Genomic DNA, 57,145 nt, shown 5'->3' with positions numbered 1-57,145 from the left:
GCGGCGTCCTTGGCGGCCTCCGCATCCATGGAGGCCAGCGCCGTCTCGTAGTAGCTGTCGCCGAGCCGGTCGTGCGGGTAGAGGTCGCGCACCATGACGAGCAGCGTCTTCGCCGCCTCCGGCTTGATGGCCTTGAGCGACTGCGCCCAGACCGGCGTCGCGGTGACCGACACCACCCCGCCCGACACCACGCCCGCAGCGACGGCCGACGCCGCGGAGGTCTTCAGGAAATTGCGGCGGTTGATCTGTGTCCGTTTGTCGAGAACTCGCATCATCGACGTCTCCTTCCCTCTGGTGGACTTGGTCTTGTGATTGTCGTGACGGCGGTCACCGGTAGCGGCCGTGGCGCTGCAGCACCTCGATCCTGTAGCCGTCGGGATCGGTGACGAAGAAGAAGCGGGCCAGCAGCCGCCCGCCCGGCGCGAACTCCTTCACCGGCGTGACCGGACAGCCCAGGGCCGACAGGCGGGCGTGCTCGCGCTCCAGATCCTCGACGGCGACCGCCATGTGTCCGTAGCCGTCGCCGTGGGTATAGGGCTCGGTGCGGTCGTGGTTGACCGTCAGTTCCAGCTCCACGTCGTTCTCCGCGTTGCGCAGGTAGATCAGCGTGAAGCCGTCGAAGGGCAGCCGGTCCGCCGGCTCCAGCCCGAAGGCCTTCGCGTAGAAGTCGAGCGACCTCGTCTCGTCGAGGACGCGCACCATCATGTGGATGATCTTGGCCATGATGCCGTCTCCGGTTCACTTGGCGGCGTTGCTCTGCAGGAAGCGGATGATCCCCTGGCGGACCGCATCGTCCTCCTGGCGGTAGTTCATGTAGCTGCCGGGCAGGAAGTCGTTGGAGTTGGTCAGCCAGCGTTCCAGATGGCCGGCGTCCCAGGTGAAGCCGGCCCGGCGCAAGGCATCGGAATACTCGAAGTCCGCGGCCGTCCCCGCCTTGCGGCCGAGAACTCCGTAGAGCGGCGGGCCGGCCCGCGCCCCTTCATCCTTCTTCACCGTGTGGCAGGTGCCGCATTGCTGGCGGAACAGGGTCTCGCCATCGCCGGCCGCCGCGGCCTGCGACGGCGTCACTACGGGAAGCGGCAGCAGGAGCAGGAACAGCAGGGCGGCGATCCCCACGGGCATCGGCCGCGCGTGCAAGGCGTGCGTCATGTCTAGAAGTCCCTCCCGACCATCGTCCGGCGCCGCCTGTTCCGGCACCCGGTCGCCGCACGGGAGCGGTTCGGCCGGGACGGCGCCTGTTCGGCAGGGAAAGAGCAAGCGTCATGCCAGGGCCGGACGTTGCCGCCCAGGCCGGCGCAACGGCGGATTCCGCCCCGCCGTCCTGGTCCCGCTGTCCCGTTCCGCGACAGAGCGATGCGACAATCTGTCTCATAATGGGACAGTCAGCGTATCAAGCGATGCCTCCGGCACCCGGAGAGGGCGGTCGAGGCGAATTGGCACGGCGGTTGCTTTGCTTGGAGAGCGAGGCGGCAGCGCCTTCGTGGAGACGGCGAGACCGGCCGGCTTCCCGACTCCGCCGAGGGTCGAACAGACGGGGCGCGATGGCGCCGGGCGACGCTTTCCCCACCACCGACGGACCACAGCCCGCAACCGGGACAGCGACGCATCGGCCGCAACCGCCGCCCGCAAGCGCACTGCCGCAGCGATACCGGACCAGCCAGCGCCGGATCAGCCAACATCACGTCACTAGGGAGAAGACGACATGCCGGATGGATTGACGCTGAACAAGATCACCAGCCAGAAGGGCATCAGCATCGGCGAGGCCGCGCGCCGCGTCGCCGACCTCGGCTGGACGCCGACCTACGTGAAGGAGGCGATGAGCTTCCCCACCGACTACAAGATCACCAAGGCGCCGCGCGATCCGATGAAGCAGGTGCTGCGCTCCTACTTCCCGATGCAGGAGGAGAAGGACAACCGCGTCTACGGCGCGCTCGACGCCGCGCTGCGCGGCGACATGTTCCGCAACGTCGAGCCGCGCTGGATCGAGTGGATGAAGCTGTTCCTGGCGATCATCCCCTTCCCCGAGATCTCCGCCGCCCGCTCCATGGCGACGCTCGGCCAGCTTGCCCCCGGCGACGACCTGCGCACCGGCTTCACCATGCAGATGATCGACGAGTTCCGGCACTCGACGATCCAGATGAACCTCAAGAAATGGTACATGGAGAACTACATCGACCCGGCCGGGTTCGACATCACGGAGAAGGCGTTCGGCAAATGCTACGCCACCACCATCGGCCGGCAGTTCGGTGAGGCCTTCCTGACCGGCGACGCCATCACCGCGTCCAACATCTATCTGCAGGTGGTGGCGGAGACCGCCTTCACCAACACGCTGTTCGTCGCCATGCCGTCGGAAGCCGCGCGCAACGGCGACTATGCGCTGCCCACCGTCTTCCTGTCGGTGCAGAGCGACGAATCCCGCCACATCGGCAACGGCCATTCCATGCTGATGTCCGTGCTGAAGGAGCCGGACAACCACCTGCTGCTGGAACGCGACATCCGCTACTCCTTCTGGCAGAACCACATGATCGTCGACGCCGCCATCGGCACGATCATCGAGTACGGCACCAGGAACCGCGACAAGACCAAGGAGTCCTACGCGGAGCTGTGGCACCGCTGGATCTTCGAGGACTATTACCGCACCTACATGCTGCCGCTGGAGAAGTACGGCATCAAGATCCACCACGACGACGTGCACGAGGCCTTCGACGCCATCGTCAAGAAGGGCTACGTCCACAAGATCGCCCAGTTCTTCTCGGCCGGCTGGTGGGCCAATTTCTGGCGCATCGAGGCGATGACCGAGCGCGACTTCGAGTGGTTCGAGAGCAAGTATCCGGGCTGGTACGACGAGTTCGGCGTCTGGTGGGAGAACTACGCCAAGCTGAGCAAGCCGGGCAGCGTCCCCATCACCTTCGCCGACACCGGCTACGTCTATCCGCACCGCTGCTGGTCGAGCCTGGTGCCCTGCGTCATCCGCGAGGACTTCCAGGTCGACGAGGTGGACGGCGAGCTCTACACCTATGCGTCCGAGGTCGACCGCTGGACCCACAAGGAGGCCTTCGCGGCCGAGTACCAGGGCCGCCCGACCCCGGCGATGGGCCGCTTCTCCGGCCGGCGCCAGTGGGAGGAGGTCTATCACGGCTGGGATCTGGCCGACGCCATCCAGGACATGGGTTTCGTCCGCCCCGACGGAAAGACGCTGATCGCCCAGCCGCACCTGTCCTTCGAGGAGAAGGACATGTGGACCCTCGACCATGTCCGCGGCTACACGATCCAGAGCCCGCTGCTGAAGCTGCGCGAGATGACGCCGGAGCAGCGACAGGCGCACATCGACGAGTACCGCAAGGGCTTCACGATCCGCCGGGTCTGATCCCGCCCCACCCCCACCATCCGCAGCCCCGGATTTCCGGGACCGTCCCCCTTTCCGCCCGGAAAGGGGGAGCGGCGGAGCCTTGCGGACACCGATCGCGGAGATCACCCGACCATGACCACGCAAGCCCTACAGAAGAAGCCCGCCGTCCACACCGTCCGCCTGGAGCCGGTCGGCGTCGAGATGGAGGTCGAGGAGGGCGAGACCATCCTGGACGCCGCCTTCCGCCAGGGCGTCTCGCTGATGCACGGCTGCAAGGAGGGGCAATGCTCCGCCTGCAAATGCCTGCTGATCGACGGCGACGTCGAGATGCTGAAATACTCGACCTTCGCGCTCTCCGATCCGGAGCGCGACAGCAACCACATCCTGCTGTGCCGCTCGCTGGCCTACAGCGACGTGGAGGTGGAGCTGCTGAACTACGACGAGGACCTGCTGTCCCGCTCGATCCCCGTCAAGGACTTCGCCGGCCGGCTGGCGGCGGTGGAGCCGCTGACCCACGACATCGTCCGCGTGGCGATCGACCTCGACCAGCCGCTGAAGTTCTGGGCCGGCCAGTATGTCGACATCACGCTGCCGGGCCGGGGCATCACCCGCTCCTTCTCGATGGCGAACCCGCCGGGCGAGCCCGGCCGGCTGGACTTCATCATCAAGAAGTATCCCGGCGGCGCCTTCTCCACCGCGGTCGACGGCCTCGCGGCGGGCGAGCCGGTGAGCGTGCGCGGCCCCTACGGCACCTGCTTCCGCCGGGAGGACCGCCAGGGGCCGATGATCCTGGTCGGCGGCGGCTCGGGCATGGCGCCGCTGCTGTCCATCCTGCGCGACCAGGCGGCGAGCGGCGAGACGCGCCCGGTCCGCCTGTTCTACGGCGCCCGCGGCCGGCGCGACCTGTTCCATCTCGACCTGTTCGAGGAGTTCGCCGCGGCCATGCCGGACTTCGTCTTCATCCCGGCACTGTCGCATGCCGGGGAGGAGGACGCGTGGACCGGCGAGACCGGCTTCATCCACGAGGTGCTGCGCCGCCACCTCGCCGCCCTGCCCGACGCGGAGGAGGCCGACGTCTACGCCTGCGGGCCGCCGCCGATGATCGACGCGGTGCTGCCGGTCCTGCAGGTGGCCGGCGTCGATTCCGCGCGCGTCTATTTCGACAAGTTCACCCCCGCCACCCGGTGACCCGGAATCCCAAGGGAGGAAAGACAATGACCGTTCAGCAAGACACCGACGAGATCCGGTCGGCCGCCGCCGGAGCCAGGGTCTTCCCCGGCTCGGACAGCCGCCGCTACAATTACTTCGAGCCGAAGGGCCGCAAGGCGACCCATTACGAGGACGTGACCGTCGACGTCCAGCCCGACCCCGAGCGCTATCTGCTGCAGGACTGGATCATCTCCTTCGGCGACGGCACCCCGACCTATTCCAAGAACTGGACCAAGCTGCGCAGCAACGACTGGCACGGTTTCCGCGCCCCCGACCAGGAGTGGGAGCGCACCCACTACCAGCGCCAGTCGACCATCGTCGGCATGATCCAGAACGTGGTGGACAACGCCCGGCGGGCGGGCGCGCCGCAGCGCTTCGACAAGGCCTGGGTCACCGTGCTGCAGAACCATGTCGGCGCCTTCAAGCATGCCGAGTACGGGCTGGGCACCGCGCTGATGCGGGCGCAGCGCTACGGCTACACGCAGATGGTCAACAACGCCATCCTGACCAACGCCTCCTACAAGCTGCGCTTCGCCCAGGACCTGACGCTCTATCTGGCGGAGATCGGCAGCGACATCGGCGGGGCCGGCGGAAGCTTCGACCTCGACGCCGGCAAGAGGCACTGGCTGGAGGACCCGGTCTGGCAGCCCTGCCGCGAGGCGGTGGAGCATATCCGCGCCGCCGAGGACTTCCTGGAGCAGTATTTCGCCGCCAATGCGGTGTTCGAGCCGCTGGTCGGCGAGCTGTTCCGCAGCGGCTTCGTCATGCAGGTGGCCGCCGCCCAGAACGACTTCTCCACCCCGTCGGTCATCTCCGCCGCCGAGGCCGATTACGAGCGCAACCTCGCCAACACGGTGGAGCTGTTCGCCCTGCTGGCCCGCGACCCGGCCCACGGCGATCAGAACCGCGCCCTGCTGCAGGAGTGGTTCGGCCGCCATGCCGCGCTGGCGGTGAAGGCGGCGCTGCAGCTCCAGCCGCTGTGGTCGCTGCCGCGGGTCAAGGTGGCGGGTTTCCCCGAGGCCTTCGAGCGGGCGCGCAACCGCGTCGCGGCGATCGGACGGGAGATCGGCATCGACGCCGAGCTGCCGGTGCTGCCCCCGGTGGAACTGTCGGCGTCGCCCGCCGACGCCACGGCCGCCCCGGCCACCCCGGCCGATGCCGCCGAGTGAGCGGCGGCCCCTCTCCCACCAGCCGAAGGACAGTCCCATGAGCGTCACCACCGAACAGCAGCTCTTCAAGCCGCTGAAGGACATCACGCGCGAGAACACCATCTCGCACCAGTGCGGCGTCACCATGAACGACAGCGTCGAGGCGCGCTGCATCGCCGAGGTGATGGAGACCAAGCCCGGCATCTCCGTCACCTATCTGCCGGCGATGATCCGCATCGACGGCGAAGGCAAGATCGAGTTCAGGATGAGCGAGATCAGCGAGGCCCTTGGCCGCGAGATGACCCCGCATCTGTTCGAGATCTCCACCTCCACCCACTACGGCCGCATGGTCATGATCGACGAGGACACGGTCGTCCTCTTCGGCAACATGGACGACGCGCTGGCCTACGAATAGCGGGCCGGATAGCCGGCCGAACAGCCGGCGCCCGGCTGGGAGGCCTCCGGCGGCGCCGGGGGTCTCCCCGCGAACGAGCAGACAAGCAACTGGGAGGACCGACAGGATGGCGAAGATGATGCTGCACCATGCCGAGGCGCGGGCCGCGCTGGGGCGCGGCGTGGAGAAGCTGGCGCTGGCCGTGCGCGGCACGCTGGGACCGAAGGGAACCAACGCGATCATCGACCGCCCGATCGGGACGCCGCTCGTCTCGCGCGACGGCGTCAGCATCGCCGCGGAGATCGAGCTGCCCTGCCGCTTCGAGAACATGGGCGCCCAGGTGGTGCGCGAGGTGTCCAAGCAGACCAACGACGTGGCCGGCGACGGCACGACGACCGCGACGGTGCTGGCCAACGCCCTGATCCAGGACGGCATCGCCGTGCTGGCCGACGGTCACGGCTCCGTCGAGCTGGTGGAGGGGATGGACCGCGCCTGCGAAGCCATCGTCGACGCGCTCCGCCGCACGGCGAGGCCGCTCGCCGGGGACCGCGAGCTGGAGCAGGTGGCGACCGTCGCGGCGACCGACCCGTCCCTCGGCCGGCTGGTGGCGGACGCGCTGCGCCGCGTCGGGACGGAGGGCGTCATCGACATCGAGTACGGGCTGGCCGGCGCCCCGACCGCCCTGTCGGTGCTGGAGGGGATGACGCTCGACCGCGGTTTCGTCTCCCATCACATGGCGACCGACCCGAGCGGACGGTCGGCGGTGCTGGAACGGCCCCACATCCTGCTGACCGACCACAAGATCACCGCGGCGGAGCCGATGCTGCGCCTGCTCGACCTGATCGGGCGCGGCGGCCGGCCGCTGCTGGTGATCGCCGACTCCCTGGCGCCGGAGGTCATCGCCACGCTGATGGCGGTCCGGCGCGACGGGCGCGGCACCGTCGTCGCCATCAACCCGCCGGAATTCGGGCACTGGCGCCAGGCGATGCTGGAGGACATCGCCATCCTGACCGGCGGCCGGGTCGTCGCCCGCGACCTCGGCGGCCGGCTCGACGCCGTCACGCTCGACGACCTGGGCAGCGCCGACCGGATCGAGGTCACCGCCGCCGCCACCAGCATCCTGCGCGGCCACGGCGAGCCCGGCACCATCCGGGCGCGGCGGGAGCTGGTCCAGCGCCAGTGGGAGGAGGCCCCGCCCAACATCGAGCGGGACAAGCTCGCCCAGCGCCTCGCCAAGCTGACCCACGGAACCGCCGTGATCCAGGTCGGCGGCGCCACGCCGGTCGAGCAGAAGCGGACCGCCCAGCTCCTGGAGGATTCACTGGCGGCGGCGCGCGCCGCGCTGGCGGAGGGGGTGGTCGCCGGGGGCGGCACAGCGCTCGCCCGCCTGTCGCCCCGGCTCGACGCGCTGGCGGAGGAGGCGACGGCCGGCCAGCGCGCCGGCGTCCGGCTGGTGCAGCGGGCGATCCTGCAGCCGCTGGCCTGCATCGCCGCCAACGGCGGCCTGGACGGGGCCGACATCCTCGCCCGCCTCGCCACCCTGCCCGACGGCACCGGCTTCGACGCCCGCACCGGACGGTTCACCGACCTGTTCGCCGCCGGCATCATCGATCCGGTGAAGGTGACCGGGCTGGCGCTGCAGAACGCCGTGTCGGTGGCGAAGCTGATCCTGACCACCCACACGCTGATCGCCGACATCCCCGACCGCGACGACCCGACCGCCGGCCCCGCGCGGGGGGGCGGCGCGGAAGTCTACGGCCGGCAGTAACCGCAGCGGCCCAGCCCCCGAAGCGCATCGTCGAGGCCGGCGGTGCACTTTGGGGGAAGGCGGCGGGAAAAAGGACATAGAATACCCCGCTACTACCCAGAGCAGCCTCCCTTCCATTACCATTCGTGACCAAAGCAATCCGCATGACGGACCACCCAGTCCCTTCCGGTCGCCTCGTCTTGCGAAGGCATCGGGGCCGGGCCGGGAAAGGACCGCAAGAACAGGATGTTGGAAAGCGGGGGAGGGATCGTGTTGACCAAAGCGAGTGCCGGCGGGAGCGGCCGTTCCATTCCGTCGCCGGGGCCGGCGATCCACGGGCTCGCCGACGGCGAGTCGGCGATCATGAAGGCCTGGGAGGATTTCGTGTCGGGATCGCGGCGCGACGGCCTGCCCGTCCGCGACGTGGTCGCCCGGTCCTGGAGCCGCTGCCAGGGGCTGCTCGTCGATGTCCGGAGATCCAGCGCGCCGGTGGTGGCGGCCGACCGGATCGAGGCGTTGCGGCGCGACAACCGCGAGCTTCTGCGCGCCGCCGCCCCGACGCTGGCCGAGGCGGCCACGCTGCTGGCCGGCACGCGCACGGTGATGCTGATCACCGACGCCAGCGGCGTGGTACTCGACGCCGTCGGCGACCAGGGGACGCTGGCCGCCGCCCAGGACATCAGCCTTGGGCGCGGCGGGCGGTGGAGCGAGACCTGCGCCGGCACCAACGGCATCGGCACGGCGCTGGCTTCGCGGCAGCCGGTGCTGGTGCATGCGGCCGAGCATTACTGCGAGGGCATCAAGGGGTGGAGCTGCGCGGGCGCGCCCATCCACGACCCCATCGACGGCTCGGTGATCGGCCTGCTCGACATCTCGGGCCTCAAGCACTGTTTCAGCACCCAGGCCCTGGCGCTCGCCGTCGTCGCCGCCCGTCAGGTGGAATGGGCGCTGGCCCGCCAGACCGAGGCCGAGCACATGCGCCTGCTGGAAGCCTGCCTGGAGGACAGCCAGCGCTATGCCGGAGAGGGGCTGATCGCGCTCGACGCCAAGGACCGGCTGCTCTATGTCAGCCGCAAGGCCGCCCAGCTTCTCAAGTCCCGCCTGGGGCCGGACCTGCCCGACCTCAACCGCGGCGCCAGACTGCCCATCCTGCAGGAGATCGGCGGCGATCCCCGCGCCCATCCGGCCGGAGAATCCGGAGCCGCCCGGCTGCCGGCGGAATGGGTCAAGCCGCTGATGCTCGACGGCGAACGCCGCGGCACCCTGCTGGTCATCCCCGGTTCGGCCCAGCCGCCGCGCACGGCCGCCCGCGGCCGGCCGGTGCCCGACGAGGCCGACAGCGCGCGCTCCAGCTTCGACTGCATCGTCGGCGGCAGCGCGAGCATGACGACGGTGATCGGACAGGCCGAGCGTCTCGCCCCCCTGCATGTGCCGATCCTGATCGAGGGTGAGACGGGCGTCGGCAAGGAGCTGTTCGCCCGGGCGATCCACGGCCACAGCGCGGTGGCCGGCGGCCCCTTCGTGCCGTTCAATTGCGGCGCGGTGTCCCGCGAGATGCTGGCGAGCGAGCTGTTCGGCTATGTCCGCGGCGCCTTCACCGGCGCCAGCAGCGAGGGGCGCATCGGCCGGTTCGAACTGGCCGACGGCGGCACCCTCTGCCTGGACGAGATCGGCGAGCTGCCGCTGGACCTGCAGCCCTATCTGCTGCGCGTGCTGGAGGAAGGCGTGCTCTACCGCGTCGGCGACAACACGCCGCGGCGGGTCACCGTCCGCCTGCTCGCCATGACCAACCGCACCCTGCGCGAGGAGGTGGCGGCCGGCCGCTTCCGGCGCGACCTCTACCACCGGCTGAGCGTGACGGCGCTGCGGGTCCCTCCCCTGCGGGAGCGGCACGGCGACGTCGACCGGCTGGTCAGCCATTTCAACACGCTGCTGGCACAGCGGCACGGCCGGCCGCCGGCCCGCTTCTCCGCCGGGGTGATGGATTTGCTGAACCGCTACGACTGGCCGGGCAATGTCCGCGAGCTGAAGAATCTGGTCGAGCGGGTCATCCTGCTGTCGGCGGGCGGCACCGTGGAACCGGCCGACCTGCCGGACGAGCTGCGCGGCGATCCGCCGGCCGCCTGCACCGCGTCCGCCTGCCCGCCGCTGTCGCTGACCATCACCGAACAGCGCACCATCGAGGAGGTCATCATGGCGACGCAGGGCAACCTGTCCGACGCGGCCGCCATCCTCGGCATCTCGCGCAGCACGCTCTACCGCAAGTTGAGCCAATACGGGATCCGCCGGGCGGGCGGCGCCCTGCGGCCGGACCGTCTGCTCGGCACCCAGGGACACGGACGGGCCTGATCCCGCAGGAGGGGACCTTTCATGTGCAACATCTTCGCCAACACCGACCCCATCCTGTACGAGTCCCGTTCCCGCGCGGTGCGCATCCACGGGATGGCGACCAGCGTGCGGCTGGAGAACCTGTTCTGGAACGTCCTGGCCGAGCTGGCCGCGCGGGACGGCATGACGACCAACCAGTTGATCGTCACGCTGTACGACGAGGTCATGAGCGTGCGCGGCGAGGTCCAGAACCTGGCCTCCTTCCTGCGCGTCACCTGCGTGCGCTACCTGACGATGGCGCAGCAGCGGGCGGAGACCTCCCCCGCCCCGGCATCGGGCGAGCCGCGGGAGGACGGCGTCATCAGCCTGCTGCGGCAACGCCCGCGCGGCGCCTGACCCCTGTCGGATGCCGCCGCGGATCAGGCGGCGACCGGCATGGTCGGGACGGTTTCCGGAACGATCAGCGGTGCCCCGGTCGCGGCGAGCACCTGGGCGACGGTGACGCCGGGCGCGGTTTCCTTCAGCAGCAGGCCGCGGTCGGTCGGCTCGATCACCGCCATGTCGGTCACCACCAGATCGACGCGGCGGACGGAGGTCAGCGGCAGCGTGCAGCGCTCGACGATCTTCGGCTCGCCCTTGGCGGCGTGGGTCATGGCGACGATCACGCGCCTGGCGCCCGAGACGAGATCCATGGCGCCGCCCATGCCGGGCACCATCTTGCCGGGCACCATCCAGTTGGCGAGGCGCCCCTCCCCGTCGACCTGCAGCCCGCCCAGCACGGTGACGTCGAGGTGGCCGCCGCGGATCAGCCCGAAGGACATGGCGCTGTCGAAGGCCGCGGCCCCGGGAACGGCGCCGATCGGGCTGCCGCCGGCGTCGGTCAGGTCGGTCCAGGCCATCCCTTCCTCGGGAAGCGCCTGCATGCCGACGATGCCGTTCTCCGACTGGAAGAACACGTCGATGCCCGGCGGCAGATGGCGGGCCACCAGGGTGGGCAGGCCGATGCCGAGGTTGGCGAGGTCGCCGTCGCGCAGTTCCAGGGCGACGCGTCTGGCGATCAGGGTCTTCTCATCCATGACGGTGCTCCTTGGCCACCAGATGGTCCACCAGCACGTTCGGCACCCCGACAGAGTCGGGCGGGATGACGCCGACCGGCACGATGTCCTCGGCCTCGGCGATGACGGTTCCGGCGGCCATGGCCATCAGCGGGTTGAAGTTGCGCGAGGTGAGCGCGAATTCGAGATTGCCGCGGTAGTCGGCCCGCCGGGCGCTGATCAGCGCGAAGTCGGCGCGCAGCGGCGGCTCCAGCAGAAAATCGCGGCCGTCGACTTCGACCGTGCGCTTGCCCTCCGCCACCACGGTGCCGACGCCGGTCGGGGTGAGCACGCCGCCGAGACCGAAGCCGGCGGCGCGGATGCGCTCGGCCAGCGTTCCCTGCGGCACCAGCTCGACCTCCGTCTCGCCGGCGATCATCTGGCGCTGGGTCTCCGGGTTGGTGCCGATGTGGCTGGTGACGACCCGCCGGACCAGCCGGGCGGCGATCAGCTTGCCGATGCCGACGCCCGGACGGGCGGTGTCGTTGCCGATCACCGTCAGGTCGCGCCGGCCCTGGCGGACCAGCTCGTCGATCAGGCGCGGCGGCGTGCCCGCCCCCATGAACCCGCCGATCATCAGCACGGCCCCGTCGGGGATGCGCGAGACGGCGTCCTCGAGACTGACCAGTTTCTTCATGACGATCCTCGTTCGGCACAGCCGGCCCCTGTCGGCCTCCGCGGCGAAGCGGGGGCCGGTGCGCCCGGTAGGAGTTCTCTTGGTTCTTTTGCGAGTCCGGAGCCCGGCTCAGGCCGCGCGGTCGGGAATCTCGAGGTCGAGAAGCGCCGACGCCAGGCACTTGCCATGGGCGTCCAGCGCCAGCGAGCGGGTCACGCCGCCGCCGAGCGCCTTCTGCATCACGAAGTTCAGGGCGCCGATGCTGGGGATCGCATAGCGCACCACGTCGCCATGGACGATCTCGCGGAACAGCGCCTTCACGCGTTCGACGGTCACCGCGGCCTCGATCAGCGGATAGTCCTTCTCGTCGAAGGCGATGACCGAGATGTTGGAGATGTCGCCCTTGTCGCCGGTGCGGGAATGGGCGATGTCACGGAGTTTCATGTCAGGCCTCCACATAATCGAGGGCGGGCTTCGCCAGTCCGCGGGGCAGCAGGGCGGACAGCATGGCCACCACCTCCTTCGCCGACTTGGTGGCGCCGCCGCCGCTGGCCGGACCGTTGGTGTAGAGGGTCTCGACCTCGTTGCCGATGCGCACCGCCTCCTTCAGGCTGTCGGTGCGGCCGACGACGCGCACGCGCACCTCGTAGGGCTCCCGCGCCTCGGCGGTGGAGAGGGCGGATCCGTGGATGGAGTCGACGCCGATCAGGTCGAAGCGCAGTTCGGTCGTCCTGACGCCGGTCAGCGCGAGGCGCTCGCGCACGATCTCCAGCGCCAGCCGGCCGCGGGCCAGCGCGGCGGGACCGGCGTAGGAGATCTGGCCCTCGCCGATGTAGCTGTCGATGTAGCCGACCGACACCTTCAGCGTCTCCGGCCGCGCCCGGCCGGTGGCGCCGGCCACCCGCACGCGGTCCGGCCCCTCCTGCGTGAAGCGCACGCGGGAGAAGTCGGCGACGACGTCCGGCGTGAAATAGGTCGCGGGGTCGTGGATCTCGTAGAGAAGCTGCTCCTTGCAGGTGGCGGTGGTCACCGCCCCGCCGGAGCCCGCGACCTTGGTGATGACGGCGCCGCCGTCCTCCCGCACCTCGGCGATCGGGAAGCCCAGCCGGGCGAGGCCGGCGACGTCCTTCGCGCCGGGGTCGGCGAAATAGCCGCCGGTGACCTGGCCGGCGCATTCCAGCAGATGGCCGACCACGGTACCCTTGCCCAGCCGGTCCCAGTCCTCCATCGACCAGCCGAACTCGAAGATCTGCGGGGCGAGGAAGAGGGCCGGGTCGGCGACGCGGCCGGTGATGATGACGTCGGCGCCGGCCTTCAGCGCCTCGACGATGGGAGCCGCGCCGAGATAGGCGTTGGCCGAGACCAGCTTGTCCGCCAGGGAGGAGACCGGCGCGCCGGTCTCCTCGATGCGGTGGCCGCCGGACTTCAGCGTCTCCAGCACGTCGTCACCCGACAGGGCGGCGATCTTCAGGCCCTTGAGCCCCAGCGACTGCGCGATCTCCCGCGTCTTCGCCGCACCGGCCGCGGGGTTGGCGGCCCCCATGTTGGTGATGATGCGGATGCCCTTGTCGCGGCACAGCCGCAGGACGGCCTGCATGCGCTCGGCCAGCAGGGGGTCGTAGCCCTTGGTCGGGTCTTTGAGCTTCGCGCCCTGGGCGATGGCGATGGTGCGCTCGGCGAGGCACTCGAAGACGAGATACTGGATGTCGCCCTTTTCGGCCAGTTCGACGGCCGGTTCGATGCGGTCGCCCGAATAGCCGGCGCCCGATCCGATGCGGATGGTTTTCATGGTGCTGCTCCTGTGTGCGGCGGTCGCTTGACGGTGTCCCGGGCGTGTCAGAAGGGGATGATGCCGAGGACCGCTGCGGTGATGGTCATGACCACGGAGGCGGCGAACAGGTAGGGGATCGAGAATTTCTGGTGCTCGCCGAGGCCGATGCCGCACAGGCCGACGACGAGGAAGGTGGCGGGGGTGAGCGGGCTGACCGGGAAGCCGACGGTCATCTGGCCGAGGACGGAGGCCTGGGCGATCTCGATGGGGTTGCCGCCGAGCGTCTTATAAACCTCCGCGATCACCGGCATCATGCCGAAGTAGTAGGAGTCCGGGTCGAACAGCAGGCTGAGCGGCATGGACAGGATGCCCAGCGTGAAGGGGATGTGCTGGGCCATTTCCGGCGGGACGAAGGCGACGGCGGACTGCGCCATGGCGCTCAGCATCTTGGTGCCGCTCATGATGCCGGTGAAGACGCCGGCCGCCAGCAGGATACTCGCCATCATCAGCGCCGCCTTGGCGTGGGCGTCGACGCGGTCCTTCTGCATCTTGACGTCGGGGTAGTTGATCATCAGGGCCAGCACGGTGCCGACCATGAACATCACCACCGGATCGACGGCGCCTTCGATCATCACGCCCATGATGACGGCGGTCAGGATCAGGTTGACCCAGAACAGCTTCGGGCGGCGGATCTTGATCTGCTCCGGCGTCAGCACGCGCGGCGCCGGTCCAACCGGGGCGTCGTCCCCGCCGGCCGAGGCGGCCGTCCCGCTCAGGCCGAGGCGGCGTTCCTCGCGCTTGCCCAGCAGGAAGGCGACGATGAAGATGAACAGCAGACCGACGCCCTGCACCGCGATAAGCGGATTGAAGATGTCGGTCACCGGCACCTTGAGCGCCGCGGCCGAGCGGATCATCGGACCGGTCCAGGGCAAGAAGTTGACGCCCGCCGCCATCGACACGCACAGCGCCAGGATGCGCTTGTCCATGCCCAGCCGGTCGTAGAGCGGCAGCATTGCCGGAATGGTGATGAGGAAGCAGACGGCACCCGAGCCGTCGAGATGGATCAGCAGCGCCAGCAGGGTCGTGCCGACGGTGATGCGGGCCGGCCGGGTGCCGACGACGCGCAGGATGCGGTCGATGATCGGATCCATCATGCCGGCATCGGTGACGACGCCGAAGAAGATGATGGCGAAGACGAACATGCCGGCGGTGGGCGCGATCGAGCGTATGCCGGCGATGATGAACTTACTGGTTTCGAGGCCGAAGCCGCCTGCTAGCGCTGCGATGATCGGCACGGCGATCAGCGCCACGAGCGGCGACATCCGGTTCGTCATAATGACCACCAGCAGAACCACGATGGTGGCCAAGCCGAGTATGGCGAGCATGGGACCTCCACTATGATTGGCGTTATTATTGTTTTTCTTTTTCTTGGGCTATCTGCTTCGCTTGGCGAAGGATTCTGTCGGACGGCTGTCGGCGACCCATGCCCGGCCTGCGGAGAGTGCTCCGGAGACCGGGTCGGAAAGTCATGTTCCCTGCCGTGGACGTCCGGCTTCGGCGCGTCTTTCCGGCTTTGCCGTCCTATCGCCCCATGCCGGACCAGCGTCCGTGATTGACATGGTACGAACCGGCAATCAGATTAGAGAAATGAATTTGCTGTATCACGGTAATCCGACTCTTTTATGAGAGGCGCGCCATGCTCCAGGGGGTCAGGCACATCAGGGCTTTCGTGGCCGTGGCGCGGCTGGGTAGCTTCACGCGGGCGGCGGCGGAGGTCAATGTGTCGCAGCCGGCCCTGACGGTGCAGATCCGCCAGCTCGAAGAGTCGCTCGGCGTGCGCCTGTTCGACCGCAACAAGCGGCAGGTGGTGCTGACCCAGGCCGGCCGGGATCTGCTGCCCGCCCTGCAACGGGTGCTGAGCGAGCTGGAGGCGGTGATGAGCGCCAGCCATGACCTGGCGGGATTGCGGCGCGGCTCGGTCTCGGTCGCCACGCTGCCGTCGGTGGCCGCCGGCCTGCTGCCGATCGCCATCCGCCGCTTCGCCGCCGACCACCCGAACATCGACGTGAAGGTCAGCGACGTCGTCGCCGAGCGGATCATCCAGCTCGTCAAGGCGGAGGAGGTGGATTTCGGCATCGGCAGCCGGGTGGGGCCGGACCGCGACGTCGAGGTGACCGATTTCCTCTGCGACCGGATGTGCGCCTTCTTCCCCACCGACCATCCGCTGGCCGGCCGGCGGCCGCTGCTGCTGAAGGACGTCGCGGCCTTCCCGGTGATCCTGACGGCCCGCGGCACCAGCGTGCGGTCGCTGATCGAGCGGACGCTGGAGAAGGAAGGGCTGGAGATCAGCCTGTCCTGCGAGGCGAACTACATGTCCACCGCGGTCGGCATGGTGCGGGCCGGGCTCGGCGTGTCGGTGCTGCCGGAATCCGCCGTCGACGCCGCGTCCTGCGAAGGCATCCTGGTCGAGCCGATCCGCACGCCGGGGCTGGTGCGCAGGATCGGCTTCATCCGCAAGGCCAACCGCTCCCTCTCGCCGGCGGCGGAGCGCTTCGTGGGACTGCTGCGCGAGGTCGCCGGCCCGACCCTCGCCCACTTCTCCAATCTGGACGGCGCCGCCGGGAAGCGATGAACGGCACCCGTCACGGGTCCGGGCGGTAATAGCGAAACGTAATTACCGTGATCCGATAATTCGATTTCAATTACCACATCCGTTCGTAGTATAGCAACCGCCGGTAGCGATGCGCGCGCAACCGCGCTACGGAACCGGCTCCAGGTCCGGTCCGGGCGAGCGTGCCCGGCTCTCCAGTTCAGGAAACTACGACGCCATGACGATTCTGGGAAATCTGACGATCCGCGTGAAGCTGGCGGTGCTGGTCGCGGTATCGGTGCTCACCTCCGTCGTCGTGATCGCCGTCAGCAGTGCCTTCACCCACCAGCGCATGGTCGACGACCGCATCGATACCATCCGCTCCGCGGTCGAGCTTGCCGTGGGGCTGGCGAAGGGCCTGAACGCCGAGGTGGAGGCCCGGACCATCAGCCGCGACGAGGCGCTGTCGCGCTTCCGCAACGCGGTCCACGCCATGTCCTATCATAGCGGCGCCGACTATCTGTTCGCCTACGACCTGAACGGCATCGCGGTCGCCAACCCGTCGAACCACAAGGCGGTCGGCACGGACCGGATGCAGCTTCAGGACAAGGCCGGAAAATACTTCGTCCGCGAGATCGTCGAGACGCTGCAGAAGCAGGACAGCGCCATCGTCCACTATGTCTGGCCGAAGCTGGGATCCGACACCCCGCTGCTGAAGACGAACTATGTACAGCGCTACCAGCCGCTGGGCCTGATCGTCGGCTCCGGCGTCTACACCGACGACATCGACGCCGCCTATCACGAGTTCCTGGCCAGGCTGGGCGTCATCGCGGCGGTGCTGGTCTGCGGACTGGTGCTGATCGCGTTCCTGATCAACCGCGGCATCGTGCGTTCGCTGCACGGCCTGCGGGACAAGATGACCTCGCTGGCGGCCGGCGATCTGAGCGTCACTTTTCCGGAGGCGACCCGCCGCAACGAGATCGGCGGCATGGCGCAGGCGCTGCAGGTGTTCAAGGAGAACGCGCTGTCCAAGGCGGAGCTGGAGGCCAGCCAGGCCGCGCAGGCGGAGCGCAGCGCGGCGGAGAAGCGCGAGGCGATGGCAAGTCTCGCCAACCACTTCGAGCAGACCGTCGGCAGCCTGATCCACGACGTCGCCCAGGAGGCGGAAGGCATCGAGCAGCGCGCCCAGGACATGACCCGCGCCGCGGACGAGACCGGCACGCTGGCCGGCGCCGTCGCGGCGGCGACCGAGCAGACCTCGGCCAATGTCCAGACGGTGGCCGCCGCCACGGAGGAGCTGTCCAGCTCGATCGGCGAGATCAGCCGGCAGGTCGGCGAATCGGCGCAGATCGCCCGCGAGGCGGTGGAAAGCGCGGGGCGGGCCAACGGCAGGGTCGAGGGTCTCGCCACGGCGGTCGAACGGATCGGCGCGGTGGTGGAGCTGATCAACTCCATCGCCAGCCAGACCAACCTGCTGGCGCTGAACGCCACCATCGAGGCGGCCCGCGCCGGCGAGGCGGGCAAGGGCTTCGCCGTGGTGGCGCAGGAGGTCAAGGCGCTGGCCAACCAGACGGCCAAGGCCACCGAGGAGATCGCCGCCCAGGTCGCCGCCATCCAGGCCGAGACCGCCCAGGCCGTCCACGAGATCAAGGGCGTGGCGCAGGTCATCAGCCGGGTCAACGACGTGGCGACCTCCATCGCCTCGGCGGTCGAGGAGCAGGGGGCGGCGACGCGCGAGATCAGCCGCAACATCCAGCAGGCCGCCCAGGGCAGCCACGAGGTGTCCGCCAGCATCGGCGGCGTGAACAGCGCCGCCGGACGGAACGGCAAGGTCGCCTATGAGGTGCTGGAGAACGTCCGCCAGCTCTCCGTCCAGACCGACAGCCTGCGCGACGAGGTGGGACGGTTCCTGTCGCAGGTGCGGGCCGGCTGACCGGCCCCCGGACCGACATCAGGGCGGCGCGGCCCCTGCCCGCCGCCTGCCTTTGCCCGAGCGGCACGCTCAGCCCGGGACCACCGGCAGGACCGGGGCACTCCGCCCGGGCTTGCCGGACCGCAGGCGCCGGTACAATTCCGGGGCGCCTGCGACAGTCGCGGCGCCGCCCGGCCGGCGCCTCTTTCCCCTCATCGAAGAAGGGTGGCGACTCTACCACTGGTAGTACAATTGCGCCATCCCCAATAGACCAATCAAAACAGTCAAGATCGTCCCGCCAAAATCCGTTTTGTATAAAATGTTCGAATAATGAAGCTCACGCTTCCGGTTGGCTGCCCGTTTGACTGCGTGATGTGACAACAGGCCGCATGAATCGCAGCGCAGATCGGTCATGCGATAACATTGGCTATTATAAGTCTACATAGTCGGTAACCTCCCACTTTGTTGCAATATAAGAAGAGGTGGAGTGGTTCCAATTTTCAAATCAACCGGAAATCCACAACGGATTTTTGAAGCCGATGGCTCCCAACACGCATTCGTTGCAGGTCGGGGTGCAACAGTCATCGGGCACAAGGGAGGGGGCGATCATGCCCCCGGCAATGAAGGCTGACATCGATCGCGCTCCAAGCCCCGGAACGGACTTTCGGGAGCAGTCTGGCCTTCGAAACCGAGTCGAGGTGGAGCATGAAGCCTGAAACCATCAGTTCCGGTCGCCGGACGAGAAAAGTGACGAAAATACTCCTGGGAATGTTCGTCGGCGGCGCCGCGCTCAGCGCCGCCCTTTTCGTCGGGTTCGACGTCCTGGTTCACGAGACGAAATCCAACGAGTTCTGCACGTCGTGCCACACGATGCAGGGCAACTACGTCGAGTACCAGGGGACTCTCCATTACCAGAACCGGGTCGGCATCCAGGCCGGCTGTTCGAGCTGCCACGTCCCGTCCAGCGGTCCGGAGCTGCTGTGGGCCAAGGTCCGGGCGTCGAAGGACCTGCTGCACCAGTTCCTGGGCACCGTCGGCACCGAGGAGAAGTTCGAGTCCGCGCGTCACCGCATGGCGGAGACCGTGTGGAAGACCATGGAGGCGACCGACTCCCGCGAGTGCCGGTCCTGCCACAGCCTCTCCAACATGGACCTGCTGGAGCAGCGCCCGTCCGCCCGCCGCTACCATGAGGTGGCGATCCGCGAGCAGACCACCTGCATCACCTGCCACAAGGGCATCGCGCATTTCCTGCCGCTGTCCAACGACAGCGACACCGGCGTCTCCAAGCTCCGCGAAGCCGCGAAGAGCGTGCCGCCGCAGACGACGGCCCTCTACGCCATCGAGACGACGCCCTTCTACCTGTCCGCCGACAGCCGGGAGACCAACGACGGCACGCTGATGCCCTCGGCACCGGTCACCAGGATCGGCGAGGACAAAGGCATGATCAAGGTGCGCATCGACGGCTGGCGGCAGGAAGGCGTCGACAAGATCGCCTATTTCTCGGTCGGCAAGCGCGTCGTCAACGCCGTGATGTCCCAGGATACGGTCGAGCGCGCGAAGCTCGGCCAGGTCGTCGACGACACGGGCAGCGGCCAGAAATGGACGGCGGTCTCCGTCGAGGCCTGGGTGGAACCCGGCCATCTGGTCGGCGCACCGAAGCTGATCTGGGATGCGGCGGGGCAACTGCTGCGCAGCAACTGCGGCAACTGCCATGCGGAGCCGGACCTGACGCACTTCACCGCCAACCAGTGGATCGGCGTCGTCCAGTCGATGCAGATCCGCACGGCGATGAACGACGAGCAGAAGCGCCTTCTGATGCAGTACGTGCAGAAGCACGGGCGCGACATGGCGGAGAGCGCCACGCACTGAGATGTGCGGTCGGCTTTGAGGTTCGCATCCGCCCGGTCCCCGAGCGACAGGCTTGGCGCCGGGACCAGGGCGGGCACCGGAAACGGAGTGCATTATGAAAGTCCGCGAGACTGAGGAAAAGATGGACCTGTCCAGGCGCCGCCTGTTGAAGGCGCTGGGCATCGGCGGGGCGGCCCTGCCCATGACGGCGGTGGCGTCCAACAGCGTGCTGGCGGCGATCCGGAACCCGAACCTGCGGGAGGCGGAAGGCATCCTGACCGGCGCCCACTGGGGGCCGTTCCGCGCCGTGGTGAAGGACGGAAAGTTCGTCGAGGCGATCCCGCTCATCCATTCGCCGGCGGACGACATGATCCGGGCGATCCCCGATCAGGTCTATTCCCCGACACGGGTGAAGTACCCGCATATCCGCCGCGGCTTCCTGGAGAAGCGCGGCAAGGCCGACCCGTCCCTGCGCGGACGCGACGAATGGGTCCGGGTGTCGTGGGAACAGGCGCTGGACATCGTCGCTTCCGAAATCCAGCGCGTCCGGACGGAGCATGGCGGGAGCAGCATCCTGGCCGGCCTCTATGGCTGGAAGAGCGTCGGCCTGCTGCACAACTCGCGCAACGCGGTGCGGCGGCTGATGTATCTCGGGGGCGGCTGCCAGGGCTACTTCGGCGACTATTCGACCGGGGCGGCGCAGATCATCATGCCGCACGTCATGGGGGCGCTGGAGGTCTACGACCAGCAGACGGTGTGGCCGGCGGTCCTGGCGAACAGCCAGTTCGTCGTCATCTTCGGCGCCGATCCCTACGTCACGCTGAAGAACTCGTGGAACATCCCGGACTTCGAGGGCTACAACGGGTTCGACGCCCTGAAGGCCAAGGGAATCCGCGTCGTCACCATCGACCCCGTCCACACCGACACCGCCAAGCAGCTTAACGCCGAATGGCTGCCGGTCCGCCAGCGCACCGACGTGGCGCTGATGCTGGGGCTGATGCACACGCTCTACACGGAAAAGCTCTACGACGCGAAGTTCCTGAAGACCTACACGGTCGGCTTCCCGGAGATCGAGGCCTATCTGGTCGGCAAGGAAGACGGCGTGGCGAAGACGCCGGAATGGGCCAGCGGGCTGTGCGGCATTCCCGCCGACAAGATCCGGGCGCTGGCGCGCGAGATGGCGGCCAAGCGCACCATGCTGATGGCCGGCTGGTCGATCCAGCGCCAGCAGCACGGCGAACAGGCCCACTGGATGCTCGTCACCCTGGCGGCGATGCTCGGCCAGATCGGCCTGCCGGGCGGCGGCATCGGCTTCTCGTACCACTACGCGTCGGGCGGGTCGCCGACGGCGCGCGGCGGGATGCTCAAGGGGCTCGGCGCCGGCACGGCGACCGGACCGCTGCCGCCGCCGATCCCGGCCGCACGGATCTTCGACTGCCTGATGAACCCGGGCAAGACGATCAACGTCAACGGCAAGGACATCACCTATCCCGACATCAAGATGATCTACTGGGCGGGCGGCAACCCGTTCCACCACCATCAGGACATCAACCAGCTCGTCCGGTCCTGGCAGCATCGTCCCGAGGTCGTCATCGTCCACGAGCCCTACTGGACCGCGACGGCGAAACACGCGGACATCGTGCTTCCCGCCACCACCAGCTACGAGCGCAACGACCTGGAGATGGGGGGAGACTACTCGGCCAAGTACATCTTCCCGATGCACAAGGTCATCGACCCGATCGGGGAGTCGCGCAACGACTTCGACATCTGCGCGGACATCGCGGAGCGTCTCGGCTACCGCTCCGCCTACACCGAAGACCGCGACGAGATGCAGTGGCTGAAGGACCTCTACAAGGGGGCCACGGTCGGAGCCCGGGCGTCGCGCGTGGCGCTGCCGCCCTTCGAGCTGTTCTGGAAGTCGGGCGACTATGTCGAGTTCCCGATCCCGGACAGCGCCAAGACATGGGTCCGCCACGCCGACTTCCGCGGCGATCCCCTGCTGAACCCGCTCGGCACCCCGTCCGGCCTGATCGAGCTGTTCAGCAAGAAGGTCGCCGGCATGGGCTATGCGGACTGCGCCGGCCATGCCAGGTGGTATGAACCGATCGACTGGCACAAGAGCGACCGCTCCAGCCGCTACCCGCTGTCGCTGATCAGCTCCCACCCGTCGCACCGGCTGCACTCGCAGCTGTCGAACGCCATGTCGCTGCGCAAGACCTACGCGGTCGACGGCCGGGAACCCCTGCTGATCAACACGCAGGACGCGGCCGCCCGCGGCATCAAGTCCGGCGACGTCGTCCGGGTCTTCAACGACCTGGGACAGGTGCTCGCCGGGGCGGTCGTGACGGACGACATCATGCCCGGCGCGGTGCGCCTGTCCGAAGGCGGCTGGTACGACCCGGCCGAGCCCGGCGTCCCCGGCTCGCTCTGCAAGAACGGCAGCGTCAACGTGCTTGTCCGGGACATCCCGACCTCCGGCCTCGCGATGGGCAACTGCGGCCAGTCGGGCATCGTGCAGGTCGAACGCTACACCGGCCCCAAGATGCCGGTCACGGCGTTCGAGCCGCCCAAGGGGGCGGTGAGCTGACGACGACGGCGCCCCCGGGTGACATCCTCCCCGGGGGCGCGTCCTTTCCAGTTGCCGCGCGACGGGAGCGGTCCGGACCTCAGCGCGGCATGCGGCTCTGCGGCGTCTGGTAGACGTCGCTGAAATGCGTGCGGAACAGGCGCATGGCCGGCGTCAGCTCGACGCCCTGGCGCCACGCCAGCCCGACATCCATCGCCGGCACACGCTCGCGCATGATGATCGTCTCGATGCGCTTTCCCTCCAGCGACCAGGGCCGGTACACCATGTCGGACAGGATGGTCACGCCCTGGCCGTTGGCGATGATGGAGCGCACCGCCTCGATCGACGAGGTGCGCAGCCGGACGTTGGGCCGGAAGGGGGAAGCGCTCCAGTAGCGCGTCGTCCAGTGGGCGGCCTCGTCCACCGTCAGCATGATGTAGGGGTGCTCCGCCACGTCCTGCAGCCCCACCGAATCGAGCTCCAGCAGCTTGTGGCCGGCCGGCACCCACAGGCGCCGCTGGCTGCTCATCAGCGTTTCGGTCGTCAGTTCCGGGTTGTTGATGTTCGAGGTCAGGACCACCGCCATGTCGAGCCGGCCGGTGATCAGGTTGTCCTCGATCATCTCGCGCGTCAGCTCGTGGATGTGGATGCGCAGGTTGGGATAGCGCCGCTCCAGCCGTTCCAGATGCTGCGGCAGGAAATAGCCCAGCACCGTGTAGCTGGCGCCGATCGACAGGCTGCCCGCCACCTCCGCCGCCGTGTCGGCGGGATGCAGCGCCTCCTCCACGCTCGCCATGATGCGGTGGCTGGCGGCGAGGAAGCGGCGGCCGGTGTCGGTCAGCTCCATCCCCTGTGCGGTGCGGACGAACAGCCGCCCGCCGATTTCCGCCTCCAGCTCCTTGATCGCGGAGGTGATGGCCGACTGGGAGATCGACAGCTCCCGCGCCGCCCGCGACACCTGTCCCAGGTTGGCGGTGGCGATAAAATATTTCACATGGCGGAAATTCAACATCGGCACCCCCGCTTTTTCTGCTGCCGTGTACCGGAAAATCAGAAAATGCCTATGATTTGATCGGCCAGGAACGATCACGGACCCGCGTCTGGCTTGGAGTCTGCCTAATTTCTGGCCCGATTTTGCGTTCTGATTTTCCAATATAGCAAACGCAGAAATTAAAAATTGTCAACGGTTCGGGATGTCATACGCTTGTACTCCAAGCAATCCTGCCGGCCGCCGCTCCGCAAGCATCGGCCGGGGGCCCAAAGCAAGGGAGTAAGGCGTTGCCTCGCACTATGGTCGACCTCAACTGTGACCTCGGCGAAGGCTTCGGTCAGTGGACGCTGGGCGAAGCCACCGATGACGCGCTGATGGACCTCATCAGTTCGGCCAACGTCGCCACCGGCTTCCATGCCGGCGATCCCAACCTGATGGATCGCGTGGTGCGGCTGGCGGTGGAACGCGGCGTGGCGCTCGGCGCCCATCCGGGCTACCGGGACCTGCAGGGCTTCGGCCGCCGCGTCATCCAGGCCAAGCCGGACGAGCTGGTCAACGACATCCTCTACCAGGTCGGCGCGCTGCGCGAGTTCGCCCGCCGCCACGGCACCCGGCTGCAGCACGTCAAGCCGCACGGCGCGCTCTACATGGAGGCGGCGCGCGACGAGACGCTGTCCCGCCTGATGGTCGATGCGCTGCTGAAGTCCAGCCCCGACACGCTGCTGTTCTGCATGGACGTGTCGAAGACCTGTGCCGTCGCCAGCGCCGCCGGCCTGCCGGTGGTGCGGGAGTTCTACGCCGACCGCGACTATGACCGCAGCGGCTCCATCGTCTTCGCCCGCCGCATGCGGCCGCTCGATCCCGCGGAGGTCGCCGACAAGTGCGTGCGCGCCTGCCGCGAGGGGAAAGTGCGGACGGTCGAGGGCGACGACATCGACATTGCCTTCGACTCGATCTGCTTCCACTCCGACACGCCGGGCGCGCTGGCGATCGGCACCGCGGTGCGCACCGCCCTGCTGAAGGACGGCATCCGCATCGCCGCCGCCGCCGACGTGATCGCCCAAACCACCTGACTGCCTACGACCTGACTGCCCGGCCACCCGGCAGCCCGCTTACCCGATCCAGCCAGAAGGACCGTTCCGATGCCCGAGATCCGCTCTCCCCTTCCCGGCACCTTCTACCGCCGCCCCGCCCCCGACCAGCCGCCCTTCAAGGAGGTCGGCGACCGGGTCGAGCCCGGCGACGTCATCGGTCTGGTGGAGGTCATGAAGAGCTTCAGCGAGATCAAGGCCGACTGCGCCGGCACCGTGCTGCGCTTCACCGTCGAGGACGAGGAGCCGGTGATGGCCGGCGTCGTCCTCGTCGAGCTGGAAGGCTGAGGCGATGGCGATCCGGCGCCTGTTCGTCGCCAACCGGGGCGAGATCGCGGTCCGCATCATCCGCGCCGCCCGATCGCTCGGCATCGGGACGGTCCAGGCCTATTCGGAGGCCGACCGCGACATGCTGGCGGTCCGCATGGCCGACGCCGCGGTCTGCGTCGGCCGTCCGGCGGCCCGCCATTCCTACCTCGACGGCCCCCGCCTCGTCGCCGCCGCGAAGGAGGCCGGCTGCGACGCCGTCCATCCCGGCTACGGCTTCCTGGCGGAAAACGCCGCCTTCGCCCAGGCGGTGGAGGAGGCCGGCCTGATCTTCGTCGGACCGACGGCGGAGACCATCCGCATCATGGGCGACAAGGCCGCGGCGCGCGACGCCGCGATCGCCGCCGGCGTGCCGGTGGTGCCCGGCTCGGACGGCCGCGTCGCCGGCGTGGAGGCGGCGCTGGCCGCCGCCGAGGCCATCGGCTACCCCGTGATGATCAAGGCGGCGGCGGGTGGCGGCGGGCGCGGCATCCGCATCGCCGAGACGCCGGACGAGCTGCGCCGCCTCGCCCCCCAGGCCCAGTCGGAGGCGCAGGCCGCCTTCGGCGACGGCGGCCTCTACCTGGAGCGGGTGATCGTCGATGCCCGCCACATCGAGGTGCAGGTCCTCGGCGACGGCACCCGCGCCGTCCACGCCTTCGAACGCGAATGCTCCCTCCAGCGCCGCCGCCAGAAGGTGTGGGAGGAGGCCCCGGCCGCCTGCCTCGACGAGGCGACCCGCGCCCGGCTCTGCGCCTCGGCCGTGGCGCTGGCCGAGAGCGTCGGCTACCGCGGGGCCGGGACGCTGGAATATCTTTATGACGAGGCGTCCGGCGCCTTCTACTTCATCGAGATGAACACCCGCATCCAGGTCGAGCATCCGGTGACCGAGATGATCACCGGCATCGATCTGGTGGCCGCCATGATCCGCATCGCCGGCGGGGAGCCGCTGCCGGTGACCCAGGAGCAGGTCCGCCGCACCGGCCACGCCATCGAGGTGCGCATCAACGCCGAAGACCCCGCCGCCGGCTTCCTGCCCTGCCCCGGCACCGTCGTCCGGCTGGCGGTCCCGGAAGGGCCGGGCCTCCGCTTCGACGGGATGATCTACGAGGGCTATACGGTCCCGCCCTTCTACGACTCCCTGCTCGGCAAGCTGATCGTCCACGGCGCGACCCGCGCCGAGGCCATCGACCGGCTGGCCGGGGCGCTGGAACGGCTGGAGATCGCCGGCCTCAGCACCACCATCCCGCTGCACAAGGCGCTGGCCGCCGACCCCGACATCCGGGCCGGCAAGGGCCACACCCGGTTCCTCGAGGCCTGGCTCGCCGGGCAGCCCGCCTTCACCCCTCCGTCCCCCACGGCCGCGCAACGATGACCGCGCAATAGGAGCACCGGATGAAGACCCGCTATTCCTACGGTGGCGACGAGCACATCTTCGTCGAGATGGACGAGGAGATGTCGCTGGAAGCGTTCTTCAAGAGCATGTCCATCACCAACGCCGTCCGTGCCGCGCACATCGACGGCATCACGGAGGTCTGCCCCGCGAACGGCAGCTTCCAGATCAAGTTCGACCCGGACCGCATCGCCCCCGACCGGCTGATGAGCACGCTGCAGTCCCTCGAACAGGCGGCGGAGAAGGCCGACAAGCGGCTGCAGACCCGGATCGTCGAGATCCCCGTCTACTACCGCGATCCCTGGACCACCGAGACGCTGATGCGCTTCCGGGAACGGCACCAGGATCCGGCCGGCACGGACCTCGACTATGCCGCGCGGATGAACGGCTACGACACGGTGGAGCAGTTCATCCACGCCCACCACGCCTCGCCCTGGTTCGTCTCGATGGTGGGGTTCGTCGCCGGGCTGCCCTTCCTCTACCAGCTCGTCGAGCGCGAGCGGCAGATCCAGGTGCCGAAATACCTGCGCCCGCGCACCGACACGCCCAAGCACACCATCGGCCATGGCGGCTGCTTCGGCTGCATCTATTCCGTCCGCGGGGCAGGCGGCTACCAGATGTTCGGCATCACGCCGATGCCGATCTACGACCCGACGCAGAAGGTCTCCTACCTGCGCGAGTTCATGGTGTTCTTCCGGCCCGGCGACATCGTGAAGTGGAAGCCGATCGACCGCGAGGAATACGACGCCATCACCGCCGACGTCGCGGCCAACCGCTACGAGCCGCGCATCCGGAAGGTCACTTTCGACCTCGACGCCTTCAACGCGGACATCGACGGCACCAACCAGCGGCTGATGGAGGCTCTCCATGGCGTTTAAGGTTCTCAACCCCGGCCTGCTGACCACCGTCCAGGACCTCGGCCGGCCCGGCTATTTCCATCTCGGCATCCCGATGTCGGGGGCGATGGACCGCTATGCGCTGCGCGCCGCCAACCTGCTGGTCGGCAATCCGGAGGGAGCCGCCGCGCTGGAGGCCGTCTTCATGGGGCCGCAGCTCGAATTCGAGGTGGACGCCACCGTCGCGGTCACCGGCGCCGACCTGCCGGCCCGCGTCGACGGCGAGCCGCACCCGGCCTGGACGGCCTTCCCGGTGCGTGCCGGCCAGGTGCTGTCCTTCGACTATCTCAGGGGCGGCGCCCGCGCCTACATCGCGATCTCCGGCGGCATCGACACCCCGCCGGCGCTGGGCAGCCGCTCCACCTACATCATCGGCGCGCTCGGCGGCTACCACGGCCGGGCGCTGGCGAGCGGCGACATGGTGCCGCTCGGGTCCCCGCGGGCCGTGCAGCACGGCATGGAGGTGCCGGCGGCGCTGCGCCGCACGGTGGAGCGCAGCGCGGAGCTGCGCGTGCTGCCCGGCCTCTACTGGCGCCTGATCACCGAGGAGGCCGGCCGCAACTTCTTCGAGGACGAGTGGAAGGTGGCCCCGGAGGCCGACCGCATGGGCTACCGGTTCCGCGGCGGCCGGCCCTTCACCTTCAACCCGCGCGAACAGCCCTTCGGCGCCGGCTCCAACCCCTCCAACATCGTCGACGCCTGCTATCCCTACGGTTCCATCCAGGTGCCGGGCGGCACCGAGCCCATCGTGCTGCACCGCGACGCCGTGTCGGGCGGCGGCTACTTCACGCTGGGCGCGGTGGTCTCCGCCGACATGGACCTGATCAGCCAGATGCAGCCGCACACCGCCGTCCGCTTCGTCAAGGTGGACATGGAGCAGGCGCTGGCCGCCCGCGCCGACGAGGCGCAGCGGCTGGCCCGCCTGCGCGAGGCGCTCGCCGCCTGACACCGGGGGCGGCCGGCCGCGCCGCCCCCGGCCCCTTCCCCGCTCCCCATCCCCGACCGTCCATCCCATGCCGTGGAGACCACCCGCATGACTGCCCCCGCTCGTGCCTTTTTCCTGGGATCCTGCCTCGCCGCCTCCCTCGCCGTCTCTGCCGGCAGCGCGTCCGCCGCCGACTGGTTCCCCTACCCGGCGGCGGAGGTGGTCCCCGCCTTCTCCGCCGAGGGCAAGCCGAAGGACATCTCCTACACGCCGCTGCCCAAGGCGTCGAAGCCGTGGGACATCTGCGTCTCCTTCCCGCACATGAAGGACGCCTACTGGCTGGGCGTCGACTACGGCGTGGTCGAGGAGGCCCGGCGGCTGGGCGTCAAGGTCAACGTGGTGGAGGCCGGCGGCTACACCGAGCTGAACAAGCAGATCAGCCAGATCGAGAATTGCGTGGCGCGCGGCGCCGACGCCGTGGTGATCGGCGCCATCTCGCTCGACGGACTTAACAATCTGGTGGGCGAGGTGGCGAAGAAGGGCATCCCGGTGATCGACGTGATCAACGGCATCTCCTCTCCCGCGCTGACCGCCAAGTCGCTGGTCTCCTTCCACACCATGGGCTACGAGGCCGGCCGCTATCTCGCGCAGAAGCATCCCGCCGGCAGCCCCAAGGTCAAGGTCGGCTGGTTCCCCGGCCCGGCCGGCGCCGGCTGGGTGGAGGCGGCCAACAAGGGCTTCCACGAGGCGGTCGCCGGCTCGGCCGTCGAGGTGCTTGAGCCGCGCTACGGCGACACCGGCAAGGAGGCGCAGCTCCGCCTCGTCGAGGATGTGCTGCAGGCGACTCCCGACGTGAAGTACATCGCCGGCACCGCCGTGACCGCCGAGGCGGCCCAGGGTCTGCTGCGCGAGCGCGGCCTGACCGACAGGATCGGCCTGATCGCCTTCTACATGACCCCCGGCGTCCACCAGGGCATCAAGCGCGGCTTCATCCAGGCGGCGCCTGCGGACTCCATGGTCATCCAGGGCCGCATCGCCGTCGATCAGGCGGTGCGCGCGCTGGAGAAGCAGGAGCTCGTCAAGCATGTCGGCCCGAAGATCTTCGTCGTCGACAAGGCCAACGTCGACAAGGTGCCGCGCGACGCCATCCTTCCCCGGAGTCCTTCACCCCGGTCTTCAGCGTGAAGTAACCGCGGCGAAGCGACGGCACGCGGGCCGCCTTCCGGCCCCACCCCCCACGACCACCGGGGGCCGGAGGCGGCCCGCGACCGCCCCAATCCAGGACACGCCCGCATGTCCCATTCCGTCCTGATCCGTACCGTTGCCCTGACCAAGCGCTATCCCGGCGTCACCGCGCTCGACCGGGTCGATTTCGACCTGCATGCCGGCGAGGTCCATGTGCTGTTCGGGGAGAACGGCGCCGGCAAGTCCACCCTGATCTCCCTGCTGGCCGGCGTGTCCGCCCCCAGCGACGGCGAGATCCTGGTGCGCGGCCGCAACGTCCGCTTCTCCGGCGTCGCCGACGCCCGCGCCGCCGGCATCTCCGCGGTGTTCCAGGAATTCTCGCTGGTCCCCACCCTGACCGTGGCGGAGAACCTCTTCCTCGGCGACGAGCCGCGCCGCGGTCCCTTCCTCGACCGCGCCGCCATGCTGCGCAGGGCCAGGGCCCTGTTCGCCGACCTCGACTTCCCGATCGACCCGCGCCGCCGCGTCGCCACGCTGAGCCGTGCCGAGCAGCAGATGGTGGAGATCGCCAAGGCGCTGCACGGCGAGGTCGGCATCCTGATCCTCGACGAGCCGACCGCCTCGCTGACCGACCGCGAGGTCGACCATCTGTTCGCGGTGATCGCCCGCATGAAGGCGCGCGGCGTCGGCATCATCTACATCTCGCACCGGATGCAGGAGTTCGCCCGCATCGCCGACCGCGTCACCGTGCTGCGCGACGGGGCCAAGATCGGCACCGTCGCCATGGCCGGAACCAGCGAGGCGGAGCTGCTGGAGATGATGGCCGGCCGCGCCATCGCCGAGGTCTATCCCGTCATCGCCCGCAATCCCGGCCCGCCGCTGCTCCGCGTCCAGGGGCTGCGGGCCTGGGGCGTCCACGGCATCGACCTGGAGGTGCGGCCGGGCGAGGTGCTGGGGATCGCCGGCCTCGTCGGCTCCGGCAAGTCGCGCGGCTTCCGTGCCCTGATGGGGCTGCTGCCGGTCGAGGCCGGCCACGTGACGCTGAAGGGCCGGGACGTCACCGGCCGCGGTACCCGCGCATTGATGCTGGCGGGCGCCTGCTACCTGCCGCCCGACCGCAAGACCGAAGGGCTGCAGCTCGCCTTCACCGCCCGCGACAACCTCGCCCAGGGCATGCTGGAGGGGTCGGGTGGACGGTTCGGCCTGCTGCCCTGGCGGCGGATCCGCAGCCGCTGCGAGGTGACCGCCGAGCGGGTCGAGCTGCCGCCCGCCTATCGCGGCCGTCCGGTCGCCCAGCTCTCCGGCGGCAACCAGCAGAAGACGCTGTTCGGCCGCGGCCTCGGCCGGGACTACGACCTCTACATCTTCGACGAGCCGACGGTCGGCGTCGACATGGGCGCCCGCGCCGCCATCTACCGGCTGATCCGCGACCTGACGGAGGCCGGAAAGGCGGTGGTGGTGATCTCCTCCGACCTGCCGGAGGTCATGAACCTCGCCCACCGGCTGCTGGTCTTCTCGCACGGCCGCATCGCCGCCGAGCTGGAGGGCGACGCCATCAGCGAAGCCGCCATCCTCGCCCACTTCTTCGACGATCCTCCGCCCCCCGGAGTCCCCCTGCAATCCGAAGCCGCGAGACTGCCCGCATGAGCGCCACCTCCTCCACCGAACCGGTCCCGACCACCGCGTCCCCCCGCCTGCGGGCGCTCAGCCGCGCGCTGTTCCTGCGGCTGGGCGTGCTGCCCTTCTTCCTGCTCGCCGCCATCATCGTCTTCGGCACCGCCTCCGACCGGTTCCTGACGGTGGACAACCTCGTCAATGTGGCGCGCCAGTCGGTCTATCTGATGCTGGTGTCGCTGGGGCAGATGGTGGTGCTGATCACCGGCGGCTTCGACCTGTCGGTCGGGGCGACGGTCGCCCTCACCTCGGTGGTCTCGGCGCTGGTCATGGCGGCGCTGGGGGCCGTGCTGCCCGACGCGGTGGTGCCGGTCATCGTGCTCGGCGCGCTCGCCGGCTGCGCGGCGGCGGGGCTGGTCGGCGTGGCCAACGGTGTCGGCGTCGCCTATTTCGGCGTGTCGCCCTTCATCATGACTCTGGGCGTCAGCTCGGTCGCGGCCGGCGGTTCGCTGTTCCTGACCGGCGGCGTCCCGGTGTCGGGCCTGCCCCACGAGTTCGCCGACCTCTTCGGCTTCGGACGCTGGCTCGGCGTCCCGGTGCCGGTGCTGGTGGCCGCGGTGGCGGTCTGCCTCATCTGGGTGGTGATGGCGCGCACCCGCACCGGCGCCCACATCCATGCGGTGGGCGGCAACATCAAGGCGGCCCACCTGTCGGCCATCGACACCCGCCGCACGCTGGTCTTCGCCTACACGCTGTGCGCGCTCGTCGCCGCGCTGACCGGCCTCCTGCTCACCGCCCGCGTGGAGTCGGGAGAGGCCAACCTGGGCGGCACGATCGCACTGGAATCCATCGCCGCCTGCGTCATCGCCGGCGTCTCGCTGCGCGGCGGCATCGGCCGGGTGGAGACCGTGGTGCTGGGCGCCTTCTTCATCGTTCTGGTGCAGAACGGGATGAACCTGGCGCAGATCGGCTCCTACCTGCAGATGGTGCTGCTCGGCGGGCTGCTGATCCTCGCGGTCGTCTTCGACCAGATCCGCTACCGCATGCTGATGGGCAACGGCTGAGCCGGCCGGACCGCCGCCCGCCCGGCACGGCCCGCTGTCCGGATCCCGCTACGCCGCCTCCCCCAGCGCGGCGAGGGCGCGGCGGTAGGCGGCGGTGATGGCGTCCTCGCGCAGGTGGCGGCCGTCGCGGACGACCGGGCGGCCGGCGGCGATGACGTCGCGCACGGCATGGCCGTCCCCGGCGAAGACATAGGCGTCGAGCAGGCTGTCGTCCCGGCGGGCGAGCAGCTTCGGGTTGTCGGCGTCGAGCACGACGAGGTCGGCCGGCTGACCGACGCGGATGCCGCCCTCCACCGCCGGCTGGCCGAGCGCCCGGGCGCCGCCCGCCACCGCCGCCTGATAGAGGCCGCTGCCGATCGACGCTCCCGGCCCGGCCCGCAGCACGTTGCGCCGCCGCTGCACCAGCCGCTGGCCATACTCCAGGATGCGCAGCTCCTCCGCCGCCGAGACCGAGATGTGGCTGTCCGACCCCACGCCGAACCGCCCGCCCTGCGCCAGGAAGGGGACGGCGGGAAACAGCCCGTCGCCGAGATTGGCCTCCGTCGTCGGGCAAAGGCCGGCGACCGCGCCAGTGGCGGCGAGGCCGGTCACTTCCGTCCCGGTCAGGTGGGTGGCGTGGACGAGGCACCAGCGGCCGTCCACCGGCGCGTTGTCCAGCAGCCATTCCACCGGACGCCGGCCGCTCCAGGCGACGCAGTCGTCGACCTCCGCCGTCTGCTCGGCGATGTGGATATGGATGGGGGCGCCGGGGGCGATGGCCTCCAGTCCGGCGAGCGCGTCGCGCATCTCCTCCGGCGTCACGGCGCGCAGCGAGTGGAGCGCCAGCCCGACGCGGCGGCCGGCCCGGCCGTCGAGCGCGCCGCGCATCGCCGCGACGATCGACAGCAGCCCGTCCACGTCGTTGATGAAGCGCCGCTGCCCGTCGGATGGCGGCCTGCCGCCGAAGCCGCTGTGGGCATAGAGCACCGGCAGATGGGTCAGCCCGATGCCGGCGGTGTCGGCGGCGGCGAGGATGCGCCGCGACATCTCCGCCCGGTCGGCATAAGGGCGCCCGTCGGTGTCGTGATGCAGGTAGTGGAACTCCGCCACCGCGGTATAGCCCTGCTTCAGCATCTCCATGTAGAGCAGGGCGGCGATCGCCTCCGCCGCGTCGGGGGTGAGGCGGCGGACGAAGCCGTACATCGCCTCCCGCCAGGTCCAGAAGCTGTCCTCCGACGGTCCGGCCCGCTCGGCCAGCCCGGCCATCGCCCGCTGGAAGGCATGGCTGTGCAGGTTCGGCATGCCGGGGATCACCGGGCCGGCGGCGCGCGGCAGGTCGCCGGCGGCGGCCCCGACCTCCACCGCGGCCAGCGCCCCCTGCGCATCGAAACGGAGCGCCACGTCGCCGGCCCAGCCGTCCGGCAGCAGGGCGCGGTCGCAGAACAGGCCGGTCAAGCGGTCCATCGTCGTCCCTCCCGTCTCCTCGACCCGGTCCCTCAGTCCTTGCCGTCGGCCCAGGCGGCCAGCGTCTCGACGAAGCGCCGCAGATGCGGGCGGATGCGCCCGGCGCGCGTCCCGTCGAAGGCGAAGGGCGGCTCCTCCCGCATGTAGGTGAGCTGCGCCATTTCGAGCTGGACGGCGTGCCAGCCCTCGTCCGGACGGCCGAAATGGCGGGTGATGTGGCCGCCCTTGAAGCGGCCGTCGCGCACATGGGTGAAGCCGTCCGCCCCGGCGGCGGCGCACACCGCCTCCAGCCGGGCGCCGAGACCGGCGTCGAGGCTGCGCCCGTCGTTGGTGCCGAGGTTGAGGTCGGGCAGCCGCCCCTCGAACAGGCGCGGCACGACCGAGCGGATGGAGTGGGCGTCGAACAGCACCGCCCGGCCGAACCGCTCGCGCAGCCGCGTCATCTCCGCGGTCAGGGCCTCGTGGTAGGGCCGCCAGTAGGTCTCCACCCGCCGGGCGACCTCCGCCTTGTCGGGCTCGGCGCCCTGCAGGTAGAGGGGCTGGCCGTCGAACAGGGTGGAGGGGCAGAGGCCGGTTGTGGCGCCGCTGTAGAGCGGCGTGTCGTCGCTCGGCCGGTTGAGGTCGATGACGAAGCGCGAGTAGCGCGCCTGGATCAGCCCGACGCCGAGATCCTCCAGGAAATCATAGAGCTGCGGCAGGTGCCAGTCGGTGTCGCACAGGCCGCGCGCCGCGGGAACCAGCCGGTCGGCGAAGCCGTCCGGCAGGGCGGTGCCGACATGCGGCATGCTGACCAGCACCGGCCGGCGCGCGGCGCGGAACCCGAAGACCTCCATACCCTCTCACTCCCTGCGGACGGCGGAACCCGGCGGTCGCCTGAACTGCAGGGATTATGTACATACAATATGGAGTACTCCAGGGAAAAGCCGCTGCGGAGGACGCCGGATCAGCGGGCGATCACGCTGCTGTGCGGCGAGGACCAGTCATGCGCCGTCATCAGCCGCAGGATCGCCCTGGCGATCTTGGTGCCGCCCTGCACCGACGGCTCGATCGGGTTGGCGTAGTCGCCGGGATCGTCGCAGATCAGCCGGAGGTCGAGCAGTGGCAGCCCGCGCGAGAAGGCGGCGCGGGTGATGATGTCGTTGAAGAGCGACAGGCCGGTGACGACCAGCCGCTGCCGCACCGGGTCGGGATAGCGTGCGTCGTAGATGGTGCAGACCGCCAGCGGCAGCCCGCGCGCCAGCACGCCGTCGAGCATGGCGGCATAGTCGTCGCGGAACTGCTCGCGCACCTGGGCGAGCTGGACGACCGCCCCGGCGACCGAGCGCGCCCCCTCGTCCAGCACCCGCGCATGGCCCAGCGCATCGTTGCCGCCGGCGCTGAGCACCAGATGGGTCGCATCGGCGGGAAGGCGGTCGAGCTGCCGCGCCACGCTGCCGGTGACCGCCCCGTCCACCGCGCAGAGCGTCGCCTGCCAGCCGGCCGGAAGCCGTTCCCGCAGCAGCCGGATCACGTCCGGGCCGCCGCCGACATAGGCGGTGTTGTCGAAGACGGAGTCGCCGAGCAGCACGATGTGGGGCATGGGGCGCGGTCCCTGGCGGCTCGGCCATCATACGGACTCAACAGCGCGATGACGCGTTCTTCACCATCCCGCTGCAAATCCCGTGATCAGCTACGCACAAAAACTATGCATAGTTCTGCGATGGACAAAAAAGCGGCTTTGCGTGTTGACATGGTTTTTGTACGTACATAACATTTGCCCCAACAGCGTGAGGCACCGCTTCCTGACGGATTTCCTCAAGAAAATCCGCTTGCGGCATGATCCTGGGAGAGATGCGATATGTCTGATCCAGGTCTTCCCATCATCGACGTCGCCGCCCTGTGCTCCCCCGACTTCGCCGACAGGCGGGAGGTCGGTGAACGGATCGCCGAAGCCTGCGGCACGACCGGCTTCTTCTACATCACCGGCCATGGTGTGCCGCAGGAGGTCATCGACACGGCGCTCGCCGAGGCGAGGCTGTTCTTCCGCCAACCGGCCGAGGCGAAGGCCGGGGCGGCGGCGGATGCCCGCTTCCGCGGCTGGCACGCCATCGGCGGCGCGCTGATGTACGGCGCCAGCCGGCCGGACTTCAAAGAGTTCTTCCAGATGGGGCTGGACCTGCCGGAGACCGATCCGGACGTGCTGGCCGGCCAGCCCCTGCGCGGCCCCAACCGCTGGCCCGACGGCCCGCCCGGCTTCCGGCCGGCGATGGAGGCCTACTACCGGGAGACCGGCGCATGCGGCGCGCGGCTGCTGCGCGGCGTGGCGCTCGCGCTCGGCCTGCCGGAGTCCTTCTTCGACGCGCGCTACGCCAAGCCGATGCAGCGGACGCAGGCGATCTACTACCCGCCGCAGCCGGCGGAGATGGGCGAGGACCAGTATGGCGTCGCCCCGCACACCGACTATGGCTGCATCACGCTGCTGTACCAGGACGGCACCGGCGGGCTGGAGGCGCAACGGCTGGACGGCGCCTGGGTGCCGGCACCGCCGATGGCCGGCAGCTTCGTCGTGAATGTCGGCGACCTGCTGGAGCGCTGGAGCAACGGGCGCTTCAAGTCGACGCCGCACCGCGTGGTCAACCGCAGCGGGCAGGAGCGGCTGTCCATCGCCACCTTCTACGACCCGACCTACACGGCGCTGGTCGATTCGCGGGAACTGCTGGCGGCGCTCGACCTCGACGACGCGCCGAACTTTCCGCCGATCCAGGCCGGCGACCACATCCAGAACCGCATCGCCGAGTCCAAGCGGCACCGCCAGTCCATCCAGGCAACCGGGCAGGCGCAGGCCGGCGGCGGAGCGGCGGGACGATGACCGGCAAGCCGGCCCCGCGCCTTGCGGAGCGTCTGGACGGGAAAGGGCCGCTCTTCACCCAGTTGAAGCGCGCGCTCGCCCGGCAGATCCTGCGCGGCGGGCTGGCGGTCGGCGAACGGCTGCCCGGCGAGGAGCAGATCGCCGCCCATTACGGGGTGTCGCGCCAGACCGCGCACAAGGCGATCGGCATGCTGGCGCGCGAGGGGTTCCTGGTACGGCGGCGCAAGGCCGGCACCTTCGTCGCCGCCCAGCGCCAGGGCGGCTTCGTGCTGCCGATCCCCGACATCGGCGAGGTGGTGGCCGGCTGGGGCGGCCTCTACGAGCACCGGATCCTGCGCCGCGAGACGGTGGCGAACGGCCGCAACGGCACGCACTGGCCGGACGTCGCGGCGGAGGCGCCGCTGCTGTCGGTCGAGTGCCTGCATCTGGGCGACGGCGTGCCGCTGCAGCTCGAACGGCGATGGATCAACCTGGACGCCGTGCCCGACGCGGCGGAGGAGGACTTCCGCGACGTGCCGCCCGGCCGCTGGCTGTCGCAGCATGTCCCCTGGTCGACCGCCCAGCACATCGCCCGCGCCGTCGCCGCATCGGCGGAGGTGGCGGAAAAGCTGAACATCGACCGCGGCACGGCCTGTCTGGTGGTGGAGCGCCGCACCATGCATCTTGGCATGCCGGTCACATTGGTTTACCTGACCGCGGTCGGCGAGCGCTTCGTCCTCAGCGGAACCTCCGAGCCGGCGATCGTGGCGGAACTGAACCGGGAGGATGCGGCCTGACCGCCCGCCCCCGGAGGCGGCCGGCGCGGCGCGGGCTCCCGGCGGGCAGCCTGGACCTCAAGCACAGAATGCAGCAACCATAGAACAGGGAGTGGCGAGACTATGTCGTACAAGATGGGGGCCTTCACGATGTTCCGTTCCATGACCCGCCGCAGCGGCCTGAAGGCCGCGCTGACCGCCGCGGTGGCGGTGGCCGCCGTGCTGTCGGCGGCACCGGCCGCGCAGGCCGACACGCTCGCCAACGTCAAGGCCGCCGGCGTGCTGAAGGTCGCGACCGAGATGCAGTTCCCGCCCTTCGACATGATCGAGGGCGAGACCTACAAGGGCATCGACCGCGAGCTGATCGACGAGGTGGCGAAGGAGATGGGCGTCAAGGCCGAGTATCTCGACCTGCCCTGGACCAGCGTGCTGCCCGGCCTGGAGGCCAAGAAGTTCGATCTGGTGATCGCGCCGGTGACCATCACCAAGGAGCGCATGGCGCGCTACGCCTTCACCATTCCGATCTCCGAGGCGACGGCCGCCCTGATGAAGCGCGCAGGCGACGCCTCGATCACCAAGCCGGAGGACATCAACGGCAAGAAGGTCGGCGGCGGCAAGGGCACCTCGCAGCTCGCCCAGATCAAGGAATTCGCCGCGGCCAAGGGCCTGAAGGTCGAGTTCAAGGAGTATGTCGACAGCAACCAGTCCTATGCGGAGCTGGCGGCCGGCCGCGTCGACGCCTCGGTCAACTCGCTGCCGAACCTGTCCTATGCCGCCGCCCAGCGGCCGGACACCTTCGGCGTCGTGCTGCCGCCCTTCGGCAAGCCGACCTACTTCTCCTGGGTCGGCCGCAAGGGCGAGGAGGACGCCTCGCTGGTCGCCGCGGTGAACGAGGCGCTGGCGAAGATCAACAAGGACGGCCGCATGGCGGCGATCCACAAGAAGTGGCTGGGCGCCACGTCGGAGCTGCCGACGACGGTTCCCGAGCCCTCCTTCTGATCGCGGCGCGTCCGATCGCGATCGATGACATCCGGACGGCGGAGCCCTTCCGCCGTCCCCCCCGCACGACCGCAGGAACCCTCCGGTGATGAGCTTCACCGTCCTTGCCAACAACCTGCCCTTCCTGCTGAAGGGCGCGGGCATGACCATCGCCGTGTCGCTGGCCGGCATCCTGCTGGGCCAGATCATCGGCGCGCTGACCTGCGTCATGCGGCTGTCCGGCGGGCGGGCGGGCGATCTGGTCGGCGCCGTCTATGTCAGCTTCTTCCGCGGCGTGCCGCTGCTGATCCAGCTTCTGCTGATCTACTACATGCTGCCGCTGATCGGCATCAACGTCCCGCCGCTGGTCGCCGCCATCGCCGCGCTGGGGCTGGCGTCGGGCGCCTATGTGTCGGAGATCTACCGCGGTGCGCTGAACGCCATCCCGCACGGGCAGAGCGAGGCGGCGCTGGCGCTGGGTTTCTCGGAGAGCCGGATCTGGCGGCGCATCCTGCTGCCGCAGGCCTTCCGCATCTCCATCCCGGCGTTGGTCAACGAGCTGATCCTGCTGCTGAAGGCCTCCTCGCTGATCTCCGTCGTCGGGGTGGCGGAGCTGACCCGCGTCAGCCAGACCGCCGCCGCGACCACCTACCGCCATCTGGAGATGTACGCGATGGCCGGGCTGATCTATCTGGTGATCAACGGCTGCCTCGCCCTGCTCGGCAGCTACGCCGAACGCCGCCTGAAGACGGCCTGACGGGACGCAGGAGCATTCCATGGACATGGACCTCATCTCCCGCTACGGGCCGTCGCTGCTGAGCGGCTTCGGCATGACCGTGCTGTGCTGGGCGTCCGGCACGGCGCTCGGCATCGTCATCGGCTTCGTCATCGCGCTGCTGCAGCGCCTGGGCTGGGCGCCGCTGAACGCCGTCCTGCGCGCCTACATCGAGGTGGTGCGGGGCACGCCCTTCCTGGTGCAGCTCTTCCTGCTCTACTATGGTGGGCCGTCGTTCGGGCTGCAGCTCGAGGCGACGAGTGCGGGCATCGTCGGGCTGGGCATCTACGGCAGCGCCTATTTCGCGGAGATCTTCCGCGGCGGCTTCCTGGCCGTGCCGCGCGGCTATGTCGAGGCGGCGGAAAGCCTCGGCATGCCGCCGGGGGCGATCCTGCGCCGCATCGTGATGCCGACCATGCTCGTCCAGATCCTGCCGACGCTGGTGAACATGATGATCATCCTGACCAAGGAGACGGTCGTCCTGTCGCTGCTGACCGTGCCGGAGCTGATGTACGAGGCCCAGACCATGGCGGCCGAGACCTTCGCCAGCTTCGAGACCATCTTCGTCATGGCGGTCTTCTACTGGCTGCTGGTGGAGGTGCTGTCGCGCCTCGCCCGCCGCGTCGAGGCCCGCCTGACCCATTATCTGTCCGCCAAGCCAGGGACCACCGCCTGATGTCCGCCGCCTCCGACCAGAACGCCGCCACGGTGCCCGCCGCCAAGGCCACGGACCCGACCGCGACCCCGATGATCGAGATCGCCAACGTCAGCAAGTCGTTCGGCCAGACGCAGGTGCTGCGCAACGTCTCGCTGACGGTCAACCGCTCCGAGGTCGTCTGCCTGATCGGCCCCAGCGGCTCGGGCAAGAGCACGCTGCTGCGCTGCATCAACTTCCTGGAGACCTACGACGCGGGCGAGATCCGCATCGAGGGCCGGCTGGTCGGCTACACCGAGGAGACGCCGCGCCGCCGCGTGCCGAACCGCCAGCTCCGCGAGCTGCGGCGCAACGTCGGCATGGTGTTCCAGCACTTCAACCTGTGGCCGCACATGACGGCGCTGGAGAATGTCGCGGAGGCGCTGGTCCAGGTGCGCGGCCTGCCGGCGGCCGAGGCGAAGAGCCGGGCCGAGGCGGTGCTGACGCGCGTCGGACTGGCGGAGCGGATGCATGCCTACCCGAACCGCCTGTCGGGCGGCCAGCAGCAGCGCGTCGCCATCGCCCGCGTCGTCGCCATGGAGCCGCACGTCATCCTGTTCGACGAGCCGACCTCGGCGCTCGACCCCGAGCTGGTGGGCGAAGTGCTGCAGGTGATGCGCGACCTTGCCGCCGACGGCATGACGATGGTTGTGGTGACGCACGAGATGGGATTCGCCGCCCATGTCGCCGACCGCGTCGCCTTCCTGGACGGCGGCCGGATCGTCGAATACGGCACCCCGACCCACGTCTTCCACGAATCCGCCGAACCGCGCGTGCGCCAGTTCCTCCAGACCTATCACGAGCGGAACAGCTTCTGATCCCGGGCACGCGCCCCGGCAAGTTCGGCTGCCTTGAGAGCCTTCAAGGCGGCATCGCGCAGCAGCGACGAGCCGGGTCCCTGTCCCGCCCAACGGACATCCACCGCCAGCCGCCCGACGATCACGACCGGTATCGGATCCGGCATGTTCCGCCTGACCTTTCCGGTGGCGCAATCATGGAACACGGCCCCATCGCCAGACTGTAACAGGCGATGACGTCGCGGCCGTGACAGAGGACGAACACGCGGGAGCCACCGGATTGATGGCTTTTCAGCGCCCGCTTGCGCAGCCAGTCATTGAGGGCCGGCGTCCCGCAATCGAAGCGTGACAGGTCATGGCCGTCCGAGAGGGCGACGGGAGGCGTACAATATCGATATAGCGCGAGGCGGACCCTCCCCTTCACCGCCCCGTCTTGCGGCGGCTGCCCAGCGCGTAGCGGTCGCCGGCATAGATCAGGCGGTTGACGGTCGCCACCCGGTCGCCCGACCAGGTGCGGCGGTGGAGCAGCAGGCAGGGCGCGCCCGGCGCGATGTGCAGGTGGGCCGCGATCGCCGCGTCGGCGGAGATGGCGGAGATGACATGCTCCAGCTCGGTGATCGGGGTCACGCTGACGAGATAATCGTAGGTCGTCATGCGGCCGAAGTCCTGCGCGCCGTAGTCGGGGACCAGCAGCGGGTTGACGAAGCGCTCCTCGAGCTGCACCGCGAGGTCGTTCTCGTAATGCACGACGACGGAGTGGAACACCTCCGTGACGTCGCCGCTCTCGAAGGACAGGCGCAGGTCGGGCGGCAGCGGGATCCGTTCCAGCGTCACCACCTCCGCCCGGTGGCGGTGGCCGCGCCGGGCGATCTCCTCCGCGATGTTGTTGATCTCCAACAGGTCCGACTGGGCCTTCGGCGCGGCGATGAAGGTTCCCACTCCCTGCACGCGCACCAGCACCCCGGCGTCGCTCAGCTCGCGCAGCGCGCGGTTGATCGTCATGCGGGAGATGCCGAGTGCGGCGGACAGCTCGTTCTCCGACGGGATGCGGCGGTCGGCCGGCCAGTCCCCCGAGCTGATGTTGCCGAGGATGTAGGACTTGACCTTCTCGTAGAGCGGGCTGGCAGCGGCGGGCAGGGCACTCATCGCATCGGGTTCCAAGCGCTTCGGGAGGTCCAATTGCTTCGGCTGGCGGACGGGCCGCGCGAACTGGACACGGTTCGCCCGGCCGAGGCAAGCCCGCCGCTGCGGTTCCCAACGCGGCCCCTTGCCTCGCGCCTCCAGTTGTATATACAATCATGGACAGGTTCAAGAGACCCAGCGGTGGAGCCCCGATCCCATGTCTCCCACGCCCACCTCCCTCGCCCTCTTCACCAATGCCCGGCTGGTGCCGATGGCCGCCGGCATCGGCGTCGTCGAGGACGGCGCGGTGCTGGCCGAGAACGGCACGATCCTCTATGCCGGCCCGCACGCCGGGCTGCCGGACGCGGCGGCCGGTGCCACGGTCCATGACTGCGGCGGGCGGCTCGTCACCCCCGGCCTGATCGACTGCCACACCCACCTCGTCCATGGCGGCAACCGCGCCACCGAGTTCGAGATGCGGCTGCGCGGCGCCTCCTACGAGGAGATCGCGCGGGCCGGCGGCGGCATCGTCTCCACCGTCACGGCGACCCGCGCCGCCGGGGAGGACGGGCTGGTGGCGAGCGCCCTGCCCCGCCTGGACCATCTGCTGGCCGAGGGGGTCACGACGGTCGAGATCAAGTCCGGCTACGGGCTGGACCTGGAGCATGAGCGGACCATGCTGCGCGCCGCCCGCCGGCTGGGCGAGCTGCGGCCGGTGCGGGTGGTGACCAGCTTCCTCGGCGCCCACGCCCTGCCGCCGGGGCAGACCGACAAGGACGCCTACATCCACGAGCTGTGCGACATCGTCCTGCCGGCGCTGGCCGCCGAGGGGCTGGTCGATGCGGTGGACGGCTTCTGCGAGGGCATCGCCTTCTCGACCGCCCAGATCGCCCGGCTGTTCGACACCGCCCGCCGCCTCGGCCTGCCGGTCAAGCTGCATGCCGAGCAGCTCTCCAACCTCGGCGGGGCGGCGCTGGCCGCCCGCTGCGGCGCCTTGTCGGCCGACCATCTCGAACATCTCGACGAGGAGGGCGCCGCCGCCATGGCCGCGGCCGGCACGGTGGCGGTGCTGCTGCCCGGCGCCTTCTACATGCTGCGCGAGACGAGGCTGCCGCCGGTCGGGCTGCTGCGCCGGCACGGCGTGCCCATCGCGCTGTCCACCGACTGCAACCCCGGCACCTCGCCGCTGACCTCGCTGCTGCTGACCATGAACATGGGGGCGACGCTGTTCCGGCTGACGGTGGAGGAGTGCCTGCTGGCGGTGACCCGCCACGCCGCCGCCGCGCTCGGCCTTGCCGGGACCGCCGGCACGCTGGAGGCCGGCAAGCGCTGCGACCTTGCGATCTGGGATGCGGAGACGCCGGCCGAGCTGGTCTACCGCATCGGCTTCAACCCCCTGCACGCCCGCGTCTGGAAAGGCATCCCGCAATGACCGCCCTGCATCACGTCCTCTCCCCCGGCGCCGTTCCCCTGTCGGTGTGGCGCGACATCTACCGCGGGGCCGACGCCAGCCTGGACCCGGCGAGCCGCGCGGCGGTGGAGGCCGGGGCGCAGGTCATCGCCGGGATCATCGCCAAGGACGCCCCGGTCTACGGCGTCAACACCGGCTTCGGCAAGCTGGCCAGCGTGCGGATCGCCGAGGCCGACCTGTCGGCGCTGCAGCGGAACATCGTGCTGTCCCATGCCGCCGGCGTCGGCGAGCCGCTGGAGCCGGCCATCGTCCGGCTGATCATGGCGCTGAAGCTGGCGAGCCTCGCCCAGGGCGCGTCGGGCGTGCGCTGGGAGACGCTGGAGCATCTGCAGGCCTGCTTTTCGGCCGGGCTGGTCCCGGTGGTGCCGGGCCAGGGCTCGGTCGGGGCATCGGGCGATCTGGCGCCGCTGGCTCATCTGACCGCCGCCCTGATGGGGGTCGGCGAGTTCTTCGTGAAGGGCGGGCGGGTGCCGGCGGTCGAGGCGCTGGCCGGCATCGGGCTGCAGCCGCTGACGCTCGGCCCCAAGGAGGGGCTGGCGCTGCTGAACGGCACGCAGGTGTCCACCGGCCTGGCGCTCGCCGGGCTGTTCGAGGCCGAGCGGGTGTTCCAGTCGGCACTGGTGACCGGCGCGCTCGCCACCGACGCGGCCAAGGGCTCCGACGGGCCGTTCGACCCGCGCATCCACCGGCTGCGCCGCCACCGCGGCCAGATCGACGTGGCCGACGCGCTGGCCCGGCTGATGGAGGGCTCGGCCATCCGCGCCTCGCACCGCGAGGGCGACCCGCGGGTGCAGGACCCCTACTGCCTGCGCTGCCAGCCGCAGGTGATGGGCGCCTGCCTCGACCTGCTGCGCAAGGCGGCCGACACGCTGGCCGACGAGGCCAACGGCGTGTCCGACAACCCGCTGGTGTTCAGCGACACCGGGGAGGTCATCTCCGGCGGGAACTTCCATGCCGAGCCGGTGGCCTTCGCCGCGGACATGATCGCCATGGCGTTGTGCGAGGTCGGCTCGATCACCGAGCGGCGGCTCGCCATGCTGATCGACCCGGCGCTGTCCGGCCTGCCCGCCTTCCTGACGCCGCGGCCCGGCCTCAACTCCGGCTTCATGATCCCGCAGGTGACGGCGGCGGCGCTGGTGTCGGAAAACAAGCAGATGGCCCATCCGGCCAGCGTCGATTCCATCCCGACCTCCGCCAACCAGGAGGACCATGTGTCGATGGCGGCTCATGGCGCCCGCCGCCTGCTGCCGATGGCGCGCAACGCCGCCGCGGTGGTCGGGCTGGAGCTGCTGGCCGCCGCGCAGGCCTGCGACTTCCACCGGCCGCTCGCCTCCAGCCCGGCGCTGGAGCGGGTGCGGGAGCGGCTGCGTGCCGTCGTCCCGCATCTGGAGGACGACCGCCACTTCGCCCCGGACATCGCCGCCGCGACCGCTCTCGTCACCGCGGGAGCGGTGATCCGAGCGGCCGCGACCGAGCTGCCGGGCCTTGCCGGCTGACCCCCGCCCCTTTCCTTCCCCCGACCGACCTTCCCCGACCGACCTTTCGAGGACTCCCGCGATGAACCGCCCGGCGACGACCCGTCTGGACAACGCCCGCAAGATTTCGGCCCCGCGCGGCACCGAACGCTCCGCCAGGAGCTGGCAGACCGAAGCGGCGCTGCGGATGCTGATGAACAACCTCGACCCCGAGGTCGCCGAGCGGCCGGAGGAGCTGGTCGTCTATGGCGGCATCGGCCGGGCCGCCCGCAACTGGGAGTGCTTCGACCGGATCGTCGCCGCCCTGCGGGATCTGGAGGACGACCAGACGCTGCTGGTCCAGTCGGGCAAGCCGGTCGGCGTCTTCCGCACCCACCGCGACGCCCCGCGGGTGCTGATCGCCAACTCCAACCTCGTCCCGCACTGGGCCACCTGGGAGCATTTCCACGAGCTGGACCGCAAGGGCCTGATGATGTACGGCCAGATGACGGCCGGTTCCTGGATCTACATCGGGACCCAGGGCATCGTGCAGGGCACCTACGAGACCTTCGTCGAGATGGGCCGCCAGCATTACGCCGGCGACCTGAAGGGCCGCTGGATCCTGACCGCCGGCCTGGGCGGCATGGGTGGCGCCCAGCCGCTGGCCGCCACCATGGCCGGGGCCTGCTGCCTGGCCGTCGAATGCCAGCAGAGCCGCATCGACTTCCGCCTGCGCACCGGCTACCTCGACAAGGCCGCCGCCAGCCTGGACGAGGCGCTGGCGATGATCGGGGAGGCCCGCGCCGCGGGCAAGGCGATCTCCGTCGGCCTGCTGGGCAACGCCGCCGAGGTGCTGCCCGAGCTGGTGCGCCGCGGCGTGCGGCCGGACGCGGTGACCGACCAGACCTCCGCCCACGACCCGGTCAACGGCTACCTGCCGGCCGGCTGGACCATAGCCGAGTGGGAAGCCCGGCGCGAGACCGCCCCGGCCGAGGTCGCCAAGGCCGCCCGCGCCAGCATGGCCGAGCATGTCCGGGCCATGCTGGCCTTCCACAAGGCCGGCGTCCCGACCTTCGACTACGGCAACAACATCCGCCAGATGGCGCTGGAGGAGGGGGTGGCCGACGCCTTCGCCTTCCCCGGCTTCGTCCCGGCCTACATCCGCCCGCTGTTCTGCCGCGGCATCGGCCCCTTCCGCTGGGCCGCCCTGTCGGGCGATCCGGAGGACATCCGCAAGACCGACGCCAAGGTCAAGGAGCTGCTGCCCGACAACGCCCACCTGCACAACTGGCTCGACATGGCCGGCGAGCGCATCCGGTTCCAGGGCCTGCCGGCACGCATCTGCTGGGTCGGGCTGGGCGACCGGCACCGGCTGGGCCTCGCCTTCAACGAGATGGTGGCGAAGGGCGAGCTGAAGGCGCCGGTCGTCATCGGCCGCGACCATCTCGACAGCGGCTCCGTCGCCTCGCCCAACCGCGAGACGGAGGCGATGCAGGACGGCTCCGACGCGGTGTCGGACTGGCCGCTGCTGAACGCCCTGCTGAACACCGCCAGCGGCGCCACCTGGGTGTCGCTGCACCATGGCGGCGGCGTCGGCATGGGCTTCTCCCAGCACTCCGGCGTGGTGATCGTCGCCGACGGTACCCCGGAGGCGGCGAAGCGGCTGGAGCGCGTGCTGTGGAACGACCCGGCGACCGGCGTCATGCGCCACGCCGACGCCGGCTACGACATCGCCGTCGAGACCGCCCGCGAGAAGGGCCTGGTGCTGCCCGGCATCCTGGCGGGACGGTGACGCCCCTCCTTTGACGCTCCCTCCCCCCACCGCATCGGCACCCGCGACGGTCGCGGCGAGGCGGTGGGGGACGTCCTTGTGCGGATTGTGCAACGGGTTTCCCGTGCACAATCCGTCCGGCTGCGAATCCCTGTTCCAGATCAATGACGTGACGGTGGCCGTTCGCGTACAGCCGTTGTGCGGCCGCTGCACGGCGTCCGGTCCGGCTGCCGGGCCGGGTTCACGGATCCCGGGCCGTTGACGGACCCGAGAGTACCGGACGGGCCGGGGTGCCGCAAGGAACGGGGCAAAAGCCCCTCTCCCGCGCCGGGAGGGGCGGGACGCGTCAGGAAAGGAGCCTTCCCATGGACACCCATCATATGCCGGGAGCCCGCATGCCGGACCGGGGGCCGGACCCGGGACCGGACCGGGGCCAGCCACGGCAGGAGGCCATCCTGTCGCTGGACGCCCGGATGCCGGACGCCATCGCGCAGGCTGCCGAGGAGCTTGGGGTCAGGAAGGCAAGCTACGACACGGCGACGCTGTTCGTGCTGGCGATCCTGGCCGGCGCCTTCATCGCGCTCGGCGGCATGATCGCCACGGTCGTGATGTCGGGGGCCGAGGGCATGATGCCCTTCGGCGTCACCAAGCTGCTGGGCGGGCTGGTCTTCTCGCTCGGCCTCGTGCTGGTCATCGTCGGCGGCGCCCAGCTCTTCACCGGCGACGCGCTGATGGTCATGGCCTGGGCCAGCGGCCGGCTGACCGCCCGCCAGATGATGCGCGTCTGGACGCTGGTGTGGATCGGCAACTTCGTCGGCGCCCTCGGCACCGCCCTGCTCGTCTTCCTCTCCGGCCAGTACGGCTTCGGCCACGGCGCCGTCGGCGCGCAGGCCATGTACATCGCCACCGCCAAGAGCGGCCTGCCCACCGGACAGGCCTTCTTCCTCGGCATCCTGTGCAACGTCCTGGTCTGCCTGGCGGTGTGGCTGGCGCTCGGCGCCCGCAGCGTCACCGACAAGATCCTGGCGATCACCCTGCCGGTCAGCGCCTTCGTCGCCGCCGGCTTCGAGCACTGCGTCGCCAACATGTACTTCATCCCGCTCGGCCTGCTCATCGAGCGCGGCGCCCCCGACGCCTTCTGGGCCGACATCGGGCACCGCTTCCCGCCCATCGACGTCGCCCACTACCTCGTCAACCTCGCCGCCGTCACCGCCGGAAACTGGATCGGCGGCGCGCTGCTCGTCGGCGCCGTCTACTGGTTCATCTACCGACGGCCGCGGGCGCACCACTGAGCGGCGGGCCGAGCGGAAGGCCGAGCGGCGGGTCACCCGCCCGCGGCCTCACCCGCGGGCGAGCAGGACGAGCACCGTCAGGGCCAGCAGGGCCGAGAGGATCTTCCAGAACAGCAGCGGGTTGCGTTCGTAGAGCGGGCGGCGGCGGACGACCACCGGGCGGCCGTGCGCCAGCGCGGTCTCCAGCTCCTGCGCGAATTCGATGACGTCGCCGAAACGGTCGGCCGGCGCGACGGACAGGGCGCGGGCGAGGATGCGGTCGATCCAGGCCGGCAGGTCGCCGCGGCTGCGCAGCAGCGGCACCGGCCGGCCGAAGCGCGGCCGGGTGAAGGGCTCGATCTCGCCATAGGGATAGCCGCCGCCGCTGAACGCCCGGTAGAGGGTGACGGCCAGCGCGAACTGGTCGGACGCCTCGTCGCCCGCCGCGCCGGCGAACAGCTCCGGCGCCATGTAGCTCGGCGTGCCCGGCACGTCGGCGGTGGGAAATTCCTCGACCTGCGGCAGGCGGACGACGCCGAGGTCGATCAGCTTCAGCCCGCCGCCGCGCTGCAGGATGACATTGTCCGGCTTGATGTCGCGATGGATGATCCCGGCGCGGTGAAGCGCCGAGACGGCGCGCGCCAGGGCGATGGCGACCTCCACCCCCTCCGCCAGGGTCAGCGGCTTGCGGCGCAGCCGCTGTTCCAGCGTCTCCCCCTCGTAGAAGGGCATGACGGTGTAGAGGCGGGTCTGGCGGCCCGGCGGCAGCTCGACCACCTCGCCCACCCAGGGGCTGCGGACGCGGGCGGCGACCCAGGCCTCGCGCACGAAGGCGAGGCGGAAGGTCCGCTCGGCCGCCACCTCCGGCCGCGGCACCTTGACGACCAGCGGCCGGCCGTCCCCCTCCCGGCCGGGCGCGGTCAGGTCATGGGCGCGGTAGAGACGGCTGTAGCGCCCCTGCGACAGCAGGGCGGTCAGGCGGAAGCCGTCCATCTCCTCCCCCACGGCGGGCGGGTCGGGCAGCGGCAGCGCGGCGGCGGCCGATGCCAGCTCCGCATGGTCCGCCGCGGGCAGCGCCACCACGTCGAGGACGACGGCGCTGGCATTGTCGGCGCTGCCGGCCTCCAGCGCCGCCGCGACGATGTGGCGGGCGGTGGCCTCCGGGGATTCGCGGCGCAGCAGCAGCGCGGCCAGCGCCCCGTCGCCGAGCGTGCCGTGCACCCCGTCGCTGCACAGCAGGAAGCGGTCGTGCAGGCGCAGCGGGTGGACGCTGCAGTCGAGCCGCACCGACTCCTCGATGCCGAGGCCGCGGTAGAGGACATGGGCATAGTCGGGACGGCTCAGCGTGTGGTCGCGGGTCAGGCGGGTGAGCCGGCCGTCGCTGAGCCGGTAGACGCGGCTGTCGCCGGCATGCAGCACATGCGCCTTGCGATGGAGCAGGATCACGCCGGCAAAGGTGGTCGCCATGTTCTCCAGTGCCGGATCGCTGCGCCCCTGGGCGACGATCCAGCGGTTGACCGCCTCCACCGCGCGCGACGCCGCCGCCTGGACGCCGATGGTCTCCGGCTGGGCATAGTAGCCGTCGATGACGGTGCGCACCGCCAGTTCCGCGGCGACGCGCCCGCCCTTGGCGCCGCCCACCCCGTCGGCGACGGCGGCGACGATGCCCCGCCGCGCCCGCTGGCCGGGGGAGCCGAGGCAGACGCCGGCATAATCCTCGTTCCGCGGCCGGCGGCCGGTCTCGGAGGCGAGGCCGAAGGCGATCTGCAGCGAGCCGGTCATGCAGGGGGTCCGGTAGCGGGGAAAGGTGGCGCCGGCATGCGAGCGCCGTGCCAGGGGATGGGGTAGCGGCGGCCGGTGCCGGATCCGCACTCCGCATGGGTCCCGCTCCGCCCAAAGAGCGGGCAGGGCCGGCCATGCCGGCTACAAAACAGGCACCTTCGCCCTAGTCCAGTCCCATACGCCAAGCCCAAGGTCCAGGAGTCCTGCGGCTTCGGCGGCGGGTCGGGGCTTGGCCCGCATATTGCGAAGGACCGGGACATGACTGGGCCGGCACGGCCGCGACGGCAGTCCCGCGCGGCTTTCTCCAAAGGCGGAGGTGCGGCCTTTCCCGGGACCAACGGCGGCCCACGACCCCACGGGGGATGCACCGGTGCGTGCGTCCCCGGCTCAGCTCTCGATGGTCCTGGAGGCCGCATGAACAAGGGATTCCTCAAGGCAGGCCACCTGCCGACGCTGTTCGCCGCATTCCTCTATTTCGATCTCAGCTTCATGGTGTGGGTGATCCTCGGCCCGCTCGGGGTGCAGATCGCCCAGACGCTGGGGCTGTCGCCGGCCGAGAAGGGGCTGATGGTGGCGACGCCGGTGCTGGCCGGCGCGCTGCTGCGCATGGTCAACGGCGTGCTGGTCGACCACCTGAAGCCGAAGCTGACCGGCGCGCTGTGCCAGGTGGTGGTGATCGCCGGGCTGCTGGCCGCCTGGGGCTTCGGCATCCACAGCTTCGCCCAGGTGATCCTGCTGGGGATCCTGCTGGGGGTGGCCGGCGCCTCCTTCGCGGTGGCGCTGCCGCTGGCCTCGCGCTGGTACCCGCCGGAGCATCAGGGGACGGCGCTGGGCATCGCCGGGGCGGGCAATTCGGGAACCGCGCTGGCGGCGCTGTTCGCCCCGACGCTGGCCGTGTGGTTCGGCTGGAACAGCGTGCTGGGGCTGGCGGCGATCCCGCTGGCGGCGACGCTGGCGATCTATCTGGTTCTGGCGAAGAACAGCCCGGACTGCCCGCCGCCGAAGCCCCTGCTGAGCTATCTGCAGGTGCTGAGGACGGGCGACGCCTGGTGGTTCATGTTCTTCTACAGCGTCACCTTCGGCGGCTTCGTCGGGCTGGCCTCGTCGCTGACCATCTATTTCAACGACCAGTATGGGCTGAACGCCGTCACCGCCGGCTATTTCACCGCGGCCTGCGTGTTCGCCGGATCGCTGGTGCGGCCGGTGGGCGGGGCGCTGGCCGACCGGATCGGCGGCATCCGCACCCTGACGATGATGTACATGGCTGCCGCCGCGGCGCTGGTGGTGGTCAGCATCGGGCTGCCGACCGCCTGGGCGGCGCTGGCGGCCTTCGTGGCGGCGATGCTGGCGCTGGGCATGGGCAACGGCGCGGTGTTCCAGCTCGTCCCGCAGCGCTTCCGCCGCGAGATCGGCGTGATGACCGGGCTGGTCGGCATGACCGGCGGCATCGGCGGCTTCTACCTCGCCTCCAGCCTCGGCTATTCCAAGCAGATGACCGGCAGCTATCAGGCGGGCTTCCTGGTCTTCGCCCTGCTTGCCCTGCTGGCGCTGGTCGGGCTGACCGGCATCAAGGGCCGCTGGCGCACCACCTGGGGCGCCGCGGCGCAGGGCGCCCGCATCTGACGCGGGCCCCGGACCCGGCGGGGGCCGGTCCGGGGATCGCCGTTTCCCCGTTGCATCCGGCCCTCGCCGGGGATCAACTGGCGGGCATTGTTCCCTCCTGCCGCAGAGGTGCCCGCCGTGGTCCAGTTCGCCGCCAACCTGACGATGCTGTTCACCGAGGTGCCGTTCCTCGACCGGTTCGAACGGGCGGCGGCGGCCGGTTTCCGGGCGGTGGAGATGCTGTTCCCCTACGACCACCCGGCCGAGGCCGTCGCCGAACGGCTGCAACGCTTCGGGCTGACGCTCGCGCTGTTCAACATGCCGCCGGGCGACTGGGCGGCGGGCGACCGCGGCATGGCGGCCATCCCGGGGCGGGCGGACGAGTTCCGCGCCAACCTGGAGACCGCCCGGCGCTATGCCCGGACACTGGGCTGCACCCGGCTGCACGCCATGGCCGGGATCACGCGGGGGCTCGACCCCGCCGCCTGCGGGGAGACCTTCGTCGCCAACCTGCGCCATGCCGCCGATCTGCTGGCCGGGGACGGCGTGACGGTGCTGGTCGAGCCGCTGAACGACCGCGACATGCCGGGCTACTTCCTGGCCCACCAGGAGGACGCCCTGCGGCTGGTCGAGGCGGTGGACCGGCCGAACGTGGCGGTGCAGCTCGACCTCTATCACGCGCAGATCATGGACGGCGACCTGACCCGCCGGATCGAGCGGATGGCCGGCCGCTTCGCCCATGTCCAGATCGCCTCGGTCCCCGACCGCCACGAGCCGGATGCCGGAGAGGTGAACTACCCGCACCTGTTCGAGACGCTGGACCGCGTCGGCTATCGCGGCTGGATCGGCTGCGAGTACCGCCCGCGGGCCGGCACCGAGGCGGGGCTGTCCTGGTTCGCCCCCTATCGGGCCACGCGATAAAGAGGAGCCGGGCCGTTGCAAACTGCCGCGGCAGAGCCAGATTCCGGCTTGCCCCCGCTGCGGCGGGCGTCATACTACCATACAAGAATGCCAGTTAAGGGAGGACCCCGGTCCATGGCCGACCGTCCGATGCGTCTCAGCTCCGCAACGCTCGCCGCCCTTCCCGCCGGGGTGGAGCGGCCGGCCTATGACCGGACGGCGCTGCGGACGGGGATCGTGCATCTCGGCGTCGGGGCCTTCCAGCGGGCGCATCAGGCGCTGTTCACCGACCGGCTGCTGGGCAGGGAGTTCGGGGACTGGGGGATCTGCGGGGTCAGCCTGCGCAATCCCGACACGCGCGACGCGCTGGCGCCGCAGGACGGGCTCTACACCGTCGCCGTGCGCGACGCGGCGGGCGAACGGCTGCGCGTCGTCGGCTGCCTGACGGAACTGCTGGTGGCGCCGGAGGATCCGGCCGCCGTGCTGGAGCGGATGAGCCACCCGTCGGTGCGCATCGTCACCCTCACGGTGACCGAGAAGGGCTATTGCCACGACCCGGCGACCGGTGCGCTGAACGAGGCGCATCCGGACATCCGGCACGACCTCGCCAACCCCGGCAGCCCGCGCAGCACCATCGGCTTCCTGGCCGAGGCGCTGAGCCGCCGCCGGGCCGCCGGCATCGCGCCCTTCACGGTGCTGAGCTGCGACAACCTGCCGGGCAACGGCGACACGGTGGCGCGGATCCTGCGCCGCTTCGCCGAGCTGCGCGACGCCGGCTTCGGCGCCTGGGTGGCGGAGGCGGTGGCCTGCCCCAACAGCATGGTCGACCGCATCGTGCCGGCCACCACCGACGCCGACCGCGCCCGCGTCTCGCAGGCGCTGGGCGTCGCCGACGCCTGGCCGGTGGTGACCGAGCCCTTCGCCCAGTGGGTGGTGGAGGACCGCTTCCCCGCCGGCCGCCCGGCCTGGGAGACGGTGGGGGTGGAGATGGTCCCCGACGTCCATCCCTACGAGACGATGAAGCTGCGGCTGCTGAACGGCAGCCATTCGACGCTGGCCTATCTCGGCTATCTGGCGGGGTACGAGACGGTGTCCGACAGCATGGCCGACCCGGCCTTCGCCCGGCTGATCCGCGGCCTGATGGACGAGGAGTCCGGGCCGACGCTGCGCATGCCGCCGGGCGCCGACCTGGAGCAGTACAAGGCGGCGCTGATCGGGCGGTTCCGCAACCCGGCGCTGCACCACCGCACCTGGCAGATCGCCATGGACGGCACGCAGAAGCTTCCGCAGCGGCTGCTGGCCCCGGCGCGGGAGCGGCTGGCCGCCGGGCTGCCGATCGACCGGCTGGCACTGGGGGTGGCGGGCTGGATGCGCTATGTCTCCGGCCGCGACGAGGCCGGGCGCCCCATCGACGTCCGCGACCCGCTGGCCGACCGGCTGGCCGCTCTCGCCGCCGAAGCCGGCCCCTCGGCCGAGCGGCTGGCCCCCGCCCTGTTCGGCCTGTCCGCCGTCTTCGGCGACGACCTGCCGCGCGACCCCCGCTTCACCGGCCCGGTGACCGAGGCGCTGCACCGCCTCTTCACGCGGGGGGCGAAGGCGGTGGTGGCTGCCGCGGCCGGCGCCGAGGGGTGAGGCGGCGGCCCCCTTCCCGATCATTCGCGCGTTTCATTTCAGGAGTGCACGCCATGGAACAGACCTGGCGCTGGTTCGGTCCCGACGACCCCATCAAGCTCAACCACATCCGCCAGGCCGGAGCCACCGGCATCGTCACGGCGCTGCACCAGATCCCCTATGGGGTCGTCTGGTCGGTGGAGGAGATCGAGACGCGCAAGGCGATGATCGCCGCCGACCCCTCGCTCGGCCTGCGCTGGAGCGTCACGGAAAGCCTTCCGGTGCACGAGGCGATCAAGATCGGCGAGGGCGACCTGACGGAGCTGTTCGACAACTACCGCCAGTCGATGCGCAACCTCGCGGCCTGCGGGGTGACGACGATCTGCTACAACTTCATGCCGGTGCTGGACTGGACCCGCACCGACCTCAGGACCCCGCTGGCCGGCGGCGGCACCTCGCTGCGCTTCAACGCCCATGAGCATGCGGCGTTCGACGTCTACATGCTGCAGCGGCCCAACGCCGAGGACGACCACGCGCCGGAGGTGCTGGCGAAGGCCAGGGCATGGTACGACCGTTCCAGCGAGAGCGACCGCGACCGGCTGCTGTCCAACATCATGGCGGGGCTGCCGGGTGCCTTCGACCGCTACGATATCCCCGGCCTGCGCCGGATGATCGCGCGTTACAACGACATGAGCGCCGACGGGCTGCGCGCGACGCTGGCGCGCTTCCTGCGCGAGGTGATCCCGACCGCCGAGGAGGTCGGCATCCGCATGGCGATCCACCCGGACGACCCGCCGCGCCCGCTGTTCGGCCTGCCGCGCGTCGTCAGCACCGAGGACGACCTCGCCCACCTGCTGGACTGCTGCCCGTCGCCGTCGAACGGCCTGACCTTCTGCACCGGCTCGCTCGGCGCCGGGCGGAGCAACGACGTGCCGGCGATGGCGAGGCGCTTCGCCGCCGACATCCACTTCGCCCACCTGCGCAACGTGCGCAAGGAGCCCGACGGCTCGTTCGAGGAGGCGGAGCATCTCGGCGGCGACGTCGACATGGTGTCGGTCGTCACGACGCTGCTGGAGGAGCAGAAGCGGCGCAAGGACGCCGGCCGGGCGGAGTGGCGCATCCCCTTCCGCCCCGACCACGGCCACGAGCTGCTGGACGACGTCGGCCGCAGGACCCATCCCGGCTACCCGATGATCGGCCGGCTGCGTGGGCTGGCCGAGATCCGCGGGGTGATGACCGCGGTGGCGGGGCTGCGGCAGCTGCCCGTCTGAGAGTTCCCCTGAAGCCGGCCGGTCAGCCGCCGCCCCGGCCTTCCAGCAGGTCGCGGTCGCGGGCGAAGGCGGCGGCCATGTGGTCGAGGAAGGCGCGGACGCGCGCCATGTGGCGCAGATCCTCGTGGGTCAGCAGCCAGATGGCCGAGCCGACCTCCTCGACCGGGGGGCCGAGGCGGCGGAACTCCGGCTGGCGGTCGACGAAGCCGCAGGGCAGCAGCCCCAGCCCGGTGCCCGCCCGCACCGCCTCCATCACCGCGACGACCGAGTTGACCCGGTGGCCGATGCGCTCCGCCGGCACGCTCCGCTGCAGCCAGCGCGCCATGCTGGTGTGATCGAAGGTCTCGTCCAGTCCCACCCAGTCATGATCGGCCCAGTCATGACCGGCACAGTCATGACCGGCCAGATCATGACCCGCGGGATCCCGTCCCCCGCCGCGCCCCTCCAGGTAGGAGCGGGCGCCGTAGACCGCGAAGGCGAGGCCGGAGAGCGTCCGGCCGATCAGGTTCTCCGGCGGCCGGTTGGTCAGGCGGATCGCCACGTCGGCCTCGCGCCGCGTCAGGCTGAGCGACGCCTCGGCGATGGTCAGGTCGATGCGCAGCTCCGGATGACGCGCCCGGAAGGCGGCGACGTGCGGCGGCAGATAGTGGACGGCCAGCAGGTCCACCGTCGTGACGCGCAGCGTGCCGCCGATGCGCATGTCGCGGCCGGACAGCAGCCGGTTGGCGGTGACGATCTCCTCCTCCATCCGCGCGGCGACGCGCTGCATCTCGTCCCCGGCGGCGGTCAGGACATAGCCGCCGGGCAGCTTGTCGAACAGCCGGACGCCCAGCGCCTCCTCCAGCGCGGTCACCCGCCGCAGCACCGTGCTGTGGTTCACGCCGAGCATGCGGGCGGCGGCGGACAGCGAGCCGTGCCGCGCCACCGCGAGCAGGTAGCGCAGGTCGTCCCAATTATTCCCGCTCATTCATGCAGAGCCTTTTTGCATTTCTCGGCAATTTCGGCTCAGCAGAGCACAGGCTAGGGTCGTCGGGAAGCCAATTCCTCGTGTCCGGGGTCCCGATGACCGACCTGCTGCCCGACCTGCTGCCCGACCTGCTGCATGATCCCTTCGTCCAGTCGAGCATCCTGCCGCTGCTGGTCGGCCTGCTGGCGGTGGGCCTGCTGCACGGGCTGGCCCGCCCGCTGGCGGCGGCCGGCGTCGCCGCCACCTTCCTGATCGTCTTCGTCCTCGTCGTCGGGCTGCCTGCCCTGCCGCCGCCCTCCAGCATGGGCAAGCTGTTCTGGGCCTCGGCCGCCGGGCTGCTGATCGGCGTGGCGGCCGACCTGGCCGGCGTGACGGGACGGACCGCGGGAATCGGCCTCGCCGCCTGGCTCGCCGCCGCGCTGCTGTGGATCGCGCTGCCCGCCCTCGACTCCATCCCCGCCCTGGTCACGCTGCTGCTGCTGATCGCGGCCGGCGGCTGGATCGCGCTGGCCCCCGCCGCCCCGCGCGGCGAAGGGGAGCGTGGGTCGGCGACGGGCGGGGCCGCGGTGCTGCTGGCGTTGGCGCTGGCGGTGGGCGGCACGGCGCTGATCGGCTCCTCCGCCTCGATCGCGCAGATGGCGCTGGCGCTGGCCGCCGCCGCCGGCGGGTTCCTGCTGTGGAACTGGCCGGTCGAGCGTCACGGCTGGGGTGCGGCCGGCCGCGCCGCCTCGGGCATCGCCGTGCTGCTGGCCGGCGTGCTGGCCCTGTTCACCCAGACGCAGGCCGCGGTCCTGCTGCTGGTCCTGCCGGCGCTGTTCGCCGACCGCCTGCGCCGCCGGCTGCCCCTGCCGGAGACCGGCGCCGGCCGGGCGGCGGCCACGGCGATCGTGACCGCCGCCGCCGTCCTTCCCGCCCTCGCCGCCATCGGCGCCGCCTATGCGCTGAGCGGCGGCGAGGCCTCGCCCTACTGATCCGCAACCATCCTTCCACCGGAGCCTTTGACCAAATGAAGAAGATGCTGTTCGCCGCCCTGCTCGCCACCACGACGCTGGCCGCCGCCGCGCCAGCCGCCCGGCCTGCCATGGCCGCCCCGGTCAGCTACAAGATCGACCCGGCGCACCTGAGCGTGGCGTTCATCGTGGACCATCTGGGCTTCTCCAAGCTGATCGGCCGCTTCAACAGCGCCGCGGGCGACGTCACCTTCGACAAGGACGCCGTGGAGAAGAGCAGCGTCAGCGTCGCGATCGACACCGCCAGCGTCGACACCAACCACGCCAAGCGCGACGAGCACCTGCGCTCCCCGGACTTCTTCAATGCGAAGGAGTTCCCGAAGATGACCTTCAAGAGCACGAGGATCGAGAAGACCGGCGAGCGCACCGGCAAGCTGCATGGCGACTTCACCATGCTGGGCGTCACCAAGCCGGTGGTGCTGGACGTGACCTTCAACAAGGACGGCGTCAGCCCGGCCAGCAAGCTGGAGACCGCCGGCTTCTCCGCCCGCGGCACGATCAAGCGCAGCGACTTCGGCATGAAGTACGGCGTGCCGGCCATCGGCGACGAGATCCAGCTGCTGATCGAGGCCGAGGCGGTGAAGTC

50 protein-coding genes and 1 pseudogene (2 of these 51 only partly in view) are annotated in these 57,145 nt (G+C 70.2%); 35 read left to right on the top strand and 16 right to left on the bottom strand.

The features are described from left to right. The 3 genes in view from DEW08_RS25745 to DEW08_RS25735 are tightly spaced (at most 55 nt apart) and all read right to left on the bottom strand, a layout consistent with a single transcriptional unit that may run on beyond the window. Positions 1-272, bottom strand: partial view of a twin-arginine translocation signal domain-containing protein gene (locus tag DEW08_RS25745; RefSeq protein ID WP_109333441.1) — the start only. 283 nt of this gene lie to the left of the window's left edge; only the first 272 of its 555 coding nucleotides appear in the window; its start codon is at positions 270-272; its stop codon lies beyond the left edge, outside the window. A gap of 55 nt (positions 273-327) precedes the next feature. Beyond that, positions 328-723: a VOC family protein gene (locus tag DEW08_RS25740; RefSeq protein ID WP_109332704.1), complete on the bottom strand. Its 396-nt coding sequence runs from the start codon at positions 721-723 to the stop codon at positions 328-330. Positions 724-738: 15 nt separating this feature from the next. Beyond that, a complete protein-coding gene (locus DEW08_RS25735) occupies positions 739-1,149 on the bottom strand; it encodes a c-type cytochrome (RefSeq protein WP_109332703.1) in 411 nt (136 codons plus the stop codon). A gap of 553 nt (positions 1,150-1,702) precedes the next feature. Between DEW08_RS25735 and DEW08_RS25730 the strand changes: the two genes are divergently transcribed. The 7 genes from DEW08_RS25730 (at position 1,703) to DEW08_RS25700 (ending at position 10,571) form a co-directional block, all read left to right on the top strand. Further along, positions 1,703-3,367: an aromatic/alkene/methane monooxygenase hydroxylase/oxygenase subunit alpha gene (locus tag DEW08_RS25730; RefSeq protein ID WP_109332702.1), complete on the top strand. Its 1,665-nt coding sequence runs from the start codon at positions 1,703-1,705 to the stop codon at positions 3,365-3,367. A 114-nt stretch (positions 3,368-3,481) separates the two neighbouring features. Then, complete coding sequence (locus DEW08_RS25725) at positions 3,482-4,537, top strand: NADH:ubiquinone reductase (Na(+)-transporting) subunit F (protein ID WP_109332701.1); 1,056 nt, start codon at positions 3,482-3,484, stop codon at positions 4,535-4,537. Positions 4,538-4,563: 26 nt separating this feature from the next. Then, entirely contained in the window at positions 4,564-5,727 is a 1,164-nt protein-coding gene (locus DEW08_RS25720) for an aromatic/alkene monooxygenase hydroxylase subunit beta (protein WP_109332696.1), read from the top strand. A gap of 37 nt (positions 5,728-5,764) precedes the next feature. Continuing rightward, positions 5,765-6,121, top strand: coding sequence for an MmoB/DmpM family protein (locus DEW08_RS25715; protein ID WP_109332692.1), 357 nt, complete (start codon positions 5,765-5,767; stop codon positions 6,119-6,121). Positions 6,122-6,227: 106 nt separating this feature from the next. Then, positions 6,228-7,868, top strand: a complete 1,641-nt coding sequence (gene groEL, locus DEW08_RS25710; RefSeq protein ID WP_109332678.1) for a molecular chaperone GroEL — start codon at positions 6,228-6,230, stop codon at positions 7,866-7,868. A gap of 249 nt (positions 7,869-8,117) precedes the next feature. Then, a complete protein-coding gene (locus tag DEW08_RS25705) occupies positions 8,118-10,196 on the top strand; it encodes a sigma-54-dependent Fis family transcriptional regulator (protein ID WP_425429139.1) in 2,079 nt (692 codons plus the stop codon). 21 nt (positions 10,197-10,217) lie between these two features. After that, a complete protein-coding gene (locus DEW08_RS25700; RefSeq protein ID WP_109332675.1) occupies positions 10,218-10,571 on the top strand; it encodes a ribbon-helix-helix domain-containing protein in 354 nt (117 codons plus the stop codon). A gap of 23 nt (positions 10,572-10,594) precedes the next feature. Here the strand turns inward: DEW08_RS25700 and DEW08_RS25695 are convergent, their stop codons facing one another. From DEW08_RS25695 to DEW08_RS25675, 5 genes are all read right to left on the bottom strand, one after another. Then, positions 10,595-11,251 carry a 3-oxoacid CoA-transferase subunit B gene (locus DEW08_RS25695; protein ID WP_109332674.1) on the bottom strand — a complete coding sequence of 219 codons (657 nt, stop codon included), beginning with the start codon at positions 11,249-11,251 and terminating at the stop codon, positions 10,595-10,597. Further along, complete coding sequence (locus DEW08_RS25690) at positions 11,244-11,906, bottom strand: CoA transferase subunit A (protein ID WP_109332673.1); 663 nt, start codon at positions 11,904-11,906, stop codon at positions 11,244-11,246. Before DEW08_RS25690 ends, DEW08_RS25695 begins: the two co-directional genes overlap by 8 nt. A gap of 108 nt (positions 11,907-12,014) precedes the next feature. After that, positions 12,015-12,329, bottom strand: a complete 315-nt coding sequence (locus tag DEW08_RS25685; protein WP_109332672.1) for an AtuA-related protein — start codon at positions 12,327-12,329, stop codon at positions 12,015-12,017. Between the two features lies 1 nt (position 12,330). After that, positions 12,331-13,674 carry an acyclic terpene utilization AtuA family protein gene (locus tag DEW08_RS25680; protein WP_109332671.1) on the bottom strand — a complete coding sequence of 448 codons (1,344 nt, stop codon included), beginning with the start codon at positions 13,672-13,674 and terminating at the stop codon, positions 12,331-12,333. Positions 13,675-13,721: 47 nt separating this feature from the next. Next, positions 13,722-15,041 (bottom strand): CitMHS family transporter, encoded by a 1,320-nt coding sequence (locus DEW08_RS25675; RefSeq protein ID WP_109332670.1) that lies wholly within the window; start codon positions 15,039-15,041, stop codon positions 13,722-13,724. Positions 15,042-15,352: 311 nt separating this feature from the next. Between DEW08_RS25675 and DEW08_RS25670 the strand changes: the two genes are divergently transcribed. From DEW08_RS25670 to torA, 4 genes are all read left to right on the top strand, one after another. Beyond that, positions 15,353-16,288, top strand: coding sequence for a LysR family transcriptional regulator (locus tag DEW08_RS25670; protein WP_109332669.1), 936 nt, complete (start codon positions 15,353-15,355; stop codon positions 16,286-16,288). 196 nt (positions 16,289-16,484) lie between these two features. Continuing rightward, a complete protein-coding gene (locus DEW08_RS25665) occupies positions 16,485-18,179 on the top strand; it encodes a methyl-accepting chemotaxis protein (protein WP_109332668.1) in 1,695 nt (564 codons plus the stop codon). A gap of 726 nt (positions 18,180-18,905) precedes the next feature. After that, positions 18,906-20,027 carry a NapC/NirT family cytochrome c gene (locus DEW08_RS25660; RefSeq protein ID WP_168220518.1) on the top strand — a complete coding sequence of 374 codons (1,122 nt, stop codon included), beginning with the start codon at positions 18,906-18,908 and terminating at the stop codon, positions 20,025-20,027. A 94-nt stretch (positions 20,028-20,121) separates the two neighbouring features. Beyond that, positions 20,122-22,593 (top strand): trimethylamine-N-oxide reductase TorA, encoded by a 2,472-nt coding sequence (torA, locus tag DEW08_RS25655; protein ID WP_109332666.1) that lies wholly within the window; start codon positions 20,122-20,124, stop codon positions 22,591-22,593. A gap of 79 nt (positions 22,594-22,672) precedes the next feature. Here the strand turns inward: torA and DEW08_RS25650 are convergent, their stop codons facing one another. After that, on the bottom strand, positions 22,673-23,584 hold the full coding sequence (locus DEW08_RS25650; RefSeq protein WP_109332665.1) for a LysR family transcriptional regulator: 912 nt from the start codon (positions 23,582-23,584) through the stop codon (positions 22,673-22,675). Positions 23,585-23,850: 266 nt separating this feature from the next. On the opposite strand from DEW08_RS25650, the gene DEW08_RS25645 reads away from it, so the two are divergent. The 8 genes and pseudogenes from DEW08_RS25645 (at position 23,851) to DEW08_RS25610 (ending at position 32,037) form a co-directional block, all read left to right on the top strand. Continuing rightward, positions 23,851-24,636 (top strand): 5-oxoprolinase subunit PxpA, encoded by a 786-nt coding sequence (locus DEW08_RS25645; protein ID WP_109332664.1) that lies wholly within the window; start codon positions 23,851-23,853, stop codon positions 24,634-24,636. A gap of 69 nt (positions 24,637-24,705) precedes the next feature. After that, on the top strand, positions 24,706-24,942 hold the full coding sequence (locus tag DEW08_RS25640; protein WP_109332663.1) for an acetyl-CoA carboxylase: 237 nt from the start codon (positions 24,706-24,708) through the stop codon (positions 24,940-24,942). 4 nt (positions 24,943-24,946) lie between these two features. Beyond that, positions 24,947-26,335 carry an acetyl-CoA carboxylase biotin carboxylase subunit gene (locus DEW08_RS25635; RefSeq protein ID WP_109332662.1) on the top strand — a complete coding sequence of 463 codons (1,389 nt, stop codon included), beginning with the start codon at positions 24,947-24,949 and terminating at the stop codon, positions 26,333-26,335. Between the two features lie 20 nt (positions 26,336-26,355). Further along, the gene (locus tag DEW08_RS25630) at positions 26,356-27,231 is read left to right on the top strand and encodes a 5-oxoprolinase subunit B family protein (protein ID WP_109332661.1); all 876 of its coding nucleotides are present in this window, start codon (positions 26,356-26,358) and stop codon (positions 27,229-27,231) included. Then, entirely contained in the window at positions 27,221-28,195 is a 975-nt protein-coding gene (locus tag DEW08_RS25625) for a 5-oxoprolinase subunit C family protein (RefSeq protein WP_109332660.1), read from the top strand. The genes DEW08_RS25630 and DEW08_RS25625 overlap by 11 nt, the downstream gene beginning before the upstream one ends. Positions 28,196-28,282: 87 nt before the next feature. Continuing rightward, positions 28,283-29,364, top strand: a pseudogene (torT, locus tag DEW08_RS25620) (TMAO reductase system periplasmic protein TorT). A gap of 103 nt (positions 29,365-29,467) precedes the next feature. Beyond that, positions 29,468-31,006, top strand: coding sequence for a sugar ABC transporter ATP-binding protein (locus tag DEW08_RS25615; RefSeq protein ID WP_109332648.1), 1,539 nt, complete (start codon positions 29,468-29,470; stop codon positions 31,004-31,006). Further along, positions 31,003-32,037 carry an ABC transporter permease gene (locus tag DEW08_RS25610; RefSeq protein ID WP_109332647.1) on the top strand — a complete coding sequence of 345 codons (1,035 nt, stop codon included), beginning with the start codon at positions 31,003-31,005 and terminating at the stop codon, positions 32,035-32,037. The genes DEW08_RS25615 and DEW08_RS25610 overlap by 4 nt, the downstream gene beginning before the upstream one ends. 48 nt (positions 32,038-32,085) lie before the next feature. Here the strand turns inward: DEW08_RS25610 and DEW08_RS25605 are convergent, their stop codons facing one another. From DEW08_RS25605 to DEW08_RS25595, 3 genes are all read right to left on the bottom strand, one after another. Beyond that, positions 32,086-33,480: a formimidoylglutamate deiminase gene (locus DEW08_RS25605; RefSeq protein ID WP_109332646.1), complete on the bottom strand. Its 1,395-nt coding sequence runs from the start codon at positions 33,478-33,480 to the stop codon at positions 32,086-32,088. A 32-nt stretch (positions 33,481-33,512) separates the two neighbouring features. Further along, entirely contained in the window at positions 33,513-34,313 is an 801-nt protein-coding gene (gene hutG, locus DEW08_RS25600) for an N-formylglutamate deformylase (RefSeq protein WP_109332645.1), read from the bottom strand. A gap of 110 nt (positions 34,314-34,423) precedes the next feature. Then, positions 34,424-35,059, bottom strand: a complete 636-nt coding sequence (locus DEW08_RS25595; protein WP_109332644.1) for an SGNH/GDSL hydrolase family protein — start codon at positions 35,057-35,059, stop codon at positions 34,424-34,426. Positions 35,060-35,317: 258 nt separating this feature from the next. Between DEW08_RS25595 and DEW08_RS25590 the strand changes: the two genes are divergently transcribed. The 6 genes from DEW08_RS25590 (at position 35,318) to DEW08_RS25565 (ending at position 40,348) form a co-directional block, all read left to right on the top strand. Beyond that, on the top strand, positions 35,318-36,328 hold the full coding sequence (locus DEW08_RS25590; RefSeq protein WP_109332643.1) for an isopenicillin N synthase family dioxygenase: 1,011 nt from the start codon (positions 35,318-35,320) through the stop codon (positions 36,326-36,328). After that, the gene (locus tag DEW08_RS25585) at positions 36,325-37,104 is read left to right on the top strand and encodes a histidine utilization transcriptional repressor HutC (RefSeq protein WP_109332640.1); all 780 of its coding nucleotides are present in this window, start codon (positions 36,325-36,327) and stop codon (positions 37,102-37,104) included. The genes DEW08_RS25590 and DEW08_RS25585 overlap by 4 nt, the downstream gene beginning before the upstream one ends. Before the next feature lie 102 nt (positions 37,105-37,206). Beyond that, positions 37,207-38,082 carry a transporter substrate-binding domain-containing protein gene (locus DEW08_RS25580; protein WP_245986994.1) on the top strand — a complete coding sequence of 292 codons (876 nt, stop codon included), beginning with the start codon at positions 37,207-37,209 and terminating at the stop codon, positions 38,080-38,082. 85 nt (positions 38,083-38,167) lie between these two features. Then, positions 38,168-38,818, top strand: coding sequence for an amino acid ABC transporter permease (locus DEW08_RS25575; RefSeq protein ID WP_425429138.1), 651 nt, complete (start codon positions 38,168-38,170; stop codon positions 38,816-38,818). 19 nt (positions 38,819-38,837) lie between these two features. Continuing rightward, positions 38,838-39,512: an amino acid ABC transporter permease gene (locus DEW08_RS25570; RefSeq protein ID WP_109332634.1), complete on the top strand. Its 675-nt coding sequence runs from the start codon at positions 38,838-38,840 to the stop codon at positions 39,510-39,512. Continuing rightward, complete coding sequence (locus DEW08_RS25565) at positions 39,512-40,348, top strand: amino acid ABC transporter ATP-binding protein (protein ID WP_109332629.1); 837 nt, start codon at positions 39,512-39,514, stop codon at positions 40,346-40,348. The genes DEW08_RS25570 and DEW08_RS25565 overlap by 1 nt, the downstream gene beginning before the upstream one ends. Here DEW08_RS25565 and DEW08_RS31395 read toward each other — a convergent pair. After that, positions 40,327-40,494, bottom strand: a complete 168-nt coding sequence (locus DEW08_RS31395) for a hypothetical protein (protein ID WP_168220516.1) — start codon at positions 40,492-40,494, stop codon at positions 40,327-40,329. The genes DEW08_RS25565 and DEW08_RS31395 overlap by 22 nt on opposite strands. A gap of 253 nt (positions 40,495-40,747) precedes the next feature. Next, positions 40,748-41,473 carry a histidine utilization transcriptional repressor HutC gene (gene hutC / locus DEW08_RS25560; protein WP_109332628.1) on the bottom strand — a complete coding sequence of 242 codons (726 nt, stop codon included), beginning with the start codon at positions 41,471-41,473 and terminating at the stop codon, positions 40,748-40,750. Between the two features lie 193 nt (positions 41,474-41,666). On the opposite strand from hutC, the gene hutI reads away from it, so the two are divergent. The 4 genes from hutI (at position 41,667) to DEW08_RS25540 (ending at position 47,437) form a co-directional block, all read left to right on the top strand. Further along, on the top strand, positions 41,667-42,881 hold the full coding sequence (hutI, locus tag DEW08_RS25555; RefSeq protein ID WP_109332627.1) for an imidazolonepropionase: 1,215 nt from the start codon (positions 41,667-41,669) through the stop codon (positions 42,879-42,881). After that, positions 42,878-44,416, top strand: coding sequence for a histidine ammonia-lyase (gene hutH, locus DEW08_RS25550; protein WP_109332626.1), 1,539 nt, complete (start codon positions 42,878-42,880; stop codon positions 44,414-44,416). Before hutI ends, hutH begins: the two co-directional genes overlap by 4 nt. Before the next feature lie 61 nt (positions 44,417-44,477). After that, entirely contained in the window at positions 44,478-46,166 is a 1,689-nt protein-coding gene (gene hutU, locus DEW08_RS25545; RefSeq protein WP_109332625.1) for a urocanate hydratase, read from the top strand. Between the two features lie 452 nt (positions 46,167-46,618). Beyond that, a complete protein-coding gene (locus DEW08_RS25540; RefSeq protein WP_245987038.1) occupies positions 46,619-47,437 on the top strand; it encodes a formate/nitrite transporter family protein in 819 nt (272 codons plus the stop codon). A 48-nt stretch (positions 47,438-47,485) separates the two neighbouring features. Here the strand turns inward: DEW08_RS25540 and DEW08_RS25535 are convergent, their stop codons facing one another. Continuing rightward, a complete protein-coding gene (locus tag DEW08_RS25535) occupies positions 47,486-49,198 on the bottom strand; it encodes a bifunctional protein-serine/threonine kinase/phosphatase (RefSeq protein WP_109332624.1) in 1,713 nt (570 codons plus the stop codon). A 414-nt stretch (positions 49,199-49,612) separates the two neighbouring features. On the opposite strand from DEW08_RS25535, the gene DEW08_RS25530 reads away from it, so the two are divergent. From DEW08_RS25530 to uxuA, 4 genes are all read left to right on the top strand, one after another. Continuing rightward, complete coding sequence (locus DEW08_RS25530) at positions 49,613-50,821, top strand: nitrate/nitrite transporter (protein WP_109332617.1); 1,209 nt, start codon at positions 49,613-49,615, stop codon at positions 50,819-50,821. Positions 50,822-50,938: 117 nt separating this feature from the next. Continuing rightward, a complete protein-coding gene (gene otnI, locus DEW08_RS25525; protein WP_109332616.1) occupies positions 50,939-51,721 on the top strand; it encodes a 2-oxo-tetronate isomerase in 783 nt (260 codons plus the stop codon). Positions 51,722-51,835: 114 nt separating this feature from the next. Further along, positions 51,836-53,332 (top strand): mannitol dehydrogenase family protein, encoded by a 1,497-nt coding sequence (locus DEW08_RS25520; RefSeq protein WP_245986993.1) that lies wholly within the window; start codon positions 51,836-51,838, stop codon positions 53,330-53,332. 53 nt (positions 53,333-53,385) lie between these two features. After that, complete coding sequence (gene uxuA / locus DEW08_RS25515; protein ID WP_109332615.1) at positions 53,386-54,582, top strand: mannonate dehydratase; 1,197 nt, start codon at positions 53,386-53,388, stop codon at positions 54,580-54,582. Positions 54,583-54,604: 22 nt separating this feature from the next. On the opposite strand, the gene DEW08_RS25510 is transcribed toward uxuA, so the two are convergent. Next, positions 54,605-55,549 carry a LysR family transcriptional regulator gene (locus tag DEW08_RS25510; RefSeq protein WP_109332614.1) on the bottom strand — a complete coding sequence of 315 codons (945 nt, stop codon included), beginning with the start codon at positions 55,547-55,549 and terminating at the stop codon, positions 54,605-54,607. Positions 55,550-55,644: 95 nt separating this feature from the next. Here DEW08_RS25510 and DEW08_RS25505 point away from each other — a divergent pair, with 95 nt between their 5' ends. Both DEW08_RS25505 and DEW08_RS25500 read left to right on the top strand, forming a co-directional pair. Beyond that, positions 55,645-56,520, top strand: coding sequence for a hypothetical protein (locus DEW08_RS25505; RefSeq protein ID WP_245986992.1), 876 nt, complete (start codon positions 55,645-55,647; stop codon positions 56,518-56,520). 35 nt (positions 56,521-56,555) lie between these two features. After that, positions 56,556-57,145: the 5' portion of a YceI family protein gene (locus DEW08_RS25500; protein ID WP_109332613.1), read on the top strand. The gene runs 4 nt beyond the window's last position; only the first 590 of its 594 coding nucleotides appear in the window; the start codon lies at positions 56,556-56,558; the stop codon falls past the right edge of the window.

The organism is Azospirillum thermophilum, from assembly GCF_003130795.1.
Classification (GTDB): Bacteria; Pseudomonadota; Alphaproteobacteria; order Azospirillales; family Azospirillaceae; genus Azospirillum; species Azospirillum thermophilum.
The sequence above is the reverse complement of the archived record's forward strand: the minus strand, read 5'-3'. Positions and strand labels throughout refer to the sequence as shown.

Coding starts and splice junctions, on each gene's coding strand:
- DEW08_RS25735 (WP_109332703.1), bottom strand. CDS start 1,149: ATGACGCACGCCTTGCACGCGCGGCCGATGCCCGTGGGGATCGCCGCC.
- hutG (WP_109332645.1), bottom strand. CDS start 34,313: ATGGAGGTCTTCGGGTTCCGCGCCGCGCGCCGGCCGGTGCTGGTCAGC.
- DEW08_RS25510 (WP_109332614.1), bottom strand. CDS start 55,549: ATGAGCGGGAATAATTGGGACGACCTGCGCTACCTGCTCGCGGTGGCG.
- DEW08_RS25680 (WP_109332671.1), bottom strand. CDS start 13,674: ATGAAAACCATCCGCATCGGATCGGGCGCCGGCTATTCGGGCGACCGC.
- DEW08_RS25610 (WP_109332647.1), top strand. CDS start 31,003: ATGAGCGCCACCTCCTCCACCGAACCGGTCCCGACCACCGCGTCCCCC.
- DEW08_RS25675 (WP_109332670.1), bottom strand. CDS start 15,041: ATGCTCGCCATACTCGGCTTGGCCACCATCGTGGTTCTGCTGGTGGTC.
- DEW08_RS25725 (WP_109332701.1), top strand. CDS start 3,482: ATGACCACGCAAGCCCTACAGAAGAAGCCCGCCGTCCACACCGTCCGC.
- DEW08_RS25505 (WP_245986992.1), top strand. CDS start 55,645: ATGACCGACCTGCTGCCCGACCTGCTGCCCGACCTGCTGCATGATCCC.
- DEW08_RS25585 (WP_109332640.1), top strand. CDS start 36,325: ATGACCGGCAAGCCGGCCCCGCGCCTTGCGGAGCGTCTGGACGGGAAA.
- DEW08_RS25690 (WP_109332673.1), bottom strand. CDS start 11,906: ATGAAGAAACTGGTCAGTCTCGAGGACGCCGTCTCGCGCATCCCCGAC.
- DEW08_RS25535 (WP_109332624.1), bottom strand. CDS start 49,198: ATGACCGGCTCGCTGCAGATCGCCTTCGGCCTCGCCTCCGAGACCGGC.
- DEW08_RS25700 (WP_109332675.1), top strand. CDS start 10,218: ATGTGCAACATCTTCGCCAACACCGACCCCATCCTGTACGAGTCCCGT.
- DEW08_RS25565 (WP_109332629.1), top strand. CDS start 39,512: ATGTCCGCCGCCTCCGACCAGAACGCCGCCACGGTGCCCGCCGCCAAG.
- DEW08_RS25695 (WP_109332674.1), bottom strand. CDS start 11,251: ATGGATGAGAAGACCCTGATCGCCAGACGCGTCGCCCTGGAACTGCGC.
- hutH (WP_109332626.1), top strand. CDS start 42,878: ATGACCGCCCTGCATCACGTCCTCTCCCCCGGCGCCGTTCCCCTGTCG.
- DEW08_RS25595 (WP_109332644.1), bottom strand. CDS start 35,059: ATGCCCCACATCGTGCTGCTCGGCGACTCCGTCTTCGACAACACCGCC.
- groEL (WP_109332678.1), top strand. CDS start 6,228: ATGGCGAAGATGATGCTGCACCATGCCGAGGCGCGGGCCGCGCTGGGG.
- DEW08_RS25730 (WP_109332702.1), top strand. CDS start 1,703: ATGCCGGATGGATTGACGCTGAACAAGATCACCAGCCAGAAGGGCATC.
- uxuA (WP_109332615.1), top strand. CDS start 53,386: ATGGAACAGACCTGGCGCTGGTTCGGTCCCGACGACCCCATCAAGCTC.
- DEW08_RS25615 (WP_109332648.1), top strand. CDS start 29,468: ATGTCCCATTCCGTCCTGATCCGTACCGTTGCCCTGACCAAGCGCTAT.
- DEW08_RS25685 (WP_109332672.1), bottom strand. CDS start 12,329: ATGAAACTCCGTGACATCGCCCATTCCCGCACCGGCGACAAGGGCGAC.
- DEW08_RS31395 (WP_168220516.1), bottom strand. CDS start 40,494: ATGCCGGATCCGATACCGGTCGTGATCGTCGGGCGGCTGGCGGTGGAT.
- DEW08_RS25540 (WP_245987038.1), top strand. CDS start 46,619: ATGCCGGACGCCATCGCGCAGGCTGCCGAGGAGCTTGGGGTCAGGAAG.
- DEW08_RS25570 (WP_109332634.1), top strand. CDS start 38,838: ATGGACATGGACCTCATCTCCCGCTACGGGCCGTCGCTGCTGAGCGGC.
- DEW08_RS25625 (WP_109332660.1), top strand. CDS start 27,221: ATGGCGTTTAAGGTTCTCAACCCCGGCCTGCTGACCACCGTCCAGGAC.
- DEW08_RS25665 (WP_109332668.1), top strand. CDS start 16,485: ATGACGATTCTGGGAAATCTGACGATCCGCGTGAAGCTGGCGGTGCTG.
- hutC (WP_109332628.1), bottom strand. CDS start 41,473: ATGAGTGCCCTGCCCGCCGCTGCCAGCCCGCTCTACGAGAAGGTCAAG.
- DEW08_RS25530 (WP_109332617.1), top strand. CDS start 49,613: ATGAACAAGGGATTCCTCAAGGCAGGCCACCTGCCGACGCTGTTCGCC.
- DEW08_RS25715 (WP_109332692.1), top strand. CDS start 5,765: ATGAGCGTCACCACCGAACAGCAGCTCTTCAAGCCGCTGAAGGACATC.
- DEW08_RS25605 (WP_109332646.1), bottom strand. CDS start 33,480: ATGGACCGCTTGACCGGCCTGTTCTGCGACCGCGCCCTGCTGCCGGAC.
- DEW08_RS25590 (WP_109332643.1), top strand. CDS start 35,318: ATGTCTGATCCAGGTCTTCCCATCATCGACGTCGCCGCCCTGTGCTCC.
- torA (WP_109332666.1), top strand. CDS start 20,122: ATGAAAGTCCGCGAGACTGAGGAAAAGATGGACCTGTCCAGGCGCCGC.
- hutU (WP_109332625.1), top strand. CDS start 44,478: ATGAACCGCCCGGCGACGACCCGTCTGGACAACGCCCGCAAGATTTCG.
- DEW08_RS25640 (WP_109332663.1), top strand. CDS start 24,706: ATGCCCGAGATCCGCTCTCCCCTTCCCGGCACCTTCTACCGCCGCCCC.
- DEW08_RS25670 (WP_109332669.1), top strand. CDS start 15,353: ATGCTCCAGGGGGTCAGGCACATCAGGGCTTTCGTGGCCGTGGCGCGG.
- DEW08_RS25630 (WP_109332661.1), top strand. CDS start 26,356: ATGAAGACCCGCTATTCCTACGGTGGCGACGAGCACATCTTCGTCGAG.
- DEW08_RS25650 (WP_109332665.1), bottom strand. CDS start 23,584: ATGTTGAATTTCCGCCATGTGAAATATTTTATCGCCACCGCCAACCTG.
- hutI (WP_109332627.1), top strand. CDS start 41,667: ATGTCTCCCACGCCCACCTCCCTCGCCCTCTTCACCAATGCCCGGCTG.
- DEW08_RS25580 (WP_245986994.1), top strand. CDS start 37,207: ATGTCGTACAAGATGGGGGCCTTCACGATGTTCCGTTCCATGACCCGC.
- DEW08_RS25520 (WP_245986993.1), top strand. CDS start 51,836: ATGGCCGACCGTCCGATGCGTCTCAGCTCCGCAACGCTCGCCGCCCTT.
- DEW08_RS25720 (WP_109332696.1), top strand. CDS start 4,564: ATGACCGTTCAGCAAGACACCGACGAGATCCGGTCGGCCGCCGCCGGA.
- DEW08_RS25740 (WP_109332704.1), bottom strand. CDS start 723: ATGGCCAAGATCATCCACATGATGGTGCGCGTCCTCGACGAGACGAGG.
- DEW08_RS25635 (WP_109332662.1), top strand. CDS start 24,947: ATGGCGATCCGGCGCCTGTTCGTCGCCAACCGGGGCGAGATCGCGGTC.